Origin of the sequence: Pantoea sp. USHLN298 (assembly GCF_037149395.1) — a bacterium.
Taxonomy (GTDB): Bacteria; Pseudomonadota; Gammaproteobacteria; order Enterobacterales; family Enterobacteriaceae; genus Pantoea; species Pantoea astica.
This window is the reverse complement of record NZ_JBBCRO010000009.1, coordinates 115,343-164,844: the sequence shown is the minus strand read 5'-3', so window position 1 is coordinate 164,844 and position 49,502 is coordinate 115,343. Positions and strand designations below refer to the sequence as shown.

Genomic DNA, 49,502 nt, shown 5'->3' with positions numbered 1-49,502 from the left:
GGGGATGGCACATCCTGTGCCGCCCCGCCTTTCGCCCGCGTCCTGCGGGCTCTCCTGGCAGACTCATTCTGTTCAGCGCTGCGGATTGCCTGCCCCTGATCGGCCCCAGCCAGCTCTGAGGCTTCAGTGCGTGCTGTTAAAAAGGGCACGATAGTGGAGGCCTGAGCGCCGCTGCTGCTGAAAGGGCTATCCGCAGCGCTGAGGCGTGACGCCGGGCCAGAACTCCACGCCGGGAAGCGTGGAGAGTTCGGGGCCGGCCAGGGAAGGCCGATCCCCGAACGGTTTGTCGGCACGACGTCAAAGCCGAAGGAACCGCGCAGCGGCGCGAGGACGGCCCGGCAGCAGCAGCGGTGCTCAGGCCCGCACTCCGGCACGCTCGCCCAGACAAAAAAGCTGCCACGTCTGACCGTGACAGCCTTTGCACATTTAACCTCAACTGACGAGCATTACTGCCTGCTGGCCGCCCTTTTCACGAAAGAACCAGGCGTTATCGGGTCAGACGCGCCGTCATATGGACCTGATTCCCGCTGTAGGCTTCAGTGATGCGGTAACCGGCTCCCGCCTGTTTAGCGCTGGCTGCAATTTTCGCTTCGGCGGCGTCCAGCGTGGCAGCGGTAGCCGTTACCGTCTGGGCAAAACTGACGGTTGAAACCAGAGAAAGAACGATAACTGCAGCGATTTTTTTGATGTTTTTCATGGTGAGTTTCCCAGCGTTAAGTTGAATTGTTAAGGCAGTCTGCCTCGATGTGATGCAGATTACGCCGGACGTGAGCCGATGAAAATGCCAGAAATATGCTGAAGTAAATCAAAAAAACTGATGTTGTCCTGTTTCACCGTGATACACCAGGCGGGCCTTCAGCCAGCGGTTATCGCAGCAGACAAGTGGGCGATCGGCAAAGCCGCCGGAAGGCGGACGATAAGGGCGTCAGCCGGGGAACAAGGCTGGCGGACAGAAAGCCCGTTTACAGAGGAAGAACCGTTGGCAGCCGGTGAAATCTGCGTGGTCGTGGTTATACCTAAGGATAATAGTCTGAAGGAAAAAAGGTTCCTACAATGGGCACGACCCGTTACGCAGCGGGAGATTCGCCAGCCTCACAACGTTGACGGGGTCCCTGACGGCAACGGCTGGTCGGGCACTCAAAAACCGGCGACACCACCCCGCTATCAGGTGAATCATCCTGTTATGGAAATGCCTGAAACAGGCCTGAGCTTTATGTAAGGAAAACAGCATGCAGCTGTCGCAGCGCATTGTCGTCATTGATGATGAACGTTCTGTACGTAGTGGTTTGACCAATCTGCTCCGGTCTGAGGGCTATCTGACCGAGGCCTTCGAGTCTGCCGAATCTCTGCTGAGTGATGACGCCGCGATGGCGAATGCCGCGCTTTTTATCATTGATGTGCAGCTGAAGGGAATGAATGGGTTCGAGTTGTTTATCAACCTGACTCAACGCATTGAAAATCCACCGGGGATTATCATTTCAGGCAACGGTGATGAGAATATGCTGCGCTATGCCATTAATCTGGGGGCGATTGCCTTTTTGCCAAAACCTATCGAAATTGATACGTTGTTTGAACATATCCGACAGGAATTCTCCTCAAGGGCTGCCCGCCAATGAGTACAAATCCACAGGCACTGAACGCAGCAGAAAACGATGAATTAACCTTATCAGGCGAGAGTGTCTTCAGCCCGCTGGCGCAGGAGGGCAATATTGAGTGGGTCCGGTGCCGCCACGCCGCCACCGGTGAAACTTTTGTACTGGCGACCGCCGCCAGTGAAGAGTCCCTCTTTCAGGTCACGCAACGGCTAAAAAATGAATATGAACTGCGTGACAGACTGGCGGAAAGCTGGGCGCTAAAACCGCTGGGACACACCCTTTATCAGGGTCGCTATGCGTTGATTTATCGCGGATTCGGTTATCGCACGCTGGCCGATGTTCTCTGTCAGCCGGCGGGCACCCTGGCTGAATGTCTTCATTGCGCCGCGCGGCTTTGCAGCAGCCTGAGCCAGGCACATCAGCAGGGGCTGGTACATGGCGATATCAAGCCGGCCAACTTCTTCTTTAGCGATGAGGGTGCTGTCTTGCTGGGAGGCTTCGGGCTCTCGTCGGTGCAGAGCGATCTGCCTGAACCGGCTCAGCTGCCGGTAGCCGCAGGAACCCTGGCTTATATGTCGCCAGAGCATACATCCCGCTCTGTCCACCCGGTCAGTAGTATCAGTGATCTCTACAGTCTGGGTATTGTGCTTTATGAGTTGCTGACCGGCAGGTTGCCCTATGGCAGCCCTGAAGGCGGCCATGCTGAATGGGTGCATCATCACATTGCCTCGGAAGCCTTGCCGCCTCATACCATTCGTTCAGACGTTCCGGCGATGCTCTCCGCGCTGATTCTGAAACTGCTGGCCAAATCGCCAGAGTATCGTTATCAGACCGCTGATGGGGTACTGGCCGATCTGCGCCGCTGTGCTGCCACCCTGATGCCGGACGGATCAATCGAGTCTTTTACGCTGGGACTGCAGGATTCTTCCTCCGCGAACTTCTCCTCCGAAGCCCTCGCTACCGATCATCCGCAGGCAATCGATATCCTGTCAGCGTTTGAGGCGGTGAGTCAGAGCGGGAAACATTGTCTGGTCACCCTCAGCGGCGCCGCCGGTTCGGGGAAGTCCTCGCTGATCGCTTCATCGCTTAAACTGCTGCGTAACAAGAAAACGATGCTCAGCGTGGTGAAAGTCGATCAGCATTCGCCGATCTTACCCTATGCCGTTTTTACCGAGGCATTCAGAACGCTGACGCTGCATGTTCTGGGCCTGCCCGCCGAGGAGATGTCCCGCTGGAAAGCGCATATTTCGCGATCGCTGGGAGCCTATACCGGCCTGGCGGTAAACCTGGTGCCTGAACTGGGTATCCTGCTTAATCAGAAAGCCGCTGTTTTGCCGCACTCGAATACCCTTGATGCCAAAGACCGGTTTAATCTGGTGGCCTGCAGTCTGGTTAAAGCCTTTGCGGCACAGGGGCAGCCGCTGGTAATGCTGATCGATGACGGCCACTGGGCCGATCCTGCTTCACTCCTGCTGCTGCAGCATCTGCTGGGTCTGAATGAAGATATCCCGCTGCTGCTGGTTATCGCGCACCGGGATATCACCTCGTTACCCTGTCCGCTCATTGCGGGCAATCTGAACCAGCTGCGGGCTGCGACCACACGCATCATGGAGATGACGCCAGAACCGCTCTCGGAGAAGAGTATTGCCAGCTGGCTGGCGGGGCGATTTCATACCCGCAGTTCGGCGACGGCGGAGCTTGCGCGCGTCATTCATGAAAAAACCGGCGGTAATCCGCTCGCGACCCATGACTTCTTCCGCCAGGCGGTCCGGCAGGGATTCATTACACATCATGCGCCGTTCAGATGGACCTACGATTCAGAGGCGATAAAACACTGTCACTATACGGCGAACGTGGCGGCCAGCGTGTTGCAGCATCTCGCCTCGCTGCCGCTTGCCACCCGCAGGATGCTGGGTCAGCTCGCCTCGCTGGGCAGCACCGGTGAGCTTGAGGTCATGAGCCGGATTATCGGGGTCTCTGCTGCAGAGATAGAGCAGACACTGTTGCCCGCCGTGGCGGCCAGACTGATCACCCGTAATGAGATAGGCTATGCCTTTATGCACGACAGTATGCATGAGGCGGCGCTTAATCTGCTGCGCTATGAAGATAAGGATGCCTTCCATTACGCTGCAGCACGCTATTACCGCCAGCAATCGGAGCACGATATTACCCATGCGGTGCTTTTCCGGGCCGCTCATCACATCCTGGCGGTTAAAAATCTTACGCTGCTCAGGCAAGAGACCCGGCCGTTCTGTCAGCTATTACTCAGCGCCAGCAGACGCGCAAAAAATAGCGGCGATTACCTTTCCGCGCTGCGTTATTTGCAGACCGCCCGATCGCTTCACCACGGCGCAGGGTATGCGGAAAGCAGTGAATTTCTGCTTGAAGAAGCCGAGTGCGAATTTCTGAACGGTGATCTGCCCGCCGCGCTGGCATTGAGTACCCGCGTACAATCTTCACCGGGTGAAGCGGCGGATAAAGCCGGGGCCGCCTGTCTGATTGCTGAAATCCATATGCGTCAGTCAGACAGTAAGCTGGCGCTGGAGACGGCGCTGGCCTGGCTGGCGGTGTTTGGCATCCATCTCAACCGCCATCCGGATCAGGCGGAGTGTGATGAGGCGCGGACGAAGCTGAAGGAGGATGTGGGTAAAAATCCGTACACCCGCTTTCGCTCGCTGTCGCGGGTAGACTGTAAAAATACAGAAGCGGTAATGAATCTGCTGGCCAGCGCCAGCACCTTTGCCGCCTTCATCAACCCGCGGCTGCACTTTATGATCCTGTGCCAGCTGCTTCACCTGACGATGGCGCGCGGACTCAGTGGTGCCTCCACGCTTGCGCTCTCCTGGTATGGCGTGGTGTGCGGCGATCAATATGATGAGTACAGCCGCGGCTTTGCCAGCACGCTGCTGGCGCGGGAACTGGTCTATAAGCATGACTTTGTCAGCTTTAAAGCCCGGACGCTGCTGCCGCTTGATCAGGTCAGCATCTGGACGATGCCGCTGACCTATGCAATTGAACGGGCAAAGGCAACGTTCGACGTCGGGGTTGAAACGGGCGATCGGACGTCGGCTTGTCTGGCGCTGCGACACATCATCATGAATACCCTTGCCCGTGGCGATCATCTTGATGGGGTCCACACCTCGATTGCGCGTGGCATGCAGTTTGTCAGAAAGGCGCAGTACCGTGATGTGGAAGTGATTCTCGGCATGCAGCTGGACTATGTGCTTTTCCTGCGCAAGCCACGCAGCCCTCTCTTCACCGGTGATGACTTTCTGACGCCGGTGCTGGAAGTGGTCAGGCCCGAACAGGCTGTTGAACCCATCTACCTGATGCAGTTCTGGTCGCGGCTCTATAAAGCGATGGCCCACTTCTTCGCCAATGAATATGCGGCGGCAGACGCCTGGTTTAAACAGGCCGAACCGTTCACTGAACGTATTCCGGGGCATGTGCATATGCTCGATTATCATCTGTATAGTGCGCTTTCGCTGACCGTACCGCTTAAAACCGGGGCGATGACGGATAAGTTACGCCTGCAGCTGGAGCAGCACCTCAACAGGCTTGTGACCTGGTCAAATGAAAACAGCAAAACGTTCGCAGATAAAGAAGCCCTGCTGCGGGCGGAGTGGCTTCGTCTGGAAGGAAAAACGGCGCAGGCGTTTGAGCAGTTTGAAAAAGCGATTAATTTGTCGCGCGAAGGGCAGTTTCATCACATTAATGGGCTGACCTGTGAACTGGCTGCGCGCATGGCATATGCCAGTAACATGACGTTTGCCGGCGATGCTTATATCAAAGGGGCTATCGCCGCCTGGGACCGCTGGGGTGCCGGGGCCAAGGTTCGCCAGCTGGAGATGCAGCATCCGGCGCTTGCCAGCCATGCGACGCAGACCGCACTGAGCACCGTCTCGTTTGAGCAGAGTCCGGTCATCAGCGATCTGCAGAGCATGGTGACGGTGATGCGCGCGCTCACCGAAGAGATTAATCTGGACCGGCTGATTCACATCCTGATGATGATGCTGGTGGAACGTGCCGGTGCCCAGCACTGTATGCTGATTCGCCTGATCGATGGCAACGTACCGGAAATTCAGGCAAGAGCCTCGACCACCGTGGACGGCGTAAAAGTGAGGATTGTCCGGGAATTACCGGTCGCCACCGATCTACCTCTGTCGGTGCTGTCGGCGGTGATCCGCACCGGACAGGAGATCCGGACCGGTAAGCCCGAGGTGTTCAGCCCCTTCAGTCAGGATAACTATCTGGTTGCCTCGGGCGCAGCGGTGATGTGTGTCCCGATGTTCAGACAGGCGCAGATGGTAGGCGTGCTTTATCTGGAAAACCGCCTGATGCCGGATGTGTTTACCGCCGATCACTCCCGGATCGTATCAATGCTGGGTGCACAGGCGGCGGTATCCCTTGAGACGGCTCGCCTGTACGCCGAGCTGGTGGATGAGAATATTCAGCGCCGCAAAATTGAAAAACAGCTGCGTGCCAGCCAGACCTCGCTGATGCTGGGTGAGAAGATCAGTCATACCGGCACCTGGCACTGGCATCTTGAGCCCGATATTCAGTACATCTCCGATGAATATAAACGCATCATGGGGCTGCCAGAGTCGCAGGCGACTACCTCGATGGTTGAATTTCAGAGTCGCGTTCATCCGGATGATATTCTCTGCCTCAGGGCGCTGATTGAAACCAGCGTGCGGGAAGGAACGGTTATGCAGGCTGAGTTTCGCATCATTCGGGATGACGGAGAATGCCGGTACATCAAAGGCATCGGCGAGCCCAATGAAAACTGGCCAGAAGTGGCAGAATATTTTGGCACGCTGACGGATATCACGGCACAGCGTCAGTCGGAGGATGCGGTGCGTATTGCTCAGGCAGAATTAGCCCGCGTCGCGCGGGCAACCACCGTTGGCCAGCTTACTTCGTCCATCGCCCATGAAATTAATCAGCCGCTGATGTCCATCGTGGCGAATGCCGGCGCCAGCCAGCGCTGGCTCAGACGTGACCCGGCAAATCTGGAAAATGCCAGCAGCAGTCTGGATGAAATCATCCGGGAAGGCCGGCGGGCGGGCGATATTATTCGCGGACTGCAGGCGCTGACGCGTAATCAGGTTGCTGAGTTTGCGCCGGCAAAAATGCACCTGATTACCCGGGATATTATTGTGCTGTCGCGTCTGGAGCTGGAACGTCGTTTTGTCTCGCTGGAGCTGGATCTGGCGGCAGAAAACGATAACGTTTTCTGTGAGAGCGTTCAGATACAGCAGGTATTGCTTAACCTGGTGATTAACGCCATCGAAGCGATGGCAGATAACAGCGGCGTACGCCATCTGCGCATCGCCTCTTCCCATCCTTCCAGTCAGGTGATTCGCATTGAAGTTGCTGATAACGGCGCGGGCCTGTCCGATGCGGTGATCGGAAAAATATTCGATTCGTTTTACACCACCAAAGCGGAAGGGATGGGCATGGGGCTGACCATCAGTAATGAGATTATTAAGCGTCACGGCGGTGAGTTACGTGCAGAGAATCGTCAGGAAGGCGGGAGCCGGTTCTGGTTTACGCTGCCATTAGAAGGAAAAGAGACGACTGGCTGAGTGCCGTTCCGCTGTTTTGAGAGCAGCACAAGGCAGGGCGAGCGGAGAGGCTGACTGGCCGCGTCCGTCTGCCTGCGTCAGCCGGTATATAGCCGCCCTTATCTCGCAGGCCTGTCGCATCTCTTCATAATCAACAAAAACAGGCCAACAACGATCAGCACCACGCAGGTTTTCAGCATATTCACGGTAATTATCTCATTTAATCGCCAGCGGTCGGTCGGCAGAATGATTTATCCGCACAGCGGATCTGTGTGTTGTGCAGGCGAGAAAGCGTAAAGCCCTCGCTTATTCTGTTAATCCGTCATCCAGCAAAGGCCACCTGACGGCAGCCCTTTCTGGCAAATCCCTTTGCGACCATGATCATTTAATCAGTCGTGCGGTCATATGAACCTGATTGCCGCTGTACGCCTCGGTAATACTGTAATCCGCACCGGCCATTTTAGCCCTGGCCGCAATCTGTGCTTCTGCGCCATCCAGTGTGGAGGCGGTCGCGGTGACGGTCTGCGCGAAACTTGCTGAAGAGATGAAGGCCAGCACAGCGACTACAACGAATTTTTTGAAGTTTTTCATGGTCAGTTCCTGAAGTTGAGATTTAGAGTGTGAGGCGTTTTTCCTCGATGGAATGCATAGTAGAGTGAAGGTCTGGCAATGAAAATCCGTGTTTATTGCTTTGCTTTATCAAAAAATATGAATGATGGCTGTGTGCCATAAAGAGCCTTACGATCGGCAGGCTTTTTTGATGCGCGTGATTATGGTGTAAAGAGCGGAGGATGGGGGTAATCAGGCGCTTTATCAGGCTACGAGAGTGGCTGTGGTTTTCGTTGCAGCCGGTGCCGCTGAAAAAGTAAATCAAATCAGCATGGTACAAAGTGCGCAAAGCATAGATTATGTTAAATAATCGAGATTCCCGCACACTACCTGTCACATAACTGCCCTTTTTACCTGAACGAAAGCCGCTTCAGGAAGACCTCTTCGTTAGTTCAGCATTCCTTTAATAACTGCCGCCCTGAATGCCATTCAAAAAATTGATTCGCCTGATACTCATTTATAGAAACAGCAGTTTTAATTGTTGTTGCCAATTCAGGATTAATGGTTCCTTGAGTATTATATTAGTTAACATAGTTAACATAGTTAACATAGTTAACACAAAAATATCTTGTCTTCCAATATGGGAATCCGGGTTAGCAATAAACTTCATTTTTATCTTTTATAAACGCCTTTGGTAAATTTTAGCGTGCTAAACAGAAGTAATCGGGTTGTTTGTTTTTAATAAATTTACCAGACAATAATTACGCAATGTTTTATGATTGCGATCACACCGCTATCCGTATGAAAACCGGGTGGTGCTGTGGTTTTGGCTTCAAAGGGAGTTTATTATGAATGGACATTTAATACAGGTGAATTAATGGAGATTAACACCCAGCCGCTATTGTTAGCTGTAGCGATTATTGTTGCGTTAACTAATCAGGCCACAGCAGCCTATACGCCGTTAGTTAATGCCGGGACGACGGTAAATAATGAAGTTATTGCAGGGAGTGATAACGCTCAGCAAGTTGTTAACGGCATTGCGAATAATACTACCATTAATTCTGGTAGCCAGTATATTTTCGGTGTCGCTAATAATACAACTCTCCTTGGTGGCACGCAGTATATTATTTATGGCGGTGAATCTAATGTTGTTACCATGTCTGGCGGCGCACTGCTGGTCAACGGCGCCACGAACGACGTAACGGCAACAGCAGGAATATTATCGATAAACTCAGGGCTTAACGGCACAGTGGATTCGGCGACGGGCGGCAGCATGAATCGTACTGTTCTGAGCGGCAGCGCATTTCTGGAAAACCGTTTTGGTATCGACACGGACACGATTGTCAATTCAGGTGGCATACTGCAGACAGGCTCAAATCTGGATAACGACTGGATTGATACCGCGATATCTAATAATACGGTGATCAATGAAGGCGGCCTGCAGACGGTTGATAATCACGGAACGAGCAATAACTCAATCGTTAATAAAGGCGGAACATTACAGATTCTGTATTTCCTTCATAACAAAACGGAAACCGATAAATCGGGATTACAGTATGGAACGGCCAATAACACGACTGTTTATGGCGAAATGCAAAACAACGGGGGTATTGATAATAACACCCTTGTTAAGGCCGGAGCCTCTTTCACACTGACCGGTAGCACGGAGGATGGACAGCAAGCCCTATCCAACAATGCCATATTAGAAGACGGCGTGACATCGGCCATTAATGATAATGGCCAGGCTAATAACTGGACGGTGAGTGGCGCGACAGTCACGCTTAATGATGATACATCCACCATCAGTGACAGTACCTTTAATAGTGGTAATTTACTGATTAATAAAGGAAATGCTGTTAACACTGTTTTGAATAACGGCCAGATGAGCAATGCCGGCGGTATTGACAGCAATACCGTGATCCAGGGAGGCCAGTATACTCTCGGCGGCACTGAGGCCGCTACAGCAACTGACCTGCTAATCCAAAACGGCGCCAGCGCTATTATCAACTCTGGCACTTTAACGAATGCCACGATTAATGGCACCCTCTCCGTTAATCCGAACGCAGCAAGAACAGACACGACCTCCACGCTTCAGGGTAACATTGCCGTCAATGACGGTGGTCAGTTAACGTTAGTGGGCGGTGCTGATACGCGGGATGCCGATCTCACGTTGTCGGGTACCGGGAATCTGCATCTTTCGGACGGGACAACAGGCACCAGCGCTTACGCATTTGCCTTAGGTGCTGTGACGATGAACGGCGGCAGCATTTATTTTGATCCTGCTGCAGGCGAAGCCTCACAAGCACAATACTCATCACTGACTCTCAATAGCCTGAATGGATCGGGCGCCTTTTACATGAACAGTGATTTATCCAGCGTAAAGGGCAATTTTCTGACGGTCACCGGTGAAGCTGACGGTAATTTCGACCTCTATATTGCTGATACCGGTACCAGCCCTGCGTCAGCGTCCGCTTTGCAGGTCATTCAGACCGGCGGAGGAGATGCGGACTTTACTCTGGCTAATAATGGTCATGTTGTTGATGTCGGGACTTACCAGTATTACTTAATCGCAGAGGGTAACGGCAGCTGGGCGCTCTCTCCACAGGCGCAGACGCAACCTGACCCGACCGTTGAGCCTGCCACAGATCCTGTTCCGGATGCGGAATCCGATCCTCAACCTGCAACGGAGACGCCGGCAGCAGAGCCTGCACCTGCACCTGCACCTGCACCTGCAGCGGGAGCAGATGAGCCTGCCGCAGAACCGACTCCCGCAGCGGGAGCAGATCAGCCTGCCACAGAACCGGCTCCCGCGGCGTCGGTCGATGAGCCTGTGGCCGATCCTATTCCGGCCACCACTCCAGATGAGCCCGCACCGACAACGGAACCGGTTTCGGAAAATCCAGCCGTATCGCCGGTCTCGCCTTCCATCGCGCCGACAATTACTCCGAGCACTGCTGCGGTGCTGTCAATGGCGACCGTTGATCCGCTGATCTTCCAGTCAGAACTGAGTGCTGTCCGCAGTCGCCTGGATCAGGCGCGTGTATTGAGTCACGACACGAACGTATGGGGACATTTTACCACCAGCCGTTATAACCTGAGTAGCTCTGCTGGCGCTGGTTACGACATGGATGTAAACGGCGTAACAATAGGCGCGGATAAGGCTGAGCAGTTAGCTGAAGGCATTTTCTCGCAGGGTCTGTTTTTTACCTACAGCCATTCTAAGGTTGATTTTGATCGGGGCGGGAATGGTAAGGTTGATTCTTATTCAGCAGGCGCATATGCCAGTTACCTTGATGATTCAGGCCTCTATTTTGATGGCGTGTTGAAAATAAACCGTTTCAGACATGACATTAATGCCCGAATGACAAGCGGTACGGTAGCGGAAGGTTCTTACACCACGACAGGGATAGGAACAAACCTGCAGGCAGGTAAATATTTTCATCTCGGTCCCTTTTATATCGCGCCTTATGCCTCGGTGATGGGTTTCACCAGTACCTCCCAGGATTATGCCCTCTCCAATGGGATGAAAGCGCATTCCGGTGCTCAGCATTCAGTCATCGGTGAAGCTGGTGTTAATCTGGGGCATGAGTTTTTAATTCAGGGTGCGCAGATTCAGCCTTATCTCAAGCTGGCTGTTGCTCAGGAGTTTATTGATGATAATGAAGTCCGGGTGAATGACGATCGTTTTACCAATGATGTCAGCGGCACCCGCGGTGTGTACCAGTTGGGGGTTAATGCGAAATTAACCGACCGGCTTAGCGTTCATACTGATGCAGGCTATACCCAGGGAGACCGGATAGAATCACCCTGGACTGCAAACCTGGGAATGTCCTGGTCCTTCTGACGGATATATTTCTTTTTCGGGGGCGTTCGCCCCTTTTTTCTTTCACTATTCAACGTGAATTGAAACGGGTGGCGATTGGGTAGTTATTCGCGGATTTTCGGGCTATACGAGGATAAGAGAGGTAACAGATAAATCAGCGAGTTTCAGCCTGAAACTCGCTGATTATTAACGGAGCGAGGGCGTATCTCAGGGATGAGTAACCGTTTCCGGCATCGCTGAAGAGTGATGCGTTGAGATTTTCCAGTCCTTACCGTCCCAGACATAGGTAAAGGTATAGCGCGCCGTTACATTGCTATTGTCTTTAAAGGTGAAGGTATAAACACCGGTATCAATCGCTTTATTACAACCAATTCTGATGGTGCGCGAATCAATTTTACCCTGTGGTCCTTTTTTCAGGAAGTCATTGAAGTAACTAATGCGTTCCTGATCGGTCAGTCTGACCTGATTAGAGAGCGTTGGCAGCAGTACAGCATCGCTGACATATAAATCTGAAACTTTCTTCGAATCACCGGTTGCCAGCGAATCATTCCATTTAGTAAACAGACTCGCTACATCCTGTTCTGAGGCTTTAATACAGTTTACCGGTTCAGCGGCTAAGGTGACTTTCGGCAGACAAAACAGACCTAAAAGACAGAGTGACAATAAACTTTTTTTCATTTTCAGTAAAACCTCGATTAAGAATAAACGTCAATGGATGCTGATATAATGAATAAAGGATACCTGTCGGCATGCTTATGCAACACTTAAATCTGTGATATTCCAATATTTAGATTTTTATTCCTGGTTTATTCAGAATTTAGATTTAAATGCTGATTTGAGAGGTGATGATTACGCCAGCAACATGACATAACCTGTTGTGGGTCACGCTACCGACTATCGACACCTGTCCGGGCTCATTATCAATTGATAACAGGCAGCTCAGTTTAAACATTGAAGTTAATCTTATTACGAACGATGGATAATTAAAAATTATAAATTTTATGAATTAAATTTTCATTCCCGATTGGATTTTACAGATGGGAGGCTGACAAAAAAACATCATTATTCATCGGAGTCTTAATTGTTTTTTTAAGTTAAGCCTGTCTGTTTGCCAGATAAGGTTATTAATCTTAGATAAAGCATTATCCGGCACGCGTCCGACTGGCAATATCAGCGGTATTGAGTGCGGGCCATTTAGCAGTGGGCATCGCCCGCTCTTTCCCTCAGCGATAACCACTAACGATCAAAGAACGCTGTCCTTTGATCTTCTGGCTTCGTATAATTGTACTTATACGAAGCCAGAGAAGTAGCCTGGTCATACGATTAGGCCAGGCAAGCACAAAACGCAGTTCAAAAATGGCAACGCTACGTCAATTCTGACTTCAGTTCAGGGGTATGGCACACCAGAATTCACGTAGCGCGATCAATCGCAACGCAGAACAAAAGATGAGCAGAGATGACAAAGTTAACTCAGCTGGCAAACGTCAGTACGTCGGGTCATGCCGACATCACGGCGCAGCTACAACAGTTTGTTCAGGACAAAGAGGCCTTTTCGCCGAATACCTGGCGGCAACTGCTTAGCGTGATGCGTATCTGTAGCCAGTGGGCGGAAAAACATCAGCGTAGTTTTTTGCCGATGGCTTCAGATGACCTGCGCGATTATCTGTCATTCCTGGCAGAGAGCGGCCGGGCCTCATCCACCGTTAATTCACACGCTGCCCTGATCTCGATGTTACACCGTAACGCAGGATTGCCTGCGCCCAATCATTCGCCGGTGGTTTTTCGCGCGGTGAAGAAAATAAATCGTGTTGCGGTGATGAAGGGAGAACGAGCCGGTCAGGCCGTACCGTTCAGGCTCGACGATCTGCTGAAACTGGATCATCACTGGCGTTGTTCAGTCCGTTTACAGCAGCTACGTGATTTGGCGTTTTTGCATGTGGCTTATGCCACTTTGTTGCGTATCAGTGAGCTGGCGCGCCTGCGGATTCGGGATGTGGCCTGCGCCGCGGATGGCCGCATCATTCTTGATGTTGGCTGGACAAAAACCGTGGTGCAGACAGGCGGTCTGGTGAAAGCGCTGAGCTCCCACTCAACGCAGCGGCTTAACGCATGGATTCAGGCATCAGGACTGGCCAGTCAGCCAGATGCTTTCCTGTTTAGCGCCGTGCACCGCTCTGGTCAGGTAATCGCTGCGGAGAGTCCGCTGAGTACGCGTGCACTGGAGCAGATTTTCTCACGAGCCTGGACCGTTGCGGGCCAGCGCGATCCGGTAAAGCCTAATAAAAACCGCTACACCGGCTGGAGTGGACACAGTGCGCGTGTCGGCGCAGCGCAGGATATGGCCGCAAAGGGGTACTCTATCGCCCAGATCATGCAGGAAGGAACCTGGAAAAAACCGGAGACCCTGATGCGCTATATCCGCCACCTCGATGCCCATAAAGGTGCCATGGTGGATCTCATGGAACAGCCGTCAGACTGACGCCTTAACGTTTCTGGTGCTGCTATCGCTGATAGTTATCCACAGAAAAAGTGGACAGCCTGTGTGTAAGCCGGTACTGGCGGAGCCTATATGATTAACAAATAAGGGATAACGGGCGCTTTCCGCTACGGCTGAAAATCCATTCATATTACGCGGATGTCAGCGGTGATCGGTGACGTGCGCAGAGAGTCACCCAGACCAGATTGCGTGCCGTAACAGTGTCATAAAGACCCTGTCACAGAGGATGACTAAAGCGCTGCAGGCTGGCCCGTTTGCGGTTAAGTACGCGATTCCTTCTTTACAGCGACCACTACCTTTCCTTTCGCATGTCCCTGCTGCAAATGCTCCAGCGCCGCCGCCGCCTTTTCGAACGGGAACACGCTATCGATAACGGGCCTGATGCGACCCGTCTCAATATAGTGACTTATCTGGCTGAGTTGCTGGCCATCAGGCCGGACAAAAAGAAACGAGTAATCGACGCCGCGTTTTTTCGCCAGCCGTTTAATCCTGCGGCTAAGCCATCCTGCAATCGCCGTAATCATTACGTTCAATCGTCGGGCACGAGCAAAGCTGACATCTAAGGGACCCACCAGAGACACAATCTTCCCGCCAGCCCTGAGAATATCCGGATACTTTTCGATTTCGTCTCCTTTTAGCGTAGCCAGCACCGCATCATAATCCTGCAAAATCGACTCAAACCGCTCTTTTGTGTAGTCCACGACCACATCCGCGCCGAGCCGTGTCACCCACTCAACATTAGCGCTGCTGGTCGTGGTGGCAACCGTAACACCCGACTGGTTAGCCAGCTGAATAGCAAACGAACCGATACCGCCCGCACCGGCAGGGATAAAAACTTTCTGGCCCGGTTGCAGGCCGGCACGTTCGAACAACGCCTGCCAGGCGGTCAGGCTCACCATCGGCAGCGATGCAGCCTGAATAAAATCGAGGTTAACCGGCTTTAGTGCGGCCGCACTCTCATTCACCAGGGTAAATTCAGCCAGAGAGCCGTAGTCGCTATCAAAAGTGCTGGCAAACACCTCATCGCCAGGCTTAAAGCGTGTTACTTCACTGCCTGTCGCAACCACAATACCCGCAAGATCGCTGCCGATAACGGCTGGCAAGGTTAATGGCAGAACCGGCTTAAAGATGCCGGTGGGGATCAGGTTATCGATGGGATTAAGGCCGGCCGCATAGACCTCAACCAGCAATTGGTGTGCATTCGGCTCAGGTAAGGTAACGGGCTGAAAACCAGACTGCGGAGACTTGCCATAGCGTTGAAGTGTAAACGCGCGGTTGTTGCTATTGTCCATCGGCTTTGTGCCCTTTAGGTTTGATGGTGTCCAGCTGAAGACTATTCCGTACTGCTTTATCAAGCACGCTTGCAGGGGCGAAACGGCGCAATAAGGCCAGTCTGGTGGCCAGTTTGCCCGCGGTATAGCGCAGCCTGGGTCGGGTACTTTGCGCCGCCTGGACAATCACCTCAGCCACGATTTCAGGTTCATCTGCTTTCGCCATCGCCTGACTGACAATATCGGTCAATCTGCTGCGTATCGGCGCAAATTCTTCCCGGGGAAGATCCGGTAGCTGACTGTTGTTTTCAAAATCGGTTCGGGTATAGGCGGGCTCGATAACGGATACCCTTATTCCGTAGGTACGCAGTTCATGGTCCAGCGATTCGGAGTAACCTTCAACGGCATGCTTACTGGCAGCATAAAGCGCAACATAGGGCAGCGGCACGATCCCGATGACAGAACCGATATTGATGATGCGACCCTTACCCTGGCGGCGCATCTGAGGCAGCACGGCAACCACCATTCGCACCATACCGAGGAAGTTGGTATCGAAGATATGCTTTGCCTGGTCGATTGAAGACTCTTCTGCAGCTGCCGGCGCGATGCCATATCCGGCGTTATTTACCAGCAGGTCGATGCGCCCTTCGCGCTGCAATAGTTCTCTGACTACAGCAGTCACTGAATCATCCTCTGTCACATCCAGCGTCAGTAAGGGGAAACCCGGATCTCCCGCCTGACTGCCGCGCCGGCTGGTGCCATAAACCCGATAGCCTGCAGCGATGAGTTTGTTCGCGGTGACCCTGCCAATACCGGACGATGCGCCGGTAACCAGCGCGATAGGTTTAACAGTCATAGTGGCACCCTTAATGTTGTCTTCAGTGGTCAATGTCAGCAGGCTGGCAGAGGATTAATGATGATGATCATAATCTATAATGTCAATCGCTTTGATTACGATCATCATAAATGTATGATGGCGCCAACATGAACGGGAGGTGGCCAGCAATGAAAGTGTCGAAACAGCAGGTGCAGGAGAATCGGGCGCATATCGTCAAAACCGCGTCGGAACTGTTCCGGGCCAGGGGATATGACGGCATTGGTGTGGCAGAACTGATGTCAGCAGCAGGATTCACCCACGGTGGTTTCTATAAACACTTTCAGTCAAAAGCCGATCTGATGGCGGAGGCGGTGAGCTGTGGATTTTCATCCGCAGCTGCGCAAATTGAAGGGGCGGATAAGGCCGGGATTATCACGGATTACCTGTCACGCCGTCATCGTGATGCAATGGCAACCGGCTGCATGATGGCGGCACTGGGCGCGGATACGGCTCGCCAGCCGGACGAGGTCAAACACGCCTTCGCGGCCGGGCTTGAAAAACAGCTGGCGGCGTTAACCCCGGAAAGCGATTCAACAGCAGCAGACCGGGCGGAGTTAATCAATACTATCGCCCGGATGGTGGGCGCCATGGTGCTGTCACGCGCCTGTCCGGATAACGATCCGCTGGCGGATGAAATCCTTGAGGTATGCCGTAAGGGCATTCTCGATCGGCCGTGAGGAGCCCCGGATCAGCTCCGCCGCCGGCGCCTGTTCATCGCCACCGGCGGCGGAATCAAACCGCATTACTGCGCGAAGCTATCCTGTTTAGCACAACCGCTGCAGCTACCACTGCAACCCGAACCGCTGGTGACGACAGGCAGCGTGAGCGGATTTTGTTTCATCCGGGAACCCGATTTGCGCATCGCCAGTAAAATCAACGCGTTCAGTGCGATAACGCTAATCAGACAGGTGGTGCTGAAGGCGGGATGTTCGGCAAAGGTCACGCTCTGATAAAACAACGTTGCGGTGGTGAAGGCGATGTTAAGCCCCCAGAAGAAGGAGAACAGCATCCAGTTGCGACCGGCTTCGCGCGCGATAGCGCCCATCACCGACACGCACGGGACATACAGCAGCACAAAGATCAGGTAGCTGTAGGCCGCAATGCCGCTGCCAAATTTGGCTGACATCACGCTCATCTGACTTGCCGCCATTTCGCCATCGCCTTTGCTGGCATCGATAGGATGGGCCAGTGCATCCAGGCTTAACGCGGCAGTCAGGCCAGTCCAGGTCTCGGTGACCGAATCCTTCAGCTCGCTCAGCAGATTAAACTGCTGAGGATTAAAGTCACCGTTCTGAATCGCCTCACTGGTATAAAGACTGTTCAGTGTACCGACCACCACCTCTTTCGCCATGATGCCGCTAACCAATCCCACCGTTGCCTGCCAGTTATCCTGAGTGACGCCAATAGGTTGTAAAACCGGGGTGATCGCTTTGCTGGTGGTGGCCAGCGCAGAATGGTTGATATCCTCGACCGGCTGACCATTGAACGAGAAGCTGGTCAGCAAACCAATCAGCATACTGACAAGGATAATGACCCGTCCGGCACGCACCACAAACATTTTCAGCCGCTGCCAGGTCTGGATCAGCAGGCTCTTCAGATGAGGTCGATGATAAACCGGCAACTCCATAATAAAGGGCGAGGCTTCACCGCCCAGCAAGGTATGTTTCAGTATTAATCCGGTGACGATCGCCACCAGAATACCGAGCAGATAGAGTGAAAAAACCAGGCTGGAACCGTGCGTGCTGAAGAACGTGGCGGCAAAAACGGCGAAGATGGCCAGCCGTGCGCCACAGGACATAAAGGGTGAGATTAAAACCGTGAGCAGTCGCTCACGCGGCGTGTCCAGGGTTCTGGCGCCCATCACCGAAGGAACATTGCAGCCGAATCCGACAATCAGCGGGACAAAGGATTTACCCGGCAGTCCCAGTGACTGCATCAGACGATCCATCACAAAGGCGGCGCGAGCCATATAACCGGAATCTTCCAGAAAAGAGAGGAACAGAAACATCAGGCCAATCTGTGGAATGATCGGCAGCACGGTATTGATACCTGCCCCAACGCCCTGCGCCAGAAAGACGGTGAGCCAGGCGGGGAAATGGCAGACATAGCCCAGCCACTGCGCGCCATGAATAAACAGGGCGACCGAACTGCTATCAAACAGCGGCTGTAATGCCGCCCCGATATTAATCGACAGCACGAACATCACGTACATCACCGCCAGAAAGATCGGGATACCCAGCCAGCGGTTCAGCACAACCTTATCGATCTGGCTGGTCAGACTGCCGGGCGCGGCATGATGAATGTTACTGACAGCACCACACAGGGCATGAATTGCGCGATAACGATAATCGGCAATCGTCACGCCGGTATCACCACCGGCCTGTTGAATGATTTCGGCCAGATGCGGCACCAGCGTCGGACAGAGCTGCTGGCTGTTGATATCCCCTTCCAGTAACTGCAGCGCCAGCCAGTAACGTTTCTGAGGATGTATCGATGCGGGCATCAGTTCGCACAATTGATGAATAGCCGTTTCAATGTTCGCCGGATAGCGCACCCGTTCAGGCGAAGAATAGCGGTGCGGATTGTCGATCAGCGCTTTAAGCTGGGCCAGCCCTTCACCCCGGGTTGACGTCAGCGAGACCACCGGACAGCCCAGCCGGACAGACAGTGCCTCGATATCAATACTGATATTCTGACTGGCGGCGATATCCTGCATATTCAGGGCGACAATGCAGGGCACGCCCAGCTCCAGAAGCTGGAACGTCAGGAACAGATTGCTTTCCAGATTCGACGCATCGACCACGTTAATCACTAAATCGGCGTGGTCGTGATAGAGATACTGGCAGGCGATACTCTCATCGATGGAGCTTTCCGCCGACAGCGTGGTGAGGGAACGGGTGCCAGGCAGATCGACCAGCCGGACATCTGACTGAGCGGTAAAAAATTGCCCTTCTTTGCGCTCGACGGTCACGCCCGCCCAGTTACCGACCCGCTGGCGTGCGCCGGTCAGCTGGTTGAATAAGGTGGTCTTGCCGGTATTCGGATTCCCGATCAGCCCGATAGTGATATTTTTCATGAGGCTATCTCCTCCAGGATGATGGCGTCGAGGTCACGCTGCCGCACAGCCAGACTGACGCGCCGGGTACGGATCTGTACCGGATCGCCCATCGGCGCAACGCGGATAATCTCAATGATGGCACCCGGGAGCATGCCCATGGTGAGCAATTTCTGACGCCAGGCGGGGTTCACTGCGGGCTGATAGCCGAGGATACGGTAGGTGCTATGCATGTTCATCGCCATATGACCATCTGATTGGGGGTAAGTGGCAGTGATTATATAAATGATAAGCATTCCCGATTTTGATCTGACATCGGGCGACCCTGAATAATGTCAGGAAACGTCAACCTGAGCTCAACGATTTACAGATTCTGGCCACACCTCACCCGCTCGCGACTGCCAGCAAACGGTGATGCGCGGAAAGGCGGATTCACGCCTCTTTCCTGACAGACCTGACGGCCTTACCGCGACAGCTGGCTATCCACTAAGTCCATCGCCCCGGTGAGCTGATTTTATGGCGCAGGCGACATGAAATCAGAGATTTCCGGGGGCTTGCGGTTGGCTGCCGATCAGGCAGTTAACCGTTAGCGACTTAGTTACATCATTCAATAAAGCGATAATACACATCGGGCCTTCGGCCCGGCGGCGCGCCTGTTCAGGAGGTCATTGCGGGCGCGTGTTTGAAGCTGGCACGATAACGGTAGTCTGGGCCAGCTTCTTAATTACAGCGCGCAGCGGACAGAGTCAGGAGGGGCTTAACGGTAAATGCCGGGCACCGTCATCAACAGAACATAAAAAGGATGATGTAACTAATTGGTGAATTGATGAGCTAATCTTGCCCGGCGGACAGCCGACCAGAGTAGCATTCTGAGGGACCCCTGACAGCAATTTAGCCAGACAATGCCCCTGCCTGGCCTGTGTCTCGGAAAACCTTTAGTCCCGGAGGAAGCCCCCTGTTATTGCTGTTTCAGCCAGAAGCCATCCTTCTGTTGTTCAATCTCCATGCCAGCGGTCTGCTTCACCAGATCGACCAGCCGAAAAAACTCATCACCAGAGATATCCCAGTTCAGCTGGATGCGGGAATGGCTCCCCTGCTCCAGCAGCCTGACGGCCTCCTGGAAGGAAGTGACGCTGATGGTCCGATCGGGATTCTGAGTGTGCATATCTGTCCTTAACCTTTAGCGATAACGCGCAAAATCGGTTTCCGCATCACATGGGCTGTTCGCCCGCCGTATCTGCCTGAGGTTACCCTCAGCATGACGAACCGACAGACATCAGCGAACAGAAGTGTCTGAAATCACTTTCTGAAGCAAGAGACGCAGATTCCAGTCTGGCTGACAGCGTCTGAGGTGTTAACCGCAGCGCTAAGCGAGCGCTATTTTAAGGAGATACGTAAAGAAATGATGCTGGCAGAAATCTTAAAACCCGCGGGTCATCAATGCCCCCGCGTCGCCGGAACCGCATGGTGAAAGGCAGGCTGGCGTGCTGAATAAGTCAGCAGACCGAGACGTGATGACTCGTCAGCAAGGCTGCGCGTCAGGATCATAAAATGCGGCAAGATTCGCTGATAAAAAGAACAGCCAGGCGAATGGATATGTGTAGCAAAAATGATCTGGCTGTTGAACAACGGTGAGGCGCAGACACATTTTTCACCCTCAATCAGATTCATACCGGGTACAGCTTATTGCCGGCAAACCCTTTCGTGCTGCGGCCGTTAAGTAAATCCTTTTTCAAATCAACAATGACTGAGATCAACTCACGGAGCCTAAAAACAATTAAAACCGGACCATTACGGACCGGTTTAATTAGCAGATGTGAAAATGCGCAGTACCGATAATACCGGTCGTCATTAACAAAAAATCAGGGAATCACAATGAACGTCTCAGTATCAGGCAAGAAAACAGCAGGCATCATCTTTCTTCTCACTACGGCGATGATGGTTTCTGCCTGTTCAGGCAATTACGTTATCTCGACACGCGATGGACATATGATTCCTACGCACGGAAAACCGGCCAAAGACAAAGAGACCGGCCTGATATCTTATAAAGATAGCGACGGAAATACACATCAGCTGCAGCAGCAGGATGTGAAAGAGATTGTTGAAAAATAGGTCATTATTCACTTAAAAACCAGACTGCAAAGCAGCCATAATTACATCAGGAATTACTGACATGAAAAAGGCTTTGATTGGCATCAGCGTACTGTTGTTTGCCTCGTCGTCAGCGATGGCTATTGGCCTGACCGCCGAACAGGGTAAAAACTTTACCGGCCTCAACGCTGAAATTGGCAAATCTTCCAGCGGGATTTATCTCGATAGCCAGTGGATCAAAAACACCCGGGATGGCGCTCAGATTGGACAGGCCGGCACCGGTTATAACCTGGAATTAGGACCTGTCATGCTGTCAGCCGGGTTAAAAGCGACTTACATTGGCGGCAAAAAAGGGGATAACGGCATTGCCTTTCCGATTGGTGGCGGTGCAACGCTTAATCTGCCCGCAAATTTTGCCCTGTATGGCGAAGGCTATTCTGCTCCCGAACATTTCACTAACAGTGTAAAAAACTTTGTTGAAGCTGAAGGGGGTATTCGCTGGTCACCCATTACACCGCTGATGTTAAAAGCGGGTTATCGCTACGCCGGCGTTGACGGTAAAGATGGACGGCCTGGCCATACGCTGATTGAAGGTCCTTTCGTTGGCGGTGGCATCACTTTCTGAGTATCAACCGCTCGCTAACAGAGGTCCGTAATCTTTCCCCGTAAAAAGGACCTCGCTTCAGATGCTCCCCGGCCGATAACGCACAATATTACCGGCCGGAAACAGGATTAATATCGCTGAGACACAATTATGAAAACGTTATTTCTGCTGTTCATCACCCTCACGTTGTCCGGATGCGCTGAGTACAAATGGGTTAAACCTGATGCAACCGAACAACAGAAAATCAGGGCGGAGACCGCTTGTCAGGCTCAGGCCCTGCGGGAATTGCCGCCTGATAACATTGTCAGCGGCAAATACACCTCAAAAGACAGCAAGTACAAAACCACCGATACCGATTATTCGACTCGCGATGCCAATGAAGCACAGCGGGAGATACTGGTGAAAGATTGTATGTTCAAAAAAGGCTGGCAACAGATTCTGGTTCAGTAGTAAAGGCAGGGCGCGGTCTGGTTCAGGCTGAATTAACCGTTCAGACCGCGGCTGAGGCCATTCCTGCCCGCCATCATGATCAAGGCTGACGATCGACGGGCAACGGGCGGCGCTGACGCCGGCAACGCTCGGAACAATACTGCACCTCATCCCAGCACTTTTCCCATTTTTTACGCCACACCATAGGCTTATTGCAGGTTTTGCAGTAACGGACCGGTAAATTTTTTTTATTTCCTTTAAAGGTCATCTGAATAGCCTCCTCAGAGAATGCCAGAGTCAAACGTGTCAGCGCTTTTATGCCTTCAGAGCTCTGTGCAACGACAGACTCACATCAGCCGCAGAATAGCGCTTTTCAGCGTGTTTTCTGGCACTTAACACGGCAAGCCTTGCCATATAAACAGCACCTGATGAACCGTTGTCGCCTGGTGGCTGAATGATCTTTATAGCGGAAGTCCCGGGCGCCGGCTTTGCAGATTTCTGTTCCCTGCCTGGCTAAATGGCCGCATACAGAGCGCTATTCACGCGACGACTGGCATAAAATTTCAGGTTAAACCGCGCCGTTATCACGCTTTAATTTGCTAACAAAAACGAACCGCCGCGCTATATAAACAGTCTCATTACGCAGCCGTCATACCGGTCATTGACTTCAGAACGCCCCTTTTTATACCGCACCGGGACTGTTCAGCATTGTGGCAGTTTAGCGGATAACGTCCCTTCCGGCAGCGAAATAGGGCTGTCAGATTCCGTCCTGCGAAGAAAAGTTTAATGCGTTTAATGCAATAATGTCATCGCATACCGTCAATAATCGGCGTTTGATGATTTATCGTTCATATATAAGCCCAGCTCAACCACGGAACCGATCGTTATTATTACCCTGGATGACCATTTGCAAATCATCGTGAGTCTGACCCCTGTTTACTTTAACTGGAATAGGAAAACGGAAGATCTGCCGAACGCCAATGACATTTAACCCAACCGGTTGAGAGTGTGAAGCACCGAATTGTAGCCTGCATCCACTTTTTACCGGCCAGTGATTCTGAAAGAAGAAGTGAATCAAAAAGATAAGTTATTCATCCAATGGTCCGAATATCACAGCAGGAAATTGTGGTTGATAGCGGATCAATACTTTAGTACGTAATTATCACGCTTAACAAAGCTCACATATCCTGTTTCACATGACATGATATCCCGATGAATTTTATCTCTCTGCCGATTGATAACGGGTCCTGAAACCGTGTATGACGCGCCAGGGAATTGGCGTACCGCGAGGAATAACCCCGTTCAGGCTGATTTAACTTACGGATGAAAAGTGCTGCATTTTTTTGACTTTTTGAGCCACTGAGCAGAAAAGTGTAAGTTCATTTACGATTCCCAGGTTATTGCACGTTAATTACAGTTTCAACTGCCATGAAAAACGATTAATATGTCAGAGTTGAACTATTGGTTCAGTATTGAGATTCTTCGAAGGCAAGCATTTTAAAAAGCAGGTCTGACGAAAAGCATCAGCGTGAACCCGCTCTGTATTTTATTATCTGAACATGACTATGGTGACTTTGATGAGTGACACTCTCAGCAGCTTGAATAATATCCGTACCCTTCGCGCCAACGCTCGCGAACTCGATCTTGCTGCCCTGGAAGAAATGCTGGAAAAACTTACTGTTGTTGTTAGTGAGCGTCGTGAAGAGGCGCAGGCTTCAGAAGCTGCAAATCGTGAGAAGGCTGAGAAACTGGCTAAATATCGCGAACTGTTGCTGCAGGAAGGCATCGATCCTAACGAACTGTTAAATGGTATGCAGTCAGCGCCGGTTGAGAAGAAAAAGCGCGCGCCTCGCCCGGCCAAATATCAGTACACCGATGAAAACGGCGAAGTTAAGCAGTGGACCGGTCAGGGACGTACTCCCTCTGCGATCAAATCTGCGATTGAAAATGGTAAGTCACTGGATGACTTCCTGATTTAATAGCAGCGTACCGCCCGAAGGTAATCCGTCCGGCGCTGGCCGGGCGGATTTACTGTTAACACATCGCGCCATATTCAGACAGTATTTGATTAACCTGACTCTCTGAAAAGGAGGTTAATTAAGAGAGCCTGGATGAATGTAGCGATGAGAATGTGTCATCATGTTAACTGCACAGCCTCGGAATTATCGCACTGTGCTGATTATCCCCTGCCCTTCTCCTCCGCCCGGCAAGAGACAGGATCACCCAGTGACCATTCTCTGCCTTTCTCGCAACTCATGACGTTACGGTAACAGGCAGCGTTGCTGCAGGGTTAATTCTCTCCTTCCACTGCTGCATTGCGCGCCATTATTATTTCCATTCCAATTTGCTGACCGTATGAGAGTTCAAGCGTATTGCCATCGGGATCGGCGAAAAACGCCCAGTATCCGACCGGAGCACCCGATTCCTGCGCCGCGCGGCGTAAAACCCCTTCCTGCTGTGCCTGTTCAACTCTGGCATCGATCTCTTCCCGGCTGGCGCAGGCGACACCGATGTGACCAAACGGCCCCAGCGGCGTATCTTCGCAGCGTTCTGACTGCACCAGCACCAGCGCAAACGGCCGGGTTAAATCTGACAGCCACGCCACTTTCTGCGCTTCTGCAACGCCGGGCTCGCGGTGATGAATAACCTGCATCCCGGCATAACGCTGATAAAACCGGATGCTTTTTTCCAGATCGCGGACCTGCAGAGCAAGATGGCTGAATCCCGTATCCTTTGACATTGTCACCTCCTGAAAATATTGAGCTACCACCATGCCACAGAAGCGAATCTGGACGTGTTCAGCGGTGCTTAACCGGCTGGCTTTTCGCACTCCGCACGATTTCGCCCTTGTCGCTTAGCGCGATACAAGGCCTCATCGGCACGCTCAATCAGATCTGACAACGTCTCTGGCCCGGGGTTAATGCGTTGAGTGGCACAGCCAGCGCTGAGCGTCACCCGTTTTGCCGCCAGACCGCTGGTAAGATGAGGGATCTCCAGTTGATAAACCGTGGCAACGATCGACCTGGCGAGTTTCAGCGTCTCTTCCAGGGTATAACCCGGCAAAACGATCGCAAACTCTTCACCGCCATATCGCGCAGGTAACTCATTCTCACCCGCTGCGAAGTTTTTCAGTATCATCGCGATGGTTTTCAGACATTCATCGCCAGCCACATGCCCATAGGTGTCGTTGTAATGCTTGAAATAGTCGATATCGATCAGGATCAGAGAAACCGGCTGACCGCTGACGCGGGCTTGCTGCAGGCTTTCATTCAGCATCCGGTCAAAGTAGCGACGGTTGGCCACGCCGGTTAAGCCATCACTGTGCGCCAGGCTCTCCAGTGAAAGATTCGCCGCGGTAAGTTCATCACGCAGCCGGGTGAGTTCACGCTGGTAGCGCAACGTGTGACGCGCCTGGCGCAGCAAAAAAACGCTCAGCGAGAGAATGACCGCCAGCAGCGCCAGACTTAACATCACATCCTGCCCCCGGCCTTTTAACCAGCGGGTGAACAGCGTGGATTTATCATAGCCAGCGGCAACAATCAGCGGATAACGTTCAGATCGGGCGAATCCAAAGATACGGTTTTCGCCATCCAGCGCCGCTTTCCACTGCCCGCTACCCTGATCGGCAGTGGCCAGCATGCTGCGGAACAGAGGGCTGGAGGAGAGATTTTTACCAATGTAGCTGTCCGGCATCGGACGGGCATAGAGCACCGTGCTGTCTGCCAGCATCAGTACCAATACGTCGCGCGCGCCCAGCTCGTAATAGCTGTAGAAGCGCCGAAAATAGTCCACTTTGATGGTAGCCAGTAAGACGCCATTAAACCCGCTGGCACTGTCATTGACGCGCAGCGACACCGGTATCACCCGATCCTGGGTGCTGCGACTGCGTATCACCGGCCCGACATGTACGCTGTTACGCAGAGTAGAGCGGTGATAGCGGAAGTATTCACGATCGGAGTTATTAATCCCGACGGGCGTCGTGCTCATTGAGGTCGCGATCCATTTGCCCTGCGCATCGTAATAGAACAAGCCGTGCAGCTGCGGCAGGCGACTTTGCAAAACACGCATGGTCTTACTCAGCGCATCGCCATCCACCTGACCTGCTGCTATCTGCGTCTCCAGCTCACGCTGAACTTCGCGCAACGACAGCTCGGTCTGCAGAAAAGTATCTTCCGCCTGACGCGCCTGTGACAGCGACAGATTGACCGCCATTTCTTCCGCCTGACTCACGGCGGCACGCCAGTCTTCACGCAGCGTCCAGATATTAATGGCGATAACGGCCACCGTGAGCAGCAAGCCTGATAAGGTGATGCTTCTGAGTAGCGGCGAAATCTTTGGCGCTGGCGCCGCATTTTTCCTGCGAAACTTCATGCCTGTCCTTATTCAAACCCTTTAACTGAGTTAAGCACAGTTAACCGGGGGCAAAAGTGCAAATATCACTGTTGTGCGGCGTAGAGTATTCTCATCGCCCCCTCCATCTTTTGACCCATCGCGGTTAAAACCTATTCTGCCTCGCCAGGGTTGCTCATTTTAAGGCTTCATCCGACCACAACTCTTCAAAAATCAGCGGGATACATGTTATCCTTACCGCTTACAGTGAATCTGTACTGTTGTTTAATTTGTGTATTGAAGGACTTTTTTTATGAGTGACAACCTGAGCAGCCTGAATAACATCCGGACCCTGCGAGCCCAGTCGCGCAATGTCGATCTGGAGGTTCTGGAAGAGATGGCGCAAAAATTAGAGACTGTGGTCAGGGAGCGGCGCGAAGCCGAAGAGGCTCAGGCGGCCGAAGCGCGCGAGAAAGCTGAAAAAATGGCGATGTACCTGGAATTGCTGCTGGAAGACGGTATCAGCCTGACCGAGCTGACGACTGGCCTGGCTTCGGGCACGGATGGACGCAAAAAACGCGCTAAGCGGCCAGCCAAATATCACTATCGCGATGAAAACGGCGAGATGAAAACCTGGACCGGGCAGGGTCGTACGCCTTCACCGATTAAAACCGCACTGGATAACGGTCAGTCACTGGATGATTTTCTGCTTTAATCCGTGATCATGCCGCTCCGGAAAATTCAGCCGCGCCTGATTGCTGAATTTTCCGGCTCGCTATTTTGCCTGCATTAGGCTCGTCGTGGCCTGACGGCCCGATGTCTGTACGCTCTCATCTTTCGACACTGACAGCGGTCCGCGAAAGGTTCGTCGCCATTCGCTGGGCGTGACGCCAAACCGCTGTTTAAAACGCTGGCGAAAAGAGATGGGTGAGTGGAAACCGACTTTCTCAGCCACGCTTTCAATACTGATGCCGGTGGTTTCCAGCAGCTCCTGGCTGCGTTGCAGACGCTCAGCCAGCAGCCATTCCCCCAGCGTCATGCCGGTCGCTTTGAAAAAATGGCGCGTCAGGGTTCGCCGGCTCATGCCAGCCGATTGAGCCAGAGAATCGAGATCGTGCGGCTGATGAAGGTTATGCCGCAGTGAGTCCAGCAGCGCATTGATTTTACCGTCGCGGGTATTTTCAGGAACCGGACGCTCGATAAACTGCGCCTGTCCTCCATCACGATAAGGCGGCACTACCATTCTTCTTGCCACACGGTTGGCCACGGCGCTGCCGTAGTGCTGACGAATGATATCCAGACAACAGTCGATGCCCGCTGCAGTTCCGGCCGAGGTAATCAGACGATTGTCACGAGTGTAGAGCGCGTTACTGTCGAGATGAACTTCCGGAAAGCGTTGACTGAAGTCGCGTTCAAATTCCCAGTGCGTGGCAGCACGATGCTGATTGAGCAGGCCAGCATAAGCCAGCACATAGGTTCCCAGACACAGCCCCACCACTTCAGCACCACGCTGCCAGGCCGCCGTCAGCGCATCAAGCAGTTGCTGAGCCGGTTTTTCGCCCGGATTATGCCAGTAAGGCACGATAATAATGTCAGCCACATCAAGCAGTTCAAGCCCATGCTCCACATTGATCGACAGGCCACTCTCTGAAAGGAGAACGCCAGGCTTCTCCGCACAAATATTCAGCTGAAACAGATCCGGCTGCGGCAGGGCGGAGCCAAACAGGATGCAGGGAACCGAAAAGTGAAACGGACTGAATCCTGCCGTTGCCACCACCGCCACCGTCAAAGCGCTCATCTCGTTCCCCTTATTCATCTCAATACCGCCCTGTTCTGACCGATCAGAAGGTTATGGTTTCACCATCCTGCGGAATCAGCACGTTATCGGCAATGCCCTGTTCTTCGGTGTAAGCACGCAGTTCAGCACGGGTCAGCAGACAGTGGTTGATCGCTTCCATGTGCGAAGCCACCAGCGTTGCCTGAGGCACAATGTTTAACGTATGCAGTGTATCCTCTTTACCCATAATAATCGGGCCATAAAGATCGTGGGTCGCATTACCAATATTCAGCACCACCACGTCCGGCTGAAAACGTTGCAGGCTTCGCACATAGGGCTTAACCCAGACTGTGTCACCAGCAATGTAGAGCGTTTTTTCGGCCGGATGGGTAAACACCAGTCCACAGGCATCGCCCAGCAGATCGGCCATCACTTTGTCGGCATACAGCGCATTACTGCCATGCTGACCGTCAGTTTTATAGATTGTCAGGCCATCCACAAATCGGTTTTCTTCCTGCAAGACCTGAACGTTGTGAAAGCCCTGAGAACGAATCAGATCGGCGTCACTGTGGTTCTGGGTATAAATCATCATGGTCTTTGGCAGCTGCTGCTGCGCGGCCTCGTCCCAGTGATCGGTATGCGTATGGGTAAGAATAACCGCATCGGCATCCAGCAGTTGTGAAACCGGCATCGGCAGTTCAACCATCGGATTTCTCAGGTGCGGACGAGCGCTCCCTTCAAAGCCCGGCCAGGCTTCTTTTTCAGCCAGCATCGGGTCAATCAGGAATTTCTTGCCGGCATAGTGCAGCATCAGTGTGGCATTACGGACTTGGGTTAATTTCATCATCAGGCTCCGGTCAAAGTTCGGTTCAGTACAATCAGCGTCGACAACGCTGTGGTTGCGATAATGTGACTTTACCCGGTTACAGACGACGGCGTGACAGGCTCAATGGACAGTGATCGATGAAATCGGGCCAACCTGCTGTTGGTGAATGCAGTGCGGTTAATTCAACTGAAAAATGTTCAGACGCTGCTCAGCAACAGGAAGGAAAGGGTGAATCAGAGGACAAAACAAAAATGCCGCAGTTATCTGCGGCAGGAATTTTTATAACACGATCATCAGAAATCGGCTTTCAGCACCACGCGGTAATTGGCTTTACCGGCGCGTACGTGTTCCAGCGCTTTATTGATGTCTGACATCGGGAAGAACTCCACCTGTGGTGCGATATCAGCACGGGACGCCAGCTTCAGTAACGAACGCAGCTGACCCGGCGAGCCAGTGGACGAACCCGTTACCGCTTTGTCACCCATGATCAGGTCAAACGCACCGACCTGGAACGGTTTCATCACTGCGCCGACGGTATGGAATTTCCCTTTTGGTGCCAGCGCCGCGAAATAGGGTTTCCAGTCCAGATCGACCGCGACGGTGCTGAGGATCAGATCGAAACGACCCGCCTGCTGCTTCAGCGCTTCAGCGTCACGGCTGTTCACCACTTCATCTGCACCCATGTCCAGAATCGATTGCTTTTTATCTGGCGTAGAGCTGAAGGCCACCACTTCGGCACCCATTGCGTGCAGAATCTTGATGGCAATGTGGCCCAGGCCACCGATACCGATCACGCCCACACGACTGGTGGCGGTGATATTACTCATCAGCAGCGGTTTAAAGACGGTGATGCCGCCACACAGCAGCGGACCCGCAGTGGCGACGTCCAGTTTCTCCGGCAGCGGAATAACCCATTGCCAGTCGGCACGCAGTTTCTCAGCAAAACCACCTTTATTCATGATGGTTGGCGTGCTGCCCTGCTGACAGTTAACCTGCTCACCATTGATACAGGCATCGCAGTGCTGGCAGCTCTTGGCGGTCCAGCCAATGCCAACCCGCTGACCCACCGACAGACCTTTGTTTTTGGCCGCATCGCCCAGCGCAGAAACCCGTCCAATCACTTCGTGCCCGGCAATAACAGGGAACTGAGAAATGCCCCACTCGTTATCGATCATCGACAGGTCAGAGTGGCAGACGCCACAATACTCAACCTCGACTTCAACTTCTTCTGCTGCAAGTTCAGCAGCGTCATATTCATACAGTTCAAGTGCCTGACCAGCCTGCATGGCTGCATAACTTTTAATTTTCATTGGTACCTCTGCGTGGTTAATCACCGTCAAGTGTAACAACTGCCGGCCCGGCTTGCCTGGCCGATCCGCTTGCACCGCACTTTGTTGTCTTTTCAGCTTACTAATCAGCCATTAACCTTTCCGCCTGACAGGGTCTGTAGCACCCTGAGCTGCGCCACCGCGTCCTGCATTGCCTCCATGCCCTGACTGAGTTCACGCAGGCTGCCAAGATGTTTAGCGATATCGGCGCGCTCATGACGGGTCTGCTGATTCATCGTCGCCAGCGTGTCTGCCGCATTGATGCTGCGTGCGGCCATCTGGGTAGCGGTGTGCGCGCTGTCACTGGCCACCCGGCGGATACGTGAAATTGTCGTTACCGCGTCACTGATGTTACTGGCCGTGGCTTCTGCCTGCTCTTTGGACGAGTGCGCAAGGCGTCGCACTTCGCCAGCCACCACCGCAAAACCCCGACCCGCTTCTCCGGCGCGAGCCGCTTCCACCGCCGCGTTTAGTGCCAGAATGTTGGTCTGGAAGGCGATATTACTGATGCCATGAGTGATCTCATTAATCCCATGCGAGATTTTTTCCAGATCGTCCAGCCCGTCATCGAGCCGCTCCTGCGCCTGCTGGCTCTGGCCAGCAATATCGCTGATGGCACGAATACTGTTTTCCGCCACGCTCAGTGCTTCACCCTGACTTTGCGTGGCGCTCTCCAGCACTGGCAGGGCCTCCATCAGCGGCATCAGCGCCTGCTGATAGTTAATGACCCGGTTAAGCACGCCACTCTGCACGCTGTTCAGCGCTTCCCAGCGACGTAATGCCCGTTGCGCATAGTGCGCAGCGTAACCGGCGTACTCCACCGGGAACTGACTCATCGCTTTCACATCATGATGAAAGAACACCAGCGCCGACAGTGTCTGGTTGATCGGCACGCCCAGGATCTCACCGAAGCTGGAGAACCCCGCCGCCGGAATCCCTTTAAAAAAATGGGCGTCATGTAACTGACCGGCATTCCCGACGCGACGCAGGATGCAGTCGTTCATCAGGATCGCCGCTGGTTTGCCGTGCTGACGGGCGAAAGCCTGCCACTCCTGCTGGGTGGCCTGTTTAAAATCTTTTTCCTGCATCAGAAACAGCCGATCGCCAAACTCCAGATCGCAGAAGAAGCGCACGCTGTCGGACTCGATTCGGGCAACCGAACGAATAAAGTATTCGTCGCCCACCTTCACGCCAAACGTCAGGCCCTGTAGTCGCTCGGTGAGCTGCGTCGCCTGGCAGTTCAGATGGGTGCAGAGCGCAGAAATCAGCGATTGCTGCTCTCCCTGGCGGTTAAATACCGAGCTGACGGTGCGCGCAATCGGGTCAGCCTCGGCGATTAACCAGCTGGTATCGAGCGGTGTGAAGTTCTGACTCTTGAACGGGGCAAAGGATTTCCCCGCCGCCATCTGGCAAAAAATAATCACCGCTTTGCCCTGTAATATCTCGCCGCCGACGCCAATCCAGGTGCCGTCAAAGCTGATTTTACCGCCAGCCGATCCGCCGATCGCCAGACAGGGAAAACGCCCGCTATTGTACCAGGCCTGCATCAGGAAACCTTCCGAGGCAGAAAGGCCGTCGCAGTAGATCATCGCAAAGGTCCGATCGGCTGAGAGCGGCATCCGCAACGGTAACCGTTCCAGCTCCTGTTGTATCGCGGTGATGCGCTGGCTGGCGGTGTGGGTATCCTGACCATGCAGGTCAATAATGTGCGTTTCATGCCGCGCAATCAGGCTGTCCGGTAACCAGAGCCAGCTGCCTTGCTGGCCGGCACCGTCACAATAGGTGCTCTGTTTACCGCTGCTGCTCAGGGCGCCGTTAGAAGAAAGCGTCAGCACCGTCAGGTCAGCAGAGGTAAACCGCTGCCAGGCGTGACTGACCCGCTGGAAATCCGCTTCGGGCGGCACAAAGGTCATCAACAGACCACCAGCGCGGTTGCTCAGGCCGGCGGCGGCAAGCGATGCCGGCAACGCACGACAATCAAAAGTGCCATTCGCAGGCTGGCTGCTGCGCCCAAAGCGGGCGGCAGGCAGGCGTTTTTTTATCGCCTTAATCATCGACATATTATTGTTTTCGCTGTGATAAGAAGGATTTTGCGCTTAAAAGCGCTTTCTGGTGTGTCAAAAAGGAGGGCTAAAAGCAGGTCCGTACGCGTTCAGAACTCAACGCTGAGGGCCGGAATCATCACTGGTCGGCACGCTCAACGCCTGTTCGTTATCGCCAGTAGCGGGAATATCTTTAACGATTGCTGTAGTTGGTGGAAATAATGAAAGCAGCGCGATCAGGCAGCATAAAATAAGCCGGGAGGCGTTCCCGGCAAATTTACTGCTTACCCATTACGGCTCTGCTGCCAGTGTTGCTCGCAGCGCTGCCGGGCTTCAGCCGGTAAGTCGCGCAGGTCCGGCAGGCTGTCGCCAGCGCCATACCCCATTGAACCGGTCACTTCCTGCTGTTCATCCAGGGCGGCAAAGCTCAGCGTTTCGTCCAGCGGCTGCCATTCGCCTTGCTGCTGACGGTATATGACCGCGTGGGTAGGCGTCCGGTTATCCTCACCGTAAATTTCATATTTTTGCTTCTGTTGATCAGAACCAAACTCAAGCGTATCGATTAAGGTTGCATCAGTCATCGCGTTCTCCTTTTTCGTTGAGCTTATAAGGGTAGCCTGGGGATAGCGGGATCGCTGCCGGTTCAGCCACGGCACAAGGTCATGATCGAAACAATTTCACGCTTTTTCAGATGTGCATTTGCATAAACGAAGCGGTCATCTATGCTTCGTGATGTGACTAGCTAGTCCTTTTTATCTAATGGAACATTGATAGGAGGTCTCACTATGACACAACAGAAATACAGAGGTGGTGCCGGCAATTTTGCCAACGATCCGGGCCGTGCGAGCGAAGCTGGCAGTGCAGGAGGCAAGGTCAGTGGAGGCAATTTCAAAAACGATCATGAAAAAGCCAGGGAAGCCGGTCGGAAAGGGGGCAGAATCAGTCGGCGTCCTGCAAGTAATTCTGAATAAGGCGCCTTAGGACGTTTTACGCCATGGAATGGCATCTCACTTCTGCACGACAGATCCCCCACTGAATCCATCCTGAAAAGCATCCCTATGCCGTGGATCAGCACGTCTGCAGGCGAACCCGCAGACGTACCAGACGGTTATCCGGCCTTACGATGTCGGGTGAGATAATGCTTCACCAGCACAAAGAACAGTGGCACAAAGAACAGCGCCAGCACCGTACCCGCCAGCGTTCCGCCAATAATACCGGTGCCGATCGCGATACGACTGTTGGCCCCGGCTCCGGTGGCGACCGCCAGCGGGATCACCCCGGCAATAAACGCCAGCGAGGTCATCATGATCGGCCGTAAACGGGTGCGCGCCGCCTGCAGGGCCGCCGCACTCAGCGAACTTCCCTGACGCACCGCTTCCTCGGCAAACTCAATAATCAGGATGGCGTTCTTGGAAGTCAGCCCGACGGTCGTCAGTAACGCCACCTGGAAATAGATGTCGTTGCTCAATCCGCGCATGGCAACCGCCAGCACCGTACCCAGCACGCCAAGCGGCACCGCCAGCAGCACCGAGAACGGCACTGACCAGCTCTCATACAGCGCGGCCAGACAGAGGAACACCACCAGAATTGAGATCGCATACAGGGTGGTTGACTGACCGCCCGCCTGCTTCTCCTGCAGCGAGAGACCGCTCCAGGCCCCGGTCGTGCCGGCTGGAAGCTCATTAGCCAGCCGTTCAATGGTGTTCATCGCATCGCCGGAGCTGTAGCCTTCCGCGTTCTGTCCCTGGATTTCGTAAGAAGCGGAGCCGTTATAGCGATTGAGACTCTCCGGTCCCATGGTCCAGTGGGTTGAGGCGAAGGCCGAGAATGGCGTCATGCCGCCTTCACTGTTGCGGATAAACCATTTATCCAGATCGGACGGTGCTGACCGGTACTGACCATCGCCCTGCACATAGACCCGTTTGACGCGGCCGCGATCGATAAAGTCATTGATATAGGCACCGCCCCAGGCGCTGGTCAGGGTATCGGTCACATCATCCAGCTGCAGTCCCAGCGCCACCGCCTTACTGGTATCGATATCGACCTGCAACTGCGGCGTCTGCGGCAGAATATTTGCACGGACCCCGATCAGTTCAGGGCTTTTCGCGGCGCTCTGTAGCAGTTGATCACGCAGCTGGCCCAGTTGATCGCGGGTAGTGCCGCCACTGGCCAGCAGTTCATAGGTGAAGCCATTATTCTGCCCCAGGCCGGGCACCGAAGGTGGCGTCAGGGCAAAGATCTGCGCATCACGAATCGCAGAGAGTGCATAGGTGGCGCGCCCGGCGATCGCTTCCGCCGAGTTCTCCTTGCCGGGACGCTGATCCCAGTTTTTCAGTTTGATAAACGCCATGCCGGCATTCTGCGCCGCGCCGCTGAAGTTAAAGCCGTTGATGGTAAACACCACATCGATGTTCTCTTTCTCTTCGGTCAGAAACCAGTCAATGATCTGCTTATTGACCGCCTCAGTGCGACTGGCGGTTGCGCCTGCGGGCAGGGTCGCCTGAAGCATAATACTGCCCTGGTCCTCGGTAGGCAGGAAGCTGCCCGGCAATCGGGTGAACATAACAAACAGCACGACACCTATTGCAGCATACAGCGACACCATAATCAGCGGACGACGCAGCGTGCTGACCACTTTGTGACGATACTGGCGTTCCGTGGCGGCGTAGAAGCGATTAAATCCGCCAAAGAAACCTTTGCGATGCGGCGTTCCGGGGCGGAGCAACATGCCACACAGCGCCGGTGTCAGCGTCAGCGCCACCAGCACCGAGAAGGACATGGCCGCAATGATAGTGACCGAAAATTGCCGATAGATCACACCGGTCGATCCGGCGAAAAAGGCCATCGGCAGAAAGACCGCCGACAACACCAGCGCGATAGCAATCAGCGCACCGGAAATCTCTTTCATCGACTTTTCCGTGGCCTCGCGGGCGGGCAGGCCTTCGTCGTGCATGATGCGCTCGACGTTCTCCACCACCACGATCGCGTCATCCACCAGCAGCCCGATCGCCAGCACCATGGCTAACAGCGTCAGGGTATTGATGGTGTAACCGCACAGTGCCAGCACGCCAAAGGTACCGAGCAGCACCACCGGTACCGCCAGCGCCGGGATCAGCGTCGCGCGGAGGTTTTGCAGGAACAGGTACATCACCACCACGACCAACGCTATCGCTTCGATCAGGGTAATGACCACATCTTCCACCGAGATTTTGATGAAGTCGGTGCTATCAAGCGCATAGGCGACCTCGTAGCCTTCCGGCATCGAGTGGCGATACTCCTCCACTTTATTTTTTACCAGCGTCGCCGTGTTGAGTGCATTGGCGCCCGGTGCCAGCATCACCCCGATACCCGCCGCCGGATGATCATTAAGCCGGGTCGTCATGTCGTAAGATTCGCCACCCAGCTCGACGCGGGCCACGTCACCGACGCGCACAACCGCCCCGCGGGTATCGCTTTTAACGATGATGTTGCGGAACTGCTCCGGCGTCTGCAGCCGTGACTGCGCTCTGACCGTGGCGGTCAGTTGCTGATTTTCAGGTGACGGCAGGCCACCAATTTTACCGGCTGAGATCTGGATATTCTGCGAGCGAATCGCAGCCGTCACGTCAGAAGGCTGCAGTGAATAGGCGTTCAGCTTGAACGGATCGAGCCAGATACGCATCGCATACTGCCCGCCGAAGACCTGGATATCCCCTACCCCTTCGGTTCTGGCCAGCGGCTCCTGCATATTACTCACCAGCCAGTCACCGATATCGGTGCTGTTGCTCTTGCCCGTGGTGTCATACAGCCCCATCACCAGCAAAAAGTTTGACTGCGACTTCGTGACCGTCACGCCAAGTTGCTGCACCTCGCTGGGCAGGCGCGACAGGGCCTGTTGCACCTTGTTCTGGACCTGCACCTGCGCGGTGTCAGGATCGGTGCCCTGACTGAAGGTCACCGTCACCGTCACATTGCCCTGCGAACTGCTGCTGGAGGTGAAGTAAAGCAGGTGATCCAGCCCGGTCAGCTGCTGCTCAATCACCTGGGTGACGCTGTTTTCCAGCGTCTCGGCGGACGCACCGGTATAGGTGGCACTGATATTGACCGATGGCGGCGCGACATCAGGATATTGCTCAACCGGCAATAGCGTGATGGAGAGCGCACCAAGCAGCATGATAAGAATGGCAACGACCCATGCGAAGACGGGACGATAAATAAAAAAACGAGAAAACATCAGCGGGGTCTCTTCCTTTTTAAGGCGGGCGCAAAACCGGCATTCCTGCCGGTTGTGTCAAAGCGGTGCAGCGCTGATTATAGTTTGTTACGTTCAGGCTAAACATCCTGACGGTATCATTTCTTTCTCCCGCGCAAACGGATCCCGCCGGAGGTTGCTCAGGATTCTGCTGCTGCTGGCCCCCAGCATTCAGAAAAGTCGCCCGAACGTCGGCGGTCAGAGAGAATCGATCGCATCCGCATTAAGCAAAATAGCGAGGCCTGGCTATCCTGAAAACCAGGGAAATTAAACAGGAGAGAATGATGAAATTTTTCTATTTCGTTTCGCTTATCGCCTCAGCGCTTTATTTACTGGCATTCCTGCCTAAACTCCGAACCAAACGCGAACCGATTGCCTACTGGGGATGCTGGGCTTATCTCGGTGCCAATGCCCTGTTCTGGGCCGTTTATGGTGTCCGCCACTACCTTTGACGCGCTTTTTTAACCAAAGCGGCAAAAGCCACACTCTTCGTCGTCAGATCACTGATCGGGCGGCAGTTTACCGGGCATTTTTCCAGCGCCTGCCCGCAAGTGCGTTTATCCGGCATCCTGGCCGCCGGCATTGTCGCCCTGGCGGTCTGTGGCGGCGCGTGAAGATGGCGGAACAGCCGCTGACGGGTCATTAATCGCAGCCTTAATCTGTGTGCCATACTGACGGTCTACTACCCTGAAAGTCTCCTGCGCTTTGATCTGATAGAGCGCTTCGGAGGGATGAATGCAGTCAGGTGACATCATCGCCTGCCAGTTCCCGATCTCCTGAATGCGCTGGTACTGCCGGACCAGCGGCACGTCATCGGCCTGGGTCAGGTTATCGATCTGCGCCACATAGGGTGCAACGTTCCATTTTTCCGCCCGCCCGCACAACGGATGCGGCTCCTGCACAATCACCGCTTTGCCGTACTGCTGCGCCACGGCGATCAGTTCAGACATGATTGCCCGGTATTGCGCCGGACTGACGATATAATCCGGTTCAATATCTTTGAAGTGATAATGACGGGCATCGTTGGTGGCAAAGTTAAGCAGGATCAGATCGGCGGGCGAAGCCGCCATCTCTTCGCGCCAGCTTTTGTTCTTGCGGTAAAAATAGCGGCCCTGTAACAGATCCTTCGACTGCGCCGACAGCTCACCTTTATTGACGATCTCGACGTTAGCGCCATATTTAGCTTTCAGCATCTGGCCCAGCTGCGAGATTTCGTTATTTTTTGTCAGCGTAGCCCGTAATTTACCGTCCTTTCTGACGGCCATCGCGCCTTTGGTGCTGGAACCGCCATAGGCTTCGATAATATATTTACCGTCCTGCATGGCTGCCAGTGACACGCCGGAAAATAAGCAAAGCGGGAAAGATACAAACAGTGTAAGGAGCAAATGTCTCATTGGGCGTCACTCTGACATAACCGAAAAAAAAGATTATCAGTGATATTTCGCCTGCGGCAAAATAATTTTGCCGTCCCCTCTTCCCCTTATCCCGCCTGAAGAGAAAAAGAGGCGAATAAGCGAACCCTTTAGCAACCAATCATTACCTCCGCCGATGTCGGGCCACAAAAAAAGGCGCGCCTCAGCGGCCAGAAAACATCAGCAACCGGGGCGATTTTTGCTGCATTTTTAAGCATAAGTTAAGCAGGGCTTCATCCGCCCGGCCTTTTTCCGGATAACGAAATCGCCGTGCAGCAAGGGTTGGGGCGGGGAATCGTGCCTGACGCCCACCCGCAGAGGCCATTTTCAGATAAAAAAGCGGCGTCAGAAAAGGGCCAGGCCGGTTTATCATAATTTATGGATCAGACAGAACGGCACGCTGGGGGAATTCTGAAAAGTGTCGTGCAATATGTTAATTAAACTTCAGAGTGATATTCTGCCGCTACAAGGTCGCCTCAGACCCCAACACTCCGTCATTTATTAAGGTAATAAAAGTGACTACACCCTCTTTTTTATCGAGCCGAAATATCGGCCTCGATTTTCTGCGCGCCATACTTATCCTTGAAGGGGTTTTATATCATGCGGCCCGAAGTCTGCCAGGCGGTAATAGCTGGTATTACGTTTCGGATAAAAATGAGTCATTGATCTTTAGCTCGCTGATCGAATTTATCCATACCTTTCGGATGGAGGCCTTTTTCTTCCTTTCCGGCATGTTCTCGGCGATGGTTTTCTTACGCAAGGGGCAGGCCTTTTTCTTCGATAATCGCCGCAAGCGGGTGCTGGTTCCGCTGCTGGCCGCCTTCGCCTTTATACCCGGCGTGATGTACTGGCTGAGCGCGACGATTAAAGGGGTTGATACCACGACCAGTGGTTTGCTGGCCGCCTATATGCAACTGCATCACTTGTGGTTCCTGGTGTCGCTTTCGGTCATTTCCTTTTTCGTTCCTGCCCGCCTCTACGCGCAGCTGGCCACCCTTGCCCGACGCCTGCCGTTTACGGTCTGGCTGGCAGCCCTGATAGTCGCGGCGAACAGCCTGTTTGTGGTGAAATTCGCGGTAAAAGATCTGGGCGAGCTGATCACGTTAATTCCGGTGACGGCGCGTTTCTGCGTTTATTATGCGGCAGGCTATGTCCTCTATCTTAATCGTGATGCCATCCCGCAATTAGCGAAACATCCGCTGCTGAACACGGCCTTTGTGACGCTGCTGGCCATTGGCTGTTATATCGCTTTCTTCCTGACGCTGAAATTTAATCTGCAGGGCGTGGCGAAATATATCCCGGTACTGCTCAGTAGTGTTTTCTCGGTGATTTTTTCCTACTGGGTGATCTTCTTTTTTGAAAAGTTAAGGTTCAAAGAGAGCCGCATCGTTAACACCGTAGTTGACTCTGCGCTGGTGGTTTATATTCTGCACTATCCTATAGCGATTGGTTTCGCCTGGCTGCTGGATGACTACCTGCCGGATAATTACCCTGTGACTTATGTGCTGATCGTAACCGCCATTGCGTCAGGGCTGAGTGCGCTGTGCTATATGGTCATCAAGCGTCAGGCGCTACTCGCAACCCTGTTTGGCCTGAAAGCGAAACCGGCAAAACCGCTGGCTGTTGCCAGTTAAACTCTCGCCTTTTCCGGACACAATAATAGCGTAACGATAGCCTGATTATTGCGCTGTACTGTTTCGGTTCGTTTATTTCTCTGCTGGCGCTTTAGGGCGCCAGTCTTTATTTATGCTGATGACCAGACAGTAATCTGGCATCGTCTGACAGAAACATTTTGAGAAAAATTTTCATCAAATAATGGGCTGCATCCACCCTGTTTTGGTTATTTGTGTACCAGACTTAGCAAATAACAATAGAGACAATGTGGAGCATTATGAAAGAGCAAAATCGCACAACCGGTATCGCCCCGTACGGTGGCGCAGCAGGCGGCTGGGGAGCCCTGAAAGCGGTCGCCGATGCGATCCGTGGTCAGATGTCAGTGAAACAGGATGTGATTGCCCTGTTTAAAGTTAATCAGCCGCAGGGCTTTGACTGTCCGGGCTGCGCCTGGCCCGATCCGCAACATGCCTCCTCGTTTGAATTTTGTGAAAATGGCGCGAAAGCGGTCTCCTGGGAAGCCACCAGCAAACGCACCACGCCAGAATTCTTTGCTGCTCACACCGTCACTGAACTGTGGCAGCGCAGTGCGTTACATCTGGAAGGTGAAGGGCGTCTGACGCATCCGATGAAGTACGATGCGGTCACCGATACCTATCAGCCGATTGAGTGGGAAACCGCGTTTAAGGAGATCGGCGAACACCTGCGTAGCTATGACGATCCCGATAGCGTGGAGTTTTACACCTCGGGTCGCGCCTCTAACGAAGCGGCTTTCCTGTGGCAGCTCTTTGCCCGTGAATATGGCACCAATAACTTTCCCGACTGTTCCAACATGTGTCATGAACCAACCAGCGTCGGTTTGCCAGAATCGATCGGCGTCGGCAAAGGCACGGTAGAGCTGGAAGATTTTGACCATTGCGATCTGGTGCTGTGCATCGGTCACAACCCTGGCACCAACCATCCCCGGATGCTCGGCACTCTGCGTGAAGTCTCTAAACGTGGCGCGACTATCGTGGCAATTAACCCGTTGCGTGAACGTGGGCTTGAGCGCTTTACCTCCCCTCAGAGTCCGATTGAAATGCTTTCCCTCAGCTCCACCGAACTGGCTTCGACCTATTACAAAGTGCGGGTCGGCGGCGATGCGGCGATGCTGAAAGGCGTGATGAAAATCCTGCTGACAATGCACCAGGAGGCGCTAAGCAATGGTGAGCCAGGGGTGATCGACGAAGACTTCATCGCCCAGCACACCGAAGGATTCGACGCTCTGAAGGCCGATCTTGACAGCACCGACTGGGACCACATCCTCAAGGTGTCAGGCATGGCGCGTGAAGAGATCCAGCATATCGCCCGGCTGTATGCCAGCGCTGAACGCACGATCATCTGTTACGGCATGGGCATTACCCAGCATCAGTATGGCACCCAGAACGTGCAGCAAATTGCCAACCTGCTGTTGCTGCGCGGCAATATTGGCAAACCCGGTGCCGGGATCTGTCCACTGCGTGGACACTCTAACGTGCAGGGCGACCGCACCGTCGGTATCACCGAGATCCCGCCGCAGTCGCTGCTCGATAACCTGGAAAAGGTGTTTGGCTTCCGCCCGCCGCAGAAACACGGTCACGGTGCCATTCAGGCCATTCAGGCGATGCGGGATGGTAAAGCCAAAGCCCTGCTCTGTCTGGGCGGTAATCTGGCTGAAGCCATTTCCGATCCCCAGGTGACATTCCCGGCGATGCGCAACCTTGACCTGGTGGTACACATGGCCACCAAGCTCAACCGCTCTCACCTGCTGCTCGGCAAACATAATTACCTGCTGCCGGTGCTGGGCCGCACGGAGACTGACATTCAGGCGACCGGCGCGCAAAGCGTCACGGTGGAAGATTCCATGTCTATGGTGCACGCCTCTCGCGGCTCTCTGGAACCGGCTTCACCGCACCTGAAATCTGAGCCGGCGCTGGTCGCCGCGCTGGCCGAGGCGACCCTGCCTGACAGCGTGGTCGACTGGCGCGCAATGGCCGCCGATTACAACCGCATCCGTGACGCAATCGAAGCCGTCTTCCCGGCGTTTGAAAATTTCAATGAGCGGGTGAAGCAGCCGGGCGGCTTCCGGCTTCATAATGCCGCTTCTGAGCGGGTCTGGAATACGCCGTCAGGCCGCGCACAGTTCAAAGTGATGCAGGGAATTAATGAAGATCCCCGTTCGCTGAAGTGTCACGATCTGGTGCTCACCACGCTGCGCAGTCACGATCAGTACAACACCACACTGTACGGCCTGAACGACCGCTATCGTGGTGTGACCGGTCGCCGTGACGTGCTGTTTATTAATGCCGAAGAGGCCGAGAAACGTGAGCTGCGGGTGGGCGATCGGGTCGATTTAATGGCGCTGGACCCGGACGGTCACCCCACCTCGCGGCAGATGAAAAACCTGACGATTGTGATTATCGATATGGCGCCCGGCTCCGTCGGTGCTTACTACCCTGAAGCTAACGTGATGGTGCCGCTCGACAGTCACGATACGCAGAGTGGTATACCGGCGTATAAAAGCATTCCGGTGACGATGACGCGGGTTACCGACGAAACGACCACTACGTCGGGCATATTACGTTAATCTTCCGGCGGGTGTCGGAGGCAGTATCAGTCAAGGTTGCCTGACGAACAGGCAACCTTTTTTTAGCTCGCGGCGGCAGGTAACGCCGGCGAAAAAGGTATCACTAGCCTGCTAAGAGTTAAATTTTAATTACCCTATCCGTAACAAGAGATGTCAGCCGTAACCTGTCTCACTCATTCAACCGCAATTAAACGCACGCCTTTCAATTAGGCATTTAATGCGATTATCAGGGCCGTTTTTTGCCCGAAGTTATACCTCAACTCAACGCGCAACATTCTTCGCTCAGCCCGACAACGCATCAATAATGCTTACCGGTCTGTTTGTCGCCTGATGACGTTACAAATTTGTTAAACGCAACCTTTTATCTGCTCTTATAACGGTTATGCAGCACCCATCGCTGCCCCTCAACAACTCACAGTGGAAGGAAGCAAACGCATGACAGTATTGAGCAGACGACGCTTTATGGCCTTTGCCGCCGGTGGTACGGTCGCATTGGCCGCGGGTCAGGTACATGCCCATGATAATCAGGTCAGGAGTTATCCGGCCGGTGCGCAATCCGGTGGTCGCGATCCGGGTCCGCACGATCCCATTCGTGAAGCGGAAAACCCGGATCTGGTTAATCCGCCCGCCACGGACAGCGGCACCCTGCCCAATCTGCGTTACAGTTTCAGCGATGCGCACGTCCGCAAAGGCAGCGGCGGCTGGACCCGGCAGGTGACTCAGCGTGAGCTGGGCATCTCAACCACCATCGCCGGGGTCGATATGCGTCTCAACGCAGGCGGTATTCGTGAACTGCACTGGCACAAAGAAGCAGAATGGGCTTACATGACCTACGGAACCGCGCGGGTCACCGCTTTCGATGCGCACGGCGGCTGGTTCGTCGATGATATCGGCGTCGGTGACCTGTGGTATTTCCCGCCCGGCATCCCGCACTCCATTCAGGGGCTGGGACCCGACGGCTGTGAATTTTTACTGGCCTTTGACGATGGCAATTTCGATGAGGACAGCACGTTCCTGCTCTCCGACTGGTTTAAGCATATTCCGCCGGAGATCCTTGCCAAAAACTTCCAGCTGCCGGTATCCACCTTCTCTCAGCTGCCGTCTCCGGCTGACGAATACATTTTCGCCGGTACGCCACCCGATCGACCCGCTGGCGACACGGTTCAGGGCGGCAGCCGATCGGCCCTGCGTTTTACCCATCACATGCTGGCCCAGGATCCGATTAAAGCGCCGGGCGGGACGGTTCGCATCACCGACTCCTCTAACTTTCCGATCGCCAAAGATATCGCGGCGGCGCTGGTCGAAATCGAACCCGGTGGACTGCGTGAGCTGCACTGGCATCCCAATAACGATGAGTGGCAATACTATCTGGAAGGCGAAGGCCGGATGGGCGTGTTTGCCTCATCGGGTCAGGCGCGGACGTTTGATTACCGGGCCGGTGATGTCGGCTATGTGCCGTTCGCGATGGGCCATTACATCGAAAATACCGGCAAGGGCCCGTTACGCTTCCTGGAGCTGTTTAAGAGCGACTATTATGCCGATTTCTCGCTCAACCAGTGGCTGGCCAGCACGCCTCCGGCACTGGTTAAGCAGCATCTGCATCTGGATGACGCCTTTATGGCGGCGCTGTCGCAAAACAAACGTCCGGTGGTCAGATAAGCCCGTGGCCGGATTACCGGCCATTCTTCCCGTGTGGCAGTGAGCTGTTTCAGCCCGTGCCATCAGCGCCCCGTCACCGCTTCCGCCCGTCCCGCCGCTGTTCACGGTTTTCTCTGCACATAGCATTCGTCGCACAGTCAACACTGCGGCAGAGTCGTATACACTAGCAGCCTGCGCGACCCGCGTGATGACGCGGTTAATAATGCACGTTCTCGTTTTATGGCTTGCACCGTTCTTCGGTGCTCACAGGGAAAATTGCTATGTTTCACCTGATTTTCAGCTTACCCAGCTGGTATGTCATTGCTCGCGTCATTGTTCCCTTATCCCTGCCGCTGGCCGTCAAAATTCTGTTATCGATGCTGGTGCTGCTGGCCTCACAATATCTGCTGGTCAGCCGCTTCACCTCGGGCGGCCTCTTCTCGGCAGAGATGCCGCGCATCATTATCATCCTGTTCAACTGGGCCTTCAGCACCGTGCTGCTGCTGGCGCTGATCCAGATCGCGATAGATATTATCGCGCTGCTCGCCCTGCTGCTGCGCCATCCGCTGGAACTGGTCCCCGGCGTACGCTATCTGGCCGTGCTGTTCGCCATGGTGCTGGCGGCGGTGGGCGTTCAGCAGGCGATACGGGTGCCGCCGGTCAAAGAGGTGACTCTTGTAGTGCCCGGCCTGCCGGCGGAGTTTGACGGCTATCAGCTGTTGCAGCTGACAGATTTGCATATCACACGCTTGTTTAACGCGGACTGGAGTGCAGCAACGGTGAAAAAGGCGATGTCGCTGGGGGTTGATCTGATTGTGGTCACCGGCGATGTGATTGATGGCAGTCTCGAACACCGCCGCAACGATGTCGCCCCGCTGCGCGACCTCAACGCACCCGATGGCGTCTGGGCAATCACCGGGAATCATGAATATTTCTTCCATCAGGCAGTCTGGACCGAACATCTGGCTTCACTGGGGCTTCAGCCGTTGCTGAACAGCCACAGGGTGATCCAGCGTGGCGAGGCAAAACTGGTGATTGCCGGTCTGCCGGACGCATCGGCACCCGCCAGACACTCACCGGGCCCCGATCTGGCAAAAGCGCTGGAGAATGCGCCCGCCGATGCGCCGGTCATCCTGCTGGATCATCAGCCCCGTAATGCGCGACACAACGCCGCGATGGGCGTCGATGTGCAGCTCTCTGGTCATACTCATGGCGGCCTGATCGTCGGGCTGGACCGGCTGTTTGCGAAACCCAACGGTGGCTTTGTTTCCGGTCTTTATCAGGTGGACGGTATGCAGCTCTATGTCAATAACGGCACGGCGCTCTGGCCGGGAATGGCGGTTCGTCTGGGCCGCCCGTCAGAACTGACCCGCATTACGCTGAGAGGCAAGCCCTGATTCACCGATCAGCGAGGCCTGACCCGCGATGCGTGCGGTTCAGGCCGCTGTGATCACTCTCCTTTCGTCACCCGTATACGGTGACAATCCTCCGGCCCCAGCGGCTCTCCGCTGGCGGATACCACGGCCAGCGGCTGCAGCGGCTGTTCACGCTGATTATCAATCAGCACCGAATGGACTTCGCCAGCGGTAAACAGATTCTGTTCACCCCACTGGCGCATCGCCACGATAATCGGAAACAGCGCACGTCCACGTTCTGTCAGTGCATACTCGCTGTAGGCGCTGCCGTCAGACGCAGGCCGCAGATCAAACACGCCCAGCTCCACCAGCAATTTCAGCCGCGCGGCCAGAATATTTTTCGCCAGCCCGAGGTTTTTCTGAAATTCACTGAAGCGGCGGACGTTGTCGAAAGCCTCGCGAACGATCATTAAACACCAGCGTTCACCAATCGCTTCCAGCGTTCGGGCCACCGGACATTCACTGTTTAACAATGCGGATTGTTTTGCCATGTTCACTCCTGCGCTTTAAGGCGTTCTGCTGAGTATACTCCGCGATCGTCAATCTGGTTGCTAAAAAAAACCACCGCAGCTAATAATGGTTAACTGGTTTTATTTCGAAACCAGATAGCCATCAGAGGTGCGCAATGCTTCAGACCGACAGCAACAGGCGGGTTCCGACAGGGAACAGTGACGTCAGGGCCTCATCAGCCAGCAGTAAACCGGTGCCGCTGAGGCAGGTATTGCTGTTCGGTATGATCTGCTCACTGGCGGTTGGCAACGTCTATTTTGCCCAGCCTCTGCTGACCGCTATGGCGCAAACTTTTGCCGTTTCGGCCGGTTCGATCGGCGTGGTGGTTACCGCCACGCAGGTCGGTTATGCGCTTGGACTGCTGTTTATCGTGCCGCTGGGGGATATCGTTAATGGCCGCCATCTGATTGTCGGCCAGTTGCTGGTCCTGGCGCTGGCGGTGTTGCTGGTGAGTTTCTCTCCGGATTTTTATGCTCTGCTGATCAGCATGAGCCTGGTCGGTCTGATGGCGGTGGTGGTTCAGGTGGTGGTGGCTTATGCCGCCTCGCTCTCCTCTGCGGCGCAGCGGGGTCAGGTGGTGGGCATGGTCACCGGAGGCGTTGTGCTGGGGATTCTTTTTGCCCGGCTGACGGCTGGCGTGATCGCCGATCTCGCGGGCTGGCGTGCAGTCTATCTCTGCTCTGCTGCGCTGTTAGTGCTGCTGGCTGGGATCTTTTACCGCACGACGCCCGCCACGCCTCTCCCTGGCATCAAACCCCGCTGGCCCCAGCTGATGCGCAGTTTCTTTCGGTTGTTTACCGATGAACCGCGACTTCAGGTGCGGGGAACGCTGGCTATGCTGATTTTTGCTGCCTTCAGCGTGTTCTGGACCTCGATGGTGCTGCCGTTAAGCCAGCTTAATTTCAGCCATAGCGCTATCGGCCTGTTTGGCCTGGCAGGTATTGCGGGCGCACTGGCCGCAATCCGGGCTGGTCGCTGGACCGATCGCGGCTATGGGCAACGCACCACCGGCGCTGGCTTGCTGCTGCTGACGCTGTCGTGGCTGCTGCTGGCGTTACTCAATTATTCAATCTGGCTGTTTATCGCGGGTGTGATCCTGCTGGATTTCGCGGTGCAGGCGGTCCACGTCAGCAGCCAGAGTCTGCTTCTCCAGGCCCGGCCTGAGGCGGGTAGCCGGCTGATCGCTGCCTATATGTGCTTCTACTCGGTCGGCAGCGCCCTGGGTGCAGTAGCCGGCACGCGGGTCTACGCACTCTGGCAATGGCCGGGCGTTTGTCTGCTCGGCAGCGCCATCAGCCTGACCGCGCTGCTGTTCTGGTGGGCTACGTCGCGCGCCTTACCTGCTGCTGCTTCCGCCACTCAGGAGCGATAAAATGAAAATACATCATCTGCTGCTTGCCGTGCTGATCACCGCTATCTGGGGAATGAACTTTTCCGTGATTAAACTCGGACTGCTGGAGGTTGACCCGTTTATCCTTGCCGGGCTCCGCTTTCTGTTGTGCGCCCTGCCTGCCCTGTTTTTCATCGCTAAACCGGATGTGAAATGGCGCTGGCTGATCGGCTACGGGCTGGTGTTCGGCGTCGGTTTGTGGGGCATGGTCAATCTGGCGATCAGGCTCGGACTCTCGGCCGGGGTCGCATCACTGTTACTGCAATTCAGCGCGCTCTTTACCCTGGTTCTGGGAGGATGGGTGTTTCGCGAGCCGCTGTCGCGCTATCAGTGGGCGGGCATCGCCATCGCGCTGACCGGCTTGCTGTGCATCATTTTTCTGACCGATGGCTCCGTTTCTCTGCCCGGGCTGGGCTGCGTGCTGGTGGCGGCGGTGGCCTGGAGCGTTGCCAATATTCTGTATAAAAAAGCCGATACCCGGCAGGTATTTGCCTTTTTGATCTGGTCGAGTCTGTTCGCCCCGATCCCATTATTCATTCTGGCTTATGCTGTTAATGGATGGAGCGGCTTCCAGGGTTTACTGGCTCACACCCACGGAATAACGCTGTTGTCGATCCTGTTCCAGGCCTATCCCAATACCCTGTTTGGCTACTGGGTATGGAACGCCTTACTGAAACGCTATCCGGTCTCTACCGTTGCGCCACTCTCCTTGCTGGTGCCGGTGTTTGGCTTACTGGGATCGTTCTGGATTTTCGATGAGCCGTTGTCAGCGCTGAAGCTGGCTGCGCTGCTGATCATTATCAGCGGCCTGAGTACCGGCTTATATGGCGCCCGCCTGAGGCAGGCGTGGCGTGGCCGGACGGCTCCCTGATGCACGACATTCCCTGCCGGGATAAAAGGAGGTCAACATGATCAGGCTATGTACCGCCTGTGGCACCGCATATCAGCAACAGCAGAGTCAGTTAACTCACTGTAAAATCTGTGACGATGCGCGGCAGTACGTCCCCGCGTCGGGCCAGAGCTGGATCGATTTCGGGCAACTGACTTCCCGTCACGCCAACAAATGGACGGCACACGGCGATGCCCTGCTGAGCATCAAAACCGTGCCGAAATTTGCTATCGATCAGCGGGCTTTTCTGCTGCGCACCCCGCAGGGAAATGTACTGTGGGACTGCATTGCCAATCTTGATGAGGCGACCCTGACGCTGGTAAAAGCACTCGGCGGTCTGCACGCCATCGCCATTTCCCATCCGCACTACTACACCACCATGCAGGAGTGGGCCGCCGCCTTTAACGCACCGATTTACCTGCACGCGCGCGATCGCGAATGGATAGTGCGCGACAGCCCACACATTAAACTGTGGCAGGGTGAATCGTTAGCGCTGTTGCCTTCACTGACGCTACTACGGCTCGGCGGCCATTTTCCCGGTGGCTGCGTACTGCACTGGGATGAAGGCGACGGCGTGATCCTGGCGGGTGATATTCTTCAGGTGACGCCCGGCGCGCATGGCGTGTCGTTTATGTGGAGCTATCCGAACATGCTGCCGCTTTCCGCCGCCGCGGTGCAGGGTATTCTGCAACGGCTTTCTGGTGTGACATTCGGGCGACTTTACGGTGCCTTTGACGGGCAGGAAATTCACCGGCAGGCCAAAGAGAAAGTGATGCGATCCGGGCAAACCTATCTGGCCTGCTTAGAAAACCAGGACGAATGACAGCCCTGAAGGCAGCTTAGCCCGCAGCGCACACCGGACGTGGCGACGTGCGTGAACTGGCGATTGCAGCCACTCAGCCAGCCGCAGGTCTGCTCTTCCGGCTCCGCATAGCGATTGACCCCCATGTCGGTAAGGTTTTTTAATCTATCCGCAAAAAAGCCTCCCGAAGAGGAGGCTTTAGACATAATGCATCGATTCAGAAACTTTCCCAGTTGGCCCTGGTTAAATCGACAATCTGGCGGTCGGGTTGAGGGCTTTGCAATGCCGGACGGATGCCAGCACGGTTTTGCACTGCCTGAGGAGCCCGGCTGTGGT

At 54.3% G+C, this 49,502-nt stretch carries 39 protein-coding genes (1 of these 39 cut by a window edge); 19 read left to right on the top strand and 20 right to left on the bottom strand.

Going from position 1 to position 49,502, the window contains the following annotated elements; translation table 11 throughout:
- Nucleotides 1–487 precede the first annotated feature (487 nt).
- A complete protein-coding gene (locus WFK59_RS21070; protein ID WP_233988911.1) occupies nt 488–697 on the bottom strand; it encodes a YdgH/BhsA/McbA-like domain containing protein in 210 nt (69 codons plus the stop codon).
- 532 nt (nt 698–1,229) lie between these two features.
- Between WFK59_RS21070 and WFK59_RS21065 the strand changes: the two genes are divergently transcribed.
- Both WFK59_RS21065 and WFK59_RS21060 read left to right on the top strand, forming a co-directional pair.
- A complete protein-coding gene (locus tag WFK59_RS21065; protein WP_233988910.1) occupies nt 1,230–1,616 on the top strand; it encodes a response regulator in 387 nt (128 codons plus the stop codon).
- Nucleotides 1,613–7,183, top strand: a complete 5,571-nt coding sequence (locus WFK59_RS21060) for an ATP-binding sensor histidine kinase (protein WP_336757205.1) — start codon at nt 1,613–1,615, stop codon at nt 7,181–7,183. The genes WFK59_RS21065 and WFK59_RS21060 overlap by 4 nt, the downstream gene beginning before the upstream one ends.
- Nucleotides 7,184–7,543: 360 nt before the next feature.
- On the opposite strand, the gene WFK59_RS21055 is transcribed toward WFK59_RS21060, so the two are convergent.
- Entirely contained in the window at nt 7,544–7,753 is a 210-nt protein-coding gene (locus tag WFK59_RS21055) for a DUF1471 domain-containing protein (RefSeq protein ID WP_031377939.1), read from the bottom strand.
- A gap of 778 nt (nt 7,754–8,531) precedes the next feature.
- Between WFK59_RS21055 and WFK59_RS21050 the strand changes: the two genes are divergently transcribed.
- Nucleotides 8,532–11,555, top strand: coding sequence for an autotransporter outer membrane beta-barrel domain-containing protein (locus tag WFK59_RS21050; RefSeq protein WP_336757204.1), 3,024 nt, complete (start codon nt 8,532–8,534; stop codon nt 11,553–11,555).
- Nucleotides 11,556–11,741: 186 nt separating this feature from the next.
- Here the strand turns inward: WFK59_RS21050 and WFK59_RS21045 are convergent, their stop codons facing one another.
- A complete protein-coding gene (locus tag WFK59_RS21045) occupies nt 11,742–12,212 on the bottom strand; it encodes an SgcJ/EcaC family oxidoreductase (RefSeq protein WP_336757202.1) in 471 nt (156 codons plus the stop codon).
- A 778-nt stretch (nt 12,213–12,990) separates the two neighbouring features.
- Here WFK59_RS21045 and WFK59_RS21040 point away from each other — a divergent pair.
- Nucleotides 12,991–14,013: a tyrosine-type recombinase/integrase gene (locus WFK59_RS21040; RefSeq protein WP_233988906.1), complete on the top strand. Its 1,023-nt coding sequence runs from the start codon at nt 12,991–12,993 to the stop codon at nt 14,011–14,013.
- A 278-nt stretch (nt 14,014–14,291) separates the two neighbouring features.
- On the opposite strand, the gene WFK59_RS21035 is transcribed toward WFK59_RS21040, so the two are convergent.
- Nucleotides 14,292–15,323: an NADP-dependent oxidoreductase gene (locus WFK59_RS21035; RefSeq protein ID WP_336757200.1), complete on the bottom strand. Its 1,032-nt coding sequence runs from the start codon at nt 15,321–15,323 to the stop codon at nt 14,292–14,294.
- On the bottom strand, nt 15,313–16,158 hold the full coding sequence (locus WFK59_RS21030) for an oxidoreductase (RefSeq protein ID WP_336757198.1): 846 nt from the start codon (nt 16,156–16,158) through the stop codon (nt 15,313–15,315). The genes WFK59_RS21035 and WFK59_RS21030 overlap by 11 nt, the downstream gene beginning before the upstream one ends.
- 149 nt (nt 16,159–16,307) lie before the next feature.
- On the opposite strand from WFK59_RS21030, the gene WFK59_RS21025 reads away from it, so the two are divergent.
- Nucleotides 16,308–16,856 carry a TetR/AcrR family transcriptional regulator gene (locus WFK59_RS21025; protein ID WP_336757196.1) on the top strand — a complete coding sequence of 183 codons (549 nt, stop codon included), beginning with the start codon at nt 16,308–16,310 and terminating at the stop codon, nt 16,854–16,856.
- 65 nt (nt 16,857–16,921) lie between these two features.
- Here the strand turns inward: WFK59_RS21025 and feoB are convergent, their stop codons facing one another.
- The 3 genes from feoB to WFK59_RS21010 all read right to left on the bottom strand — a co-directional run bounded on the left by feoB (nt 16,922) and on the right by WFK59_RS21010 (nt 20,399).
- Entirely contained in the window at nt 16,922–19,255 is a 2,334-nt protein-coding gene (gene feoB / locus WFK59_RS21020) for a Fe(2+) transporter permease subunit FeoB (protein ID WP_336757194.1), read from the bottom strand.
- Nucleotides 19,252–19,479: a ferrous iron transporter A gene (gene feoA / locus WFK59_RS21015; protein ID WP_233988901.1), complete on the bottom strand. Its 228-nt coding sequence runs from the start codon at nt 19,477–19,479 to the stop codon at nt 19,252–19,254. The genes feoB and feoA overlap by 4 nt, the downstream gene beginning before the upstream one ends.
- A 713-nt stretch (nt 19,480–20,192) precedes the next feature.
- The gene (locus WFK59_RS21010; protein WP_336757193.1) at nt 20,193–20,399 is read right to left on the bottom strand and encodes a hypothetical protein; all 207 of its coding nucleotides are present in this window, start codon (nt 20,397–20,399) and stop codon (nt 20,193–20,195) included.
- Nucleotides 20,400–21,109: 710 nt separating this feature from the next.
- Here WFK59_RS21010 and WFK59_RS21005 point away from each other — a divergent pair.
- The 3 genes from WFK59_RS21005 (at nt 21,110) to WFK59_RS20995 (ending at nt 22,379) form a co-directional block, all read left to right on the top strand.
- Complete coding sequence (locus WFK59_RS21005) at nt 21,110–21,346, top strand: YgdI/YgdR family lipoprotein (RefSeq protein ID WP_336757192.1); 237 nt, start codon at nt 21,110–21,112, stop codon at nt 21,344–21,346.
- Between the two features lie 61 nt (nt 21,347–21,407).
- Complete coding sequence (locus WFK59_RS21000) at nt 21,408–21,950, top strand: YfaZ family outer membrane protein (protein WP_233988899.1); 543 nt, start codon at nt 21,408–21,410, stop codon at nt 21,948–21,950.
- 129 nt (nt 21,951–22,079) lie between these two features.
- Nucleotides 22,080–22,379, top strand: coding sequence for a hypothetical protein (locus WFK59_RS20995; RefSeq protein WP_336757191.1), 300 nt, complete (start codon nt 22,080–22,082; stop codon nt 22,377–22,379).
- Nucleotides 22,380–22,458: 79 nt separating this feature from the next.
- Here WFK59_RS20995 and WFK59_RS20990 read toward each other — a convergent pair whose 3' ends face one another.
- On the bottom strand, nt 22,459–22,626 hold the full coding sequence (locus WFK59_RS20990) for a DUF2256 domain-containing protein (protein ID WP_336757189.1): 168 nt from the start codon (nt 22,624–22,626) through the stop codon (nt 22,459–22,461).
- Nucleotides 22,627–23,935: 1,309 nt separating this feature from the next.
- On the opposite strand from WFK59_RS20990, the gene WFK59_RS20985 reads away from it, so the two are divergent.
- Nucleotides 23,936–24,337, top strand: coding sequence for an H-NS family histone-like protein (locus tag WFK59_RS20985; RefSeq protein WP_233988897.1), 402 nt, complete (start codon nt 23,936–23,938; stop codon nt 24,335–24,337).
- 311 nt (nt 24,338–24,648) lie between these two features.
- Here WFK59_RS20985 and WFK59_RS20980 read toward each other — a convergent pair whose 3' ends face one another.
- Nucleotides 24,649–25,098, bottom strand: a complete 450-nt coding sequence (locus tag WFK59_RS20980) for a VOC family protein (protein WP_336757187.1) — start codon at nt 25,096–25,098, stop codon at nt 24,649–24,651.
- Nucleotides 25,099–25,166: 68 nt separating this feature from the next.
- Nucleotides 25,167–26,729, bottom strand: a complete 1,563-nt coding sequence (locus WFK59_RS20975) for a sensor domain-containing diguanylate cyclase (RefSeq protein WP_336757186.1) — start codon at nt 26,727–26,729, stop codon at nt 25,167–25,169.
- Nucleotides 26,730–27,000: 271 nt separating this feature from the next.
- Here WFK59_RS20975 and WFK59_RS20970 point away from each other — a divergent pair, with 271 nt between their 5' ends.
- Nucleotides 27,001–27,402, top strand: coding sequence for an H-NS family histone-like protein (locus tag WFK59_RS20970; RefSeq protein ID WP_233988894.1), 402 nt, complete (start codon nt 27,001–27,003; stop codon nt 27,400–27,402).
- A 60-nt stretch (nt 27,403–27,462) separates the two neighbouring features.
- On the opposite strand, the gene WFK59_RS20965 is transcribed toward WFK59_RS20970, so the two are convergent.
- The 5 genes from WFK59_RS20965 to WFK59_RS20945 form a co-directional block, all read right to left on the bottom strand.
- Complete coding sequence (locus WFK59_RS20965) at nt 27,463–28,485, bottom strand: GlxA family transcriptional regulator (protein ID WP_336757184.1); 1,023 nt, start codon at nt 28,483–28,485, stop codon at nt 27,463–27,465.
- Nucleotides 28,486–28,528: 43 nt separating this feature from the next.
- Complete coding sequence (locus WFK59_RS20960; RefSeq protein ID WP_336757183.1) at nt 28,529–29,308, bottom strand: MBL fold metallo-hydrolase; 780 nt, start codon at nt 29,306–29,308, stop codon at nt 28,529–28,531.
- Nucleotides 29,309–29,583: 275 nt separating this feature from the next.
- On the bottom strand, nt 29,584–30,600 hold the full coding sequence (gene ahr, locus WFK59_RS20955) for an NADPH-dependent aldehyde reductase Ahr (protein ID WP_233988892.1): 1,017 nt from the start codon (nt 30,598–30,600) through the stop codon (nt 29,584–29,586).
- 104 nt (nt 30,601–30,704) lie between these two features.
- Nucleotides 30,705–32,678, bottom strand: a complete 1,974-nt coding sequence (locus WFK59_RS20950; protein ID WP_233988891.1) for a methyl-accepting chemotaxis protein — start codon at nt 32,676–32,678, stop codon at nt 30,705–30,707.
- 266 nt (nt 32,679–32,944) lie between these two features.
- Nucleotides 32,945–33,241, bottom strand: coding sequence for a hypothetical protein (locus WFK59_RS20945; RefSeq protein ID WP_336757181.1), 297 nt, complete (start codon nt 33,239–33,241; stop codon nt 32,945–32,947).
- Nucleotides 33,242–33,445: 204 nt separating this feature from the next.
- On the opposite strand from WFK59_RS20945, the gene WFK59_RS20940 reads away from it, so the two are divergent.
- On the top strand, nt 33,446–33,631 hold the full coding sequence (locus WFK59_RS20940; protein WP_072051034.1) for a general stress protein: 186 nt from the start codon (nt 33,446–33,448) through the stop codon (nt 33,629–33,631).
- Nucleotides 33,632–33,768: 137 nt separating this feature from the next.
- Here WFK59_RS20940 and WFK59_RS20935 read toward each other — a convergent pair whose 3' ends face one another.
- Nucleotides 33,769–36,873 (bottom strand): efflux RND transporter permease subunit, encoded by a 3,105-nt coding sequence (locus WFK59_RS20935; protein ID WP_336757178.1) that lies wholly within the window; start codon nt 36,871–36,873, stop codon nt 33,769–33,771.
- A gap of 302 nt (nt 36,874–37,175) precedes the next feature.
- Here WFK59_RS20935 and WFK59_RS20930 point away from each other — a divergent pair, with 302 nt between their 5' ends.
- Complete coding sequence (locus WFK59_RS20930) at nt 37,176–37,343, top strand: hypothetical protein (protein ID WP_293001570.1); 168 nt, start codon at nt 37,176–37,178, stop codon at nt 37,341–37,343.
- Between the two features lie 105 nt (nt 37,344–37,448).
- Here WFK59_RS20930 and WFK59_RS20925 read toward each other — a convergent pair whose 3' ends face one another.
- Entirely contained in the window at nt 37,449–38,213 is a 765-nt protein-coding gene (locus WFK59_RS20925; RefSeq protein ID WP_336757176.1) for an SGNH/GDSL hydrolase family protein, read from the bottom strand.
- 605 nt (nt 38,214–38,818) lie between these two features.
- Between WFK59_RS20925 and WFK59_RS20920 the strand changes: the two genes are divergently transcribed.
- The 4 genes from WFK59_RS20920 (at nt 38,819) to WFK59_RS20905 (ending at nt 45,557) form a co-directional block, all read left to right on the top strand.
- Nucleotides 38,819–39,937, top strand: a complete 1,119-nt coding sequence (locus WFK59_RS20920) for an acyltransferase family protein (protein ID WP_336757174.1) — start codon at nt 38,819–38,821, stop codon at nt 39,935–39,937.
- A 257-nt stretch (nt 39,938–40,194) separates the two neighbouring features.
- On the top strand, nt 40,195–42,522 hold the full coding sequence (locus WFK59_RS20915; RefSeq protein ID WP_336757172.1) for an FdhF/YdeP family oxidoreductase: 2,328 nt from the start codon (nt 40,195–40,197) through the stop codon (nt 42,520–42,522).
- A 435-nt stretch (nt 42,523–42,957) separates the two neighbouring features.
- On the top strand, nt 42,958–44,181 hold the full coding sequence (locus tag WFK59_RS20910) for a cupin domain-containing protein (RefSeq protein ID WP_233988885.1): 1,224 nt from the start codon (nt 42,958–42,960) through the stop codon (nt 44,179–44,181).
- Between the two features lie 260 nt (nt 44,182–44,441).
- Nucleotides 44,442–45,557, top strand: coding sequence for a metallophosphoesterase (locus WFK59_RS20905; protein ID WP_336757171.1), 1,116 nt, complete (start codon nt 44,442–44,444; stop codon nt 45,555–45,557).
- Nucleotides 45,558–45,610: 53 nt separating this feature from the next.
- Here the strand turns inward: WFK59_RS20905 and WFK59_RS20900 are convergent, their stop codons facing one another.
- The gene (locus WFK59_RS20900) at nt 45,611–46,066 is read right to left on the bottom strand and encodes a winged helix-turn-helix transcriptional regulator (protein ID WP_233988883.1); all 456 of its coding nucleotides are present in this window, start codon (nt 46,064–46,066) and stop codon (nt 45,611–45,613) included.
- A 134-nt stretch (nt 46,067–46,200) separates the two neighbouring features.
- Between WFK59_RS20900 and WFK59_RS20895 the strand changes: the two genes are divergently transcribed.
- The 3 genes from WFK59_RS20895 to WFK59_RS20885 are packed head-to-tail and all read left to right on the top strand — an operon-like array spanning nt 46,201 to nt 49,187.
- A complete protein-coding gene (locus WFK59_RS20895; RefSeq protein ID WP_336757169.1) occupies nt 46,201–47,457 on the top strand; it encodes an MFS transporter in 1,257 nt (418 codons plus the stop codon).
- A gap of 1 nt (nt 47,458) precedes the next feature.
- On the top strand, nt 47,459–48,346 hold the full coding sequence (locus tag WFK59_RS20890; protein WP_336757168.1) for an EamA family transporter: 888 nt from the start codon (nt 47,459–47,461) through the stop codon (nt 48,344–48,346).
- 37 nt (nt 48,347–48,383) lie between these two features.
- The gene (locus WFK59_RS20885) at nt 48,384–49,187 is read left to right on the top strand and encodes an MBL fold metallo-hydrolase (protein WP_336757167.1); all 804 of its coding nucleotides are present in this window, start codon (nt 48,384–48,386) and stop codon (nt 49,185–49,187) included.
- 196 nt (nt 49,188–49,383) lie between these two features.
- Here WFK59_RS20885 and WFK59_RS20880 read toward each other — a convergent pair whose 3' ends face one another.
- Nucleotides 49,384–49,502, bottom strand: the 3' portion of a protein-coding gene (locus WFK59_RS20880; protein ID WP_336757166.1) for a methyl-accepting chemotaxis protein. Its footprint extends 1,540 nt past the window's final position; only the last 119 of its 1,659 coding nucleotides appear in the window; its start codon lies off the right edge, out of view; it ends in the stop codon at nt 49,384–49,386.

Bases quoted from the DNA above. Each gene is read 5' to 3' on its own strand.
- WFK59_RS21070 (WP_233988911.1), bottom strand. From the start codon at position 697: ATGAAAAACATCAAAAAAATCGCTGCAGTTATCGTTCTTTCTCTGGTT.
- WFK59_RS21065 (WP_233988910.1), top strand. From the start codon at position 1,230: ATGCAGCTGTCGCAGCGCATTGTCGTCATTGATGATGAACGTTCTGTA.
- WFK59_RS21060 (WP_336757205.1), top strand. From the start codon at position 1,613: ATGAGTACAAATCCACAGGCACTGAACGCAGCAGAAAACGATGAATTA.
- WFK59_RS21055 (WP_031377939.1), bottom strand. From the start codon at position 7,753: ATGAAAAACTTCAAAAAATTCGTTGTAGTCGCTGTGCTGGCCTTCATC.
- WFK59_RS21045 (WP_336757202.1), bottom strand. From the start codon at position 12,212: ATGAAAAAAAGTTTATTGTCACTCTGTCTTTTAGGTCTGTTTTGTCTG.
- WFK59_RS21040 (WP_233988906.1), top strand. From the start codon at position 12,991: ATGACAAAGTTAACTCAGCTGGCAAACGTCAGTACGTCGGGTCATGCC.
- WFK59_RS21035 (WP_336757200.1), bottom strand. From the start codon at position 15,323: ATGGACAATAGCAACAACCGCGCGTTTACACTTCAACGCTATGGCAAG.
- WFK59_RS21030 (WP_336757198.1), bottom strand. From the start codon at position 16,158: ATGACTGTTAAACCTATCGCGCTGGTTACCGGCGCATCGTCCGGTATT.
- WFK59_RS21025 (WP_336757196.1), top strand. From the start codon at position 16,308: ATGAAAGTGTCGAAACAGCAGGTGCAGGAGAATCGGGCGCATATCGTC.
- feoB (WP_336757194.1), bottom strand. From the start codon at position 19,255: ATGAAAAATATCACTATCGGGCTGATCGGGAATCCGAATACCGGCAAG.
- feoA (WP_233988901.1), bottom strand. From the start codon at position 19,479: ATGGCGATGAACATGCATAGCACCTACCGTATCCTCGGCTATCAGCCC.
- WFK59_RS21010 (WP_336757193.1), bottom strand. From the start codon at position 20,399: ATGCACACTCAGAATCCCGATCGGACCATCAGCGTCACTTCCTTCCAG.
- WFK59_RS21005 (WP_336757192.1), top strand. From the start codon at position 21,110: ATGAACGTCTCAGTATCAGGCAAGAAAACAGCAGGCATCATCTTTCTT.
- WFK59_RS21000 (WP_233988899.1), top strand. From the start codon at position 21,408: ATGAAAAAGGCTTTGATTGGCATCAGCGTACTGTTGTTTGCCTCGTCG.
- WFK59_RS20995 (WP_336757191.1), top strand. From the start codon at position 22,080: ATGAAAACGTTATTTCTGCTGTTCATCACCCTCACGTTGTCCGGATGC.
- WFK59_RS20990 (WP_336757189.1), bottom strand. From the start codon at position 22,626: ATGACCTTTAAAGGAAATAAAAAAAATTTACCGGTCCGTTACTGCAAA.
- WFK59_RS20985 (WP_233988897.1), top strand. From the start codon at position 23,936: ATGAGTGACACTCTCAGCAGCTTGAATAATATCCGTACCCTTCGCGCC.
- WFK59_RS20980 (WP_336757187.1), bottom strand. From the start codon at position 25,098: ATGTCAAAGGATACGGGATTCAGCCATCTTGCTCTGCAGGTCCGCGAT.
- WFK59_RS20975 (WP_336757186.1), bottom strand. From the start codon at position 26,729: ATGAAGTTTCGCAGGAAAAATGCGGCGCCAGCGCCAAAGATTTCGCCG.
- WFK59_RS20970 (WP_233988894.1), top strand. From the start codon at position 27,001: ATGAGTGACAACCTGAGCAGCCTGAATAACATCCGGACCCTGCGAGCC.
- WFK59_RS20965 (WP_336757184.1), bottom strand. From the start codon at position 28,485: ATGAGCGCTTTGACGGTGGCGGTGGTGGCAACGGCAGGATTCAGTCCG.
- WFK59_RS20960 (WP_336757183.1), bottom strand. From the start codon at position 29,308: ATGAAATTAACCCAAGTCCGTAATGCCACACTGATGCTGCACTATGCC.
- ahr (WP_233988892.1), bottom strand. From the start codon at position 30,600: ATGAAAATTAAAAGTTATGCAGCCATGCAGGCTGGTCAGGCACTTGAA.
- WFK59_RS20950 (WP_233988891.1), bottom strand. From the start codon at position 32,678: ATGTCGATGATTAAGGCGATAAAAAAACGCCTGCCTGCCGCCCGCTTT.
- WFK59_RS20945 (WP_336757181.1), bottom strand. From the start codon at position 33,241: ATGACTGATGCAACCTTAATCGATACGCTTGAGTTTGGTTCTGATCAA.
- WFK59_RS20940 (WP_072051034.1), top strand. From the start codon at position 33,446: ATGACACAACAGAAATACAGAGGTGGTGCCGGCAATTTTGCCAACGAT.
- WFK59_RS20935 (WP_336757178.1), bottom strand. From the start codon at position 36,873: ATGTTTTCTCGTTTTTTTATTTATCGTCCCGTCTTCGCATGGGTCGTT.
- WFK59_RS20930 (WP_293001570.1), top strand. From the start codon at position 37,176: ATGAAATTTTTCTATTTCGTTTCGCTTATCGCCTCAGCGCTTTATTTA.
- WFK59_RS20925 (WP_336757176.1), bottom strand. From the start codon at position 38,213: ATGCAGGACGGTAAATATATTATCGAAGCCTATGGCGGTTCCAGCACC.
- WFK59_RS20915 (WP_336757172.1), top strand. From the start codon at position 40,195: ATGAAAGAGCAAAATCGCACAACCGGTATCGCCCCGTACGGTGGCGCA.
- WFK59_RS20910 (WP_233988885.1), top strand. From the start codon at position 42,958: ATGACAGTATTGAGCAGACGACGCTTTATGGCCTTTGCCGCCGGTGGT.
- WFK59_RS20905 (WP_336757171.1), top strand. From the start codon at position 44,442: ATGTTTCACCTGATTTTCAGCTTACCCAGCTGGTATGTCATTGCTCGC.
- WFK59_RS20900 (WP_233988883.1), bottom strand. From the start codon at position 46,066: ATGGCAAAACAATCCGCATTGTTAAACAGTGAATGTCCGGTGGCCCGA.
- WFK59_RS20895 (WP_336757169.1), top strand. From the start codon at position 46,201: ATGCTTCAGACCGACAGCAACAGGCGGGTTCCGACAGGGAACAGTGAC.
- WFK59_RS20890 (WP_336757168.1), top strand. From the start codon at position 47,459: ATGAAAATACATCATCTGCTGCTTGCCGTGCTGATCACCGCTATCTGG.
- WFK59_RS20885 (WP_336757167.1), top strand. From the start codon at position 48,384: ATGATCAGGCTATGTACCGCCTGTGGCACCGCATATCAGCAACAGCAG.